Consider the following 57671-nt stretch of genomic DNA (forward strand, 5'->3'; position numbering starts at 1 on the left):
TTGTCAGGTGTTGTATTCCTGAAAGCGGATGCAAAGGTACGGCTTTTTTCTGAACTACCAAACTTTTTCGAGAAAAAAAATGCAGATTGCATGAAACTTTTTTGCAGAGATTGATTTCTGTCAAGCCAAAAAACGGGAACTCCTTATTTATTATATATAAAGGACGTGTGGACGCGCACAAATCTTTCTCTTCATTTCCGATGGCTGAAAAAGCACCCGAAACGCACCAATGCCGCTATTTCAAAGTTTCACTTTTAGAGGGAAGCTTTGCGGAAATGTGCAAAGAACGGGGAGATTTTGGATGGAAGAGCTATGAGGAAACACAAAGAATAGGGGCTGGCTTTGCGGAAATGTGCAATGAACGGGGCGGGGCTTTGCGGAAATCGCTACGCGATGGAAGTTGTGTTTTTGGGGAAAATTATTGGTATTGCGGTGAAAAAAGCGTATCTTTGCGTGCTGAACAGATAACTTATCACAAAACTATGAATCAAACTATTCTGAAAAGATACATTGCCATTTTCCTTTTCATCGCAACGGCTGCGGTGAACGGATGGGCAGCGACGCTAACAAACCGCTCTTTTACATCGCCAAACGGTTGCATCATCTGGAACACCATCACAACAGGCGATTCAATCACAGCCTTCGACATCAGTTACCGACAGGATAAAAACAGTATGACACATCACGTGACAACCATCACAGAGTTTGGAGTAGAGACGAAAGACGGAGCTGGACACCACTTGAGACTGGTGGATACGAGTGATCCACACCCTGTGTTTGAAACCTACGCGATGATCGTGGGAAAGAAATCTATCTGCACCAATCACGGACGCGAAGTGGTCTATACGTTTGAGGATGATGTCAAACGCCAACAACGACTGGTGGTCAGACTCTATAACGACGGTGTGGCCCTGCGCTATGAGATGGATAACCTGTTGCACACACGTGTCACAACAGAACATACGACCTTCCGGATTGATGAGGGCACCAAGCGCTGGATGCAGAAATGGAACGAACCCTATGAGGACTTCTATCCACTCGCCACTACCGGCAACGACAACAACCACCGATGGGCTTTCCCCGCCTTGGTGGAAGCCGCTCCAAAGACATGGATGTTGCTGACGGAGGCAGGAATAGACGGTGGGCATAGTGCTGCATCGTTGTACAACGACAAACAAGCAACCGACTATCGTGTGGTGGCTGACGAACAACGACAGAACACCTCAGGAAGATGGGTTTCTCCTTGGCGTCTTGCCCTGATTGGCGGACTGGAAGATCTCGTAGCCTCAACACTCGTAACGGATGTCAGTGCGCCCTGCCGACTGAAAGACACGGCATGGATTCAACCGGGTGGTGTGTCGTGGATCTACTGGGCCCACAACCACGGCAGTCGTGACTTCAAGATTGTGTGTCAATATATCGACATGGCGGTTGCCCTTGGCCTGCCCTACGTGCTGATAGATGCAGAATGGGACGAGATGGGCAACGGCGGAACGATAGGCGACGCACTGGATTATGCGCAAAAGCAAGGTGTAAAAGTGCTGATCTGGTATAATTCCTCTACTGCATGGTTGGGGAAAGACGGAGCGCCAGGTCCCCACTTCCGCCTCAATGCGCCAGAGCGCAGAGAGCGCGAATTTGCATGGTTAGAACAACAAGGAGTGGCTGGCGTGAAGATAGATTTCTTTGCCGGCGACAAACAAGAGACTATGCAATACTGCATCGACCTGTTGGAGGCAGCAGCCCGCCACCATCTGATGGTAAATTTCCATGGTGCAACACTGCCACGCGGTTGGCAACGCACCTACCCCAACCTGCTATCGACGGAAGCTGTCTATGGTGCTGAATGGTACAACAACAGCCCTGTGCTGACAGACAAAGCAGCAGCACACAACGCCACACTACCCTTCACACGCGGTATTGTGGGATCGATGGACTATACACCCTGTACCTTCTCCGACTCGCAACACCCTCATATCACCACCCATGCGCACGAGCTCGCCCTTGCCGTACTCTTCGAATCGGGACTGCTCCACTGGGCAGACCGTCCTGAGAGTTATCTGACGCAACCGAAACAGGTGAAGCAGTTGATCGGTTCGCTACCCACCACCTGGGATGAGACACGCCTGTTGGCAGGTTACCCCGGAGAACAAGTAGTGATGGCACGGAGGAAAGGACGCGACTGGTATGTGGCAGGAATCAACGGAACCAACGAGCGGGTGACGCTGGAATTTAACATCGACTTTATCGGTAGTAAGAAAACCACGACAACCGTCTTTACCGATTCAGGGAATGCTTCGTCACCGTGGCACATCAACAGCAAAAGAAAAGGCCGTATAGTCTGTGAGCCACGTGGCGGTTTTGTTATGGTTATCAAGAGTAAATAGACCCTATCAACAAACAATACTACAAAAAACAACTACAAAACGATGAACATCAAAACGACAATGAAACGAATGATGATGATCGCCCTAATGGCGGTTGTCACACTGATGGCTGGAGCAGAAAACTATCCGTACCGCAGCGACTACCTATGGGTAACCGTGCCCGACCATGCCGACTGGTTGTACAAGACCGGCGAGAAGGCAAACATAGAAATACAATTCTATAAATACGGAATACCCCGAAACGGCGAGGTGACCTATACCGTGGGCAACGACCTGTTGGGAACAGATACAAAAGGCACCGTCACGCTGAAGAACGGACGTGCCAAAATCAATATCGGAACGAAGAAAACGCCAGGATTCCGTGATGTCGTGCTGACCATGAAACTGGACGGACAAAGCTACACCCACCATGTGAAGGTAGGATTCTCACCTGAGAAGATACAACCCTTCACACAAGAGCCCAAAGACTTCAACACCTTCTGGCAAGGCAACCTCGACGAACTGGCAAAGATTCCGCTCAGCTACACCAAGGAGATTGCCAAGGAATACTGCACCGATAAGGTGGATTGCTATTTGGTGAAAATTCCCGTGAGCCGTCGCAAACAATGCGTCTATGGCTACCTCTTCTACCCCAAAAACGCGCAGCCAGGCAAGCATCCCGTAGTGCTCTGTCCTCCGGGAGCCGGCATCAAGACCATCAAAGAGCCATTGCGACATAAATACTACGCAGAGAACGGTTTCATCCGACTGGAGATAGAAATTCACGGACTGGATCCCCGACTGGCCAAGGAGACTTTCGATGACATCAGCCGCGCCTTCAACAGCGACCCGACAGGATATTTGGAAAACGGTATAGACAACCGCGACCGATACTATATGAAGCACGTCTATCTCGCCTTGGTGCGCTGCATTGACCTGCTCACCTCACTACCCGAATGGGATGGACGGAATGTTGCGGTACAAGGCGGCAGTCAGGGCGGAGCCCTCGCCCTCGTGGCAGCAGGTCTCGACAAACGCGTGAACCTCTGTGTGGTGAACCATCCAGCGCTCAGCGATATGGCAGGCTATACGGAGAAGGGACGCACCGGCGGTTATCCCCACTTCAATCGCATGACAGGACTCTACACCCCTTCCAATATCTCTACCATGGCGTATTACGATGTGGTGAACTTTGCCCGTAAGGTGAAAGCCACCACCTATATGACATGGGGATATAATGATAATACATGTCCGCCAACCACCAGTTATGCAGTATGGAATACGCTGAACTGCGAGAAAGAGTCGCTCATCACCCCCATCAACGAACATTGGACGAGCGATGCTACGGAATACGGACAGATGGTCTGGATAAAGAAACACCTACAATAATGAAACAAGAATCACACCTCCTGTCGTGGAAGCCACGACACACCGCAGTAGCCGTTGCCTGTTGCCTGGGAGCCCTACTCTCCGGATGCACCAACGATGCTTACGACAAGGGCGATGGCCCTTATTCCGATATGCAAGCCGAACTGGTTGATGTAAGTATCGGAGAAGAAAAGAAAGCCCTCGACTTCGTGACCGACAAGGGTCAGCACTATATGTTTGAAACTCCTGTCCTCGCTACATGGGCTTCAAAAGCTGATTCCACATACCGTGCCATCGTATATTTCGATGATTTGGGCAACGGAGTTGCCAAATGCAGGGCATTGGGAGGTGTACCCACCCTCCGTGCGAAAGAGCATAGGAAACTGCAGAATATGGCAGATGACCCTGTGGGTTACGAGAGTGTGTGGGTGTCAGACAACCACCGCTATGTGAACATGGCATTGCTGCTGAAGTCGGGAGTCTCTGATTCTAATTCAGCACTCCATAAGATTGCCCTTGCACAAGATACGCTGATCTGTCATTCAAACGGACGCAACACCATGCACTACAGACTGTTGCACGATCAGAACAATATTCCACAATACTATACAGACCGGAGCTACGTGAGCATCCTGTTGCCCGAAACAACACCTCTCGACACCGTAGTGCTGCAGATGAACACTACAGATGGCGTGGTAAGCAAGGTCTTGACGATAAGATAAGGGCTTTGCTGAAATACGCAAAGAACGGAGGCAATAGAATATTAGCAATACGAGGCGGATTCATGATGGATCCGCCTCGCTGCATTAATTATAATAAGGTGTTAGAATCACATGCTTTCTAACATACGTTTAATCACAACCGAACATGAAATTTCTCTGTTGGCAGCTTCAGGAATAACGATGCTATCCGGACTCTCAATAACATTGTCAGTAACGATAAGACCACGGCGCACAGGTAGGCAGTGCATGAACTTAGCATGGTCGGTCCACGCCATGTGCTGTTCATCGACCGTCCAACTCATATCCTTCGATGTAATCTTACCATAGTCAGCAGGATTGGTCACGCCCGGATTACTCCAGTTTTTAGCATAGATAAAGTCCGCACCTTCGAACGCTTTACGCTGGTCGTACTCCACGCGAGCATTACCTACAAACTTCGGATCGAGTTCATAGCCCTCAGGATGAGTCACCACGAAATCCACATCGGCAGCATTCATCCACTCCGCAAATGAGTTAGGCACAGCCTGCGGCAATGCACGGCAGTGAGGTGCCCATGTGAGAACCACCTTAGGCCGTTGTTTCTTCTTATACTCCTCAATAGTGATGAGGTCTGCGAAAGCCTGCAGGGGATGCACGGTAGCCGTTTCCATGGCGAAGACCGGTTTTCCGCTATACTTGATAAACTGGTTGAGAACCGTCTCAGCATAGTCGTAGTCGCGGTCAGACAATCCAGCAAATGAGCGCACACCGATAAGGTCGCAATAGCACCCCATCACCGGAATAGCCTCCAACAAGTGTTCACTCTTATCGCCATCCATGATGACTCCACGCTCTGTTTCAAGTTTCCATGCACCCGCATTGACATCAAGCACGATGACATTCATGCCCAGGTTCATAGCAGCTTTCTGTGTAGAAAGACGCGTGCGCAGTGAATTATTGAAGAAAATCATCAGCAGTGTCTTGTTCTTGCCCAGATGCTGATATTTGAAACGATCGTTCTTAATCTCTTTAGCCTCGGCCAGTGCTTTCTCCAGCGGACCGATATCTTGTACGTTGATAAAACTTTTCATACAGGTTATGATAATTGATGATAAAAAGAAATGTCTTAGTTTCGAGTCTGTCCCTCACCCTCTATAATCCATTTATAGGTGCAAATCTCGTCGAGTCCCATAGGTCCACGCGGTCCGAGTTTCTGCGTAGAGATTCCAATCTCAGCGCCCAATCCGAACTGTGCCCCATCAGTAAACGAGGTTGGTGCGTTCCAATAGACGCAAGCTGCATCCACCTTTTGTTGAAAGAGCCGTGCGGCAGCCTCATCCTCGGTAATGATAGACTCGCTGTGTCCAGAGCCATACAGGTCGATATGAGCAAGTGCCTCATCAATAGATGCTACGGTGCGAATAGCGAGTTTATAGTCCATAAACTCCGTACCAAAGGAATCGTCGGTGGCAGGCATCAGGAGCGTATCGGGATAATGCCCTTTGAGTTGGTTGTAAGCCATACTATCTGCAATGAGAGTCACTTGTTTCTCCGCCATCGGAGCCACCAGTTGTGGGAGGTCAGCAAGTCGTTCCTGATGGATGATCAGGCAGTCGAGCGCATTGCAAACCGATACCCGTCGCGTCTTAGCATTAAGGATGATAGCCTGTCCTTTCTGCAAGTCACCACCTTTATCGAAATAGGTATTGACCACGCCAGCCCCCGTCTCAATGACAGGAATACGAGCATTATCGCGCACGAAATCGATGAGTTTTCTTCCGCCTCGTGGAATGCAGAGGTCAATATATCCCACGGCATTAAGCATTTCGGCAGTAGCCTCATGAGTGGCAGGCAGCAGCGATACGGTATTTTCATCGATATTGTGACGCTTCAACACCTCATGGATGAGTGCAACGGCAGCACGGTTGGAGTCGTCAGCATCGCGTCCACCCTTGAGAACGCAGGCATTGCCACTCTTGAAACAAAGGGCAAAGACATCAAACGTCACATTGGGCCGCGCCTCATAGATGATGCCAATCACTCCGAAAGGCACAGTCACGCGATGAAGTCTCAACCCATTGGGGAGCGTTCGCTGATGACTGTTATGCCCCAGAGGCGACGGCAGTTTCGTCACGTTGCGCATATCAGCCGCAATACCTTCCAGTCGTTGTGGCGTCAGTTGGAGTCGGTCGTAGAGCGGATTCTTCACATCCATGCGCTCCAAGTCCTTAGCATTAGCCTCCAACAGCGTATCCTGCTGCGCCACGATAGCCTCCGCCACATCCAATAGGATGGAGTTGCGTTGCTCGTCAGTCAGAGCCGATAGTGTTTTGCTGGCCCTCTTTACATCTTGAAACAGTTTTTCCATAGTTTTCTTCAAACAACAGATTGTTATGCTTTCACCAGTGGTACGAACTCCGTGTGTGGCACTTCCACCTTGTTGTTGACCAAGTCAACGAGGATATTATCGCGCTCACCATTGGCAATAATCACCCTGATACCCGCTTGCGACACTTTCGTTGCCGTGGTGTATTTCGAGTGCATTCCTCCACGACCGAATGCACTCTTTTCAGGTTGAATATATTCAGAGAGGTCCCGTCCCGGTGCCACTTCACGTATGAGTTGGGCGGCAGGGTCGTCGGGATGAGTAGTGAAGATACCATCGATATTAGAGAGCAGGATCAGCGTCTCCGCATTCATCATCTGCGCGATGAGTCCCGACAGTTCATCGTTATCGGTAAACATCAGTTCGGTGACGCTCACCGTGTCGTTCTCATTGACGATAGGCAACACATCGTTTTCGAGCATCACCTTCATACATGCCTGCTGGTTTTGGTATTGTTCTCCCGGTTCAAAGTTTTCCTTCATGGTCAGCACCTGTCCGATATGGATATCAAACTCCCGAAAGAGGTCGTAATAGAGTCCGACGAGTTTGACCTGTCCCACAGCAGAAAACAGTTGTCGCTGTTCTACAGAGTCGAGCAGATGATCCACCTTGATTTCTCCGCGTCCACTCGCCATAGCACCCGACGACACGAGAATAACCTCATGGTCGTGTTGTCGTAGCCATGCAATCTGATCGACTAATGCCGACATACGCGTGACATCGAGTTTACCATCCTTACGGGTCAGCACGTTGCTACCCACCTTCACTACAATTCTTTTCATTTCTATAAGGTGTTCAACGGATTTATCCCTTTTGTTCCGAGTCTTTCTTACGTATTTCCACGCGGCGAATCTTTCCGCTGATGGTCTTAGGCAACTCATCAACGAACTCAACGATACGCGGATACTTATACGGAGCAGTTTCCTTCTTCACATGCTGTTGCAGTTCTTTGACGAGCTCATCGCCCGCTTTATCCTTCCATTCCTTTCCTAATACGACTGTAGCCTTAACCACCATACCACGGATATCGTCAGGAACACCCGTAATGGCACATTCCACAACAGCAGGGTGAGTCATCAGTGCCGACTCCACCTCAAACGGACCGATGCGGTAACCACTCGACTTGATCACGTCGTCGATACGTCCTTCAAACCAATAGTAGCCATCTTCATCGCGCCACGCCATGTCGCCCGTGTGATAAACACCATCGTGCCATGCTTCGCGAGTCAGTTCCGGGTCGCGGTAGTATTCTTTGAAAAGACCGATAGGTTTGCGGTCTCCCACACGTACGACAATCTCTCCCTTCTCACCATCCTCACACGGCGTACCGTCAGGTTTAATCAGGTCGATGTCATACTGTGCGTTAGGCATTCCCATAGAACCCGGTTTCGGAGTCATCCAAGGCATGGTTCCCAGTGTCATAGTCGTTTCAGTCTGTCCGAATCCCTCCATCATCTGAATACCAGTTTTTTCTTTAAACTTATCGAATACTGCCGGATTGAGCGCTTCACCAGCCGTGGTGCAGTACTCCAGCGATGAGAGATCGTATTTAGAGAGGTCTTCACGAATCATGAAGCGATAGATGGTAGGAGGCGCACAGAACGAAGTGACGTGGTATTTCTCTATTTGTCTGAGCAGCGTATCAGCATTGAATTTCTCATGATCGAACACAAACACGGTAGCTCCGGCAAACCACTGTCCGTAGAATTTGCCCCATACCGCCTTACCCCATCCCGTATCAGCAACAGTCAGATGGAGTGAGTTTTCGTGCAGATTATGCCAGAACACACCCGTTGTAAGATGTCCCATTGCATAGAGATAGTCGTGTGCCACCATCTTCGGTTCACCACTTGTACCACTGGTGAAATACATCAGCATCGTGTCCTCGTTGGTATTGACGAAAGCAGGACGCACGAAGTGTGGTGCCTTTTTCCATTCCGACTGCCAGTCGCGGAAACCTTCAGGAATGGGTTTACCATGGTCAGTAACGGTGATGAGTAGCTTAACGGTAGGACTCTCCGGCATTGCCAATTTAATCTGTTCGGTCACATAGGCATCATCCACACATATAATCGCCTTGACACTTGCACGCGTATTGCGATAAACGATATCGTGCTTGGTCAGCATGTGAGTAGCCGGAATAACGATGGCTCCAATCTTATGCAAAGCAAGCATGATGACCCACCATTCATAGCGTCTCTTCAGTATCAGCATGACAGGATCATTCTTCCCGATGCCCAATGTCAATAGGTATGAAGCCGCCTGGTCAGTCTGCTCTTTGAGTTCTCCGTATGTTGTGCGAATCTCGTCTCCTTGGTCGTTAGTCCAGAGGATGGCGAGTTTTTCAGGAGCCTCTTCCGCCCACACATCCATCACATCGTAGGCGAAGTTGAAGTTTTCGGGAATGATAAATTCCAGATGTTTGTTATAGTCTTCCACAGACTCGAAGTGTGTCTGCTTTAAAAATCTTTCAATCATGTTTGTTGTGTTTTTACTGCGTAAAGGGAAACTCCAAGCACTTCGTGTGTTGTAAGTCCCCAGTGTGTTGTTTGTAGCCTCCTTATTTCTCAACCACGAAGGCGAGGAATTTTACTGCTTTGTTGCCTACAGCGAGCATGCCGTGAGGTTTTCCTGAATCGAAATAAATGCTGTCTCCCTCTTCCAGGCGTATGGTTTTATCGCCGATGAAGAGATCCATTGACCCTTCGAGTACGAGGTTAAACTCCTGTCCGAGGTGAGTATTCTTATAGATTTTGTGTGCTTCAGGCTTGGGTTCTACGGTCACGATAAACACCTCCGCATCGTGGTTAACAAATCCACTGACCAGACTTTGGTATTTATAGGCCTTTGTGCGCTCCACGCTCATGCCCTGTCCTTTTCTCACTACGAAATATGATTTCATGCGTGGTGCCTCAGCAAACATCAGTTCTTCCGCCGACACACCATATTTTCGTGCAATCTTCATGAGTTTAGAGATGGTAATATCCACTTCACCGCGTTCTATCTTTTCATATACATCCACATCGATGCCGCAGGTTTCAGCCACTTCCTCTGCCGTAAGATCGAGCACGTCGCGCAATCCTCTGAGTCGTTCACCGATTTGTTTTAATTGTTCGTCCATTGTTTTTGTGTATAATCGTGTTATTATTTACTTTTAGCGTATTACAATCTTGTCAGACGGTTTCACTATTTCAGTCCGGCTTTCAGTCCGCGGATGACAGCAGAGGTAAAGCCAGCATGTTCCATCTCGTTGAGTCCCTTGATGGTCACTCCACCCGGTGTAGTCACCAAGTCGATGGCCTGTTCGGGATGCATTCCGCTTGCTTGCAGCAGTTTGACAGCACCCAAAACAGTCTGCATCACGATGTCTTTAGCAACATCCGCTTTAAAACCAAGTTCCACGCCGCCTTCAGAAGCAGCGCGGATGTAACGCATGGCATAAGCAATGCCGCAAGAGGCAAGCGTAGTTCCAGCTGCCAGATGTTGAAAGTCAGTGATGAGTGTACTACCCATCTCATCGAATATTCCTTTGACGGTTGCGGTCTGTGCATCGTCAGCCCCTACGGACACCATGAAGGTCATTGATGCCAATTGGGCAATGGCGATATTGGGGATTACGAGGAAGAATGGCGGTGTTTCGGGCAGTGCCTCACGCACCCGTTCCGGCGTTACTCCTGCTGCAATAACCACCAGGAGTTGGTCTTTTGGACGTATGCTTGCTCTGATACCAGCCAATACAGTATCAACGAGCCAAGGTTTCACACACACGCAAACGATATCAGCCGTTTTGGCTGCGTCAGCATTGTTTGTCGTGGTATTGACTCCCATTGCCTTGAATTTCTCCAATACTTCAGCCGTTGGGTCGGCCACTGTAATCTCTTCCTGCTTGAAGGATTTAGCCTTAAGCAATCCTTCTACGGTGGCGCCCCCCATGGCTCCAGCACCTATCATGGTAATTTTCATAATGCTGCGAAAACTTTATTGAGTTTATCGATAAACAGGTCTGCTTCTGCTTTGGTGAGGCAGAGTGGTGGCAAGAGACGCAGTACGTTGGTTCCTGCACAACCTGTGAAGCAGTGTTCTTGATAGATGAGCGGTTGTCTGACATCCTTATGTGGCACATCGAGATCTACGCCAATCATCATTCCTCTACCGCGCACATCGAGGATATGCGGGTTGTTGATTGCTCGAAGACGACCGATGAGATACTCTCCCACCTCGTTGGCATTCTCGACAAGATGCTCCTCTTCAAACACATCAAGTACGGCGAGTGCTGCTGCGCAAGCCAGATGGTTACCTCCGAAAGTCGTTCCAAGTTGTCCATATACGGGTTTAAACTCTGGCGAAATCAGTACGCCACCCATCGGGAATCCGTTGGCAATGCCCTTTGCCACGGTGATGATGTCGGGTCTGATGCCCAACCACTGGTGTGCAAAGAACTTACCGCTTCTTCCGTATCCACATTGTATTTCATCGCAGATGAGTATGGTGCCGTGCGCTTTACAGAGTTTCTGCAGTCCTTGCGCAAATTCGGCAGTGGCGAGTTTGATGCCTCCCACACCTTGTATGCACTCAAGAATGACAGCGCAGACATCTCCCTTAGCGAGTTCGTGTTCCCATGCTGCGAGGTCGTTGAGTGGCAGATAGGTCACGTGACCGTTATTGTTGATGGGCGCAATAATCTTCGGATTGTTGGTAACCTCTACTGCGAGCGATGTACGTCCATGGAATGCTTTCTCAGCCGAAAGCACTCTTGTGCGTCCATTGGTGAATGATGCGAGTTTCAAGGCATTTTCGTTAGCCTCAGCACCCGAATTGATCAGGAACAACTGATAGTCGTCGTAGCCCGAAATGCGACCGAGTCTTTCTGCCAATTCCACTTGCAGTTTATTGATTACCGAATTGGAATAGAATCCCAGTTTGTTCAGTTGTTCGTTTACCTTATTGATATAGTGTGGATGTGAATGGCCGATAGAGATGACCGCATGGCCTCCGTAGAGGTCAAGATACTCTTGTCCTTTATCGTCCCAAACGTGGCATCCTTTACCTTTGACGATATTTACATCGAACAATGGATAGACATCAAAGAGTTTCATATATGTTTTATTTATTTTATTGTTAGAAGGCAGAGGGTTTAAGTCTCAAGCCTGCGTGTTCATCGATACCAAACATGATGTTCATATTCTGCACCGCTTGTCCCACAGCACCCTTCAGAAGATTGTCGATGGCAGAGGTGATGAGGAGTTTGTTGCCATATTTCTCCACATGAACCAGTGCCTTGTTGGTATTGACCACCTGTTTGAGGTCGATGGGATTGTCGCTGACATGCGTGAAAGCCGCATGGCGGTAGAAGTCTTTATACGCTTCTTTCACATCCTCCAGCGGAGCTGGTGTACGCACCACAGCGGTGCAGAAGATGCCTCTGGCAAAGTTTCCGCGGTAGGGGATAAAGTCTATATCGGCATCAAGATAGCCCTGCACCTGTTTCAGCGACTGTCTGATTTCGGCAATATGCTGATGTTGGAAAGGTTTGTAGATGCTGAGGTTGTCGGCACGCCATGAGAAATGGGTGGTGGCTCCGGGTTTCTGTCCGGCTCCAGTACTGCCCGTGATGGCATTGACGCTCACATCTTCTTTCAGCAGATTGAGATAGGCAGCAGGCAGAAGTGCCAGTTGAATAGCTGTGGCAAAGCATCCCGGATTAGCCAAATGTTGTGCGGTGGCAATCTCGTCGTGGTTGATTTCGGGCAATCCATATACGTAGTCGTGGCTGCCTTTGATGCGGAAATCCTGTGCCAGGTCGATGATTTTCACGTTGGTGGGTATGGTATGTTCCTTGAGGAACGCCTCGCTCTTTCCGTGACCGAAGCAGAAGAACACCACGTCAACCTCGTCGAACGGCATCTGGTCGGTAAACTTCAGTTCGGTATCGCCTATGAGTCCTTCATGAACATCACTTACAAGGTTGCCTGCATTGCTTTCTGAATTGGCGAACACGATGTTTGCCTCAGGGTGATTGAGCAGCACACGGATGAGTTCTCCACCCGTGTAACCTGCTGCGCCAAGTATTCCTATCTTAATCATAATTGTCTGTCTGGTATAACGATCCAGCAGATGATATAGAATATCACCCCACTAAAACAAGTGAAGACAGTAGCCGCCAGCCATGCCAATCTTACGAGTGTTGGGTCGAAATCGAAGTATTCGGCAATTCCTGCACATACGCCCGCAATCTTTTTGTCGGGCGACAAAGTGAGTTTTCGTTCCATATCCTTGCTGTTAGAATCTATTGTATTGTTATGCTGTGATTATTTGCGCTCATCGGGATGAGTACCGTAATAGACGCGAAGTGGTGTAGAGAGCACCTTGATAAAGCCCTTGGCTTCGTCGGCAGTCCATCCGTTTTGTGTCTCTCCATATTCGCCGAGTTTCGACTTGGTGAGGTCGTTGTCAGAATCTACGCCGATAGTCTCAAAACCGTAAGGACGCAGTTTCAGAATAGCTGTTCCGGTCACATTGCGCTGACTTGAAGTAAGCATGGCTTCCATATCAGGCATGACGGGTTCGAGATACTGACTCTCGTGGAGGAACATGCCATACCAGTTGGCAACTTGGTCTTTCCAGTATTGCTGCCATTTAGAGAGTGTTGATTTCTCCAGCAGTCTGTGTGCTTCGATGATGAGTTTAGGTGCAGCAGCCTCAAAACCTACTCTTCCCTTGATACCGATGATGGTGTCTCCCACGTTGGCGTCGCGTCCGATGGCGTAGCTTGCACCTATTTCTTCAATTTTCTGAATGGCTTTCACTTTGTCGTCAAACTTCTCGTCGTTGACAGCAACGATTTCACCCTTGTCGAAAGTGATTTTCAGCGTAGCCTCAGCATCCTTTGCTGTGACGTGTTTGAGATATGCTTCTTCGGGCAATCCCTGTGTTGGATCGAGGAGTTCGCCACCGCAAATACTGGTACCCCATATTCCTACGTTATAAGAGTACTTCAGTTTGGTGAAGTCTGCAAAGAATCCATGTTCGTTGAGGAAGTCAACTTCCTCCTTACGGGTCAGTTTCTTATCGCGTGTCAGGGTGATGATTTCCACTCCGGGAGCCATCACGAGGAAGGTCATGTCAAATCTGATCTGGTCGTTTCCAGCACCTGTAGAACCGTGGGCAATGGCGTCAGCACCTATCTCCTTGGCATAGCGTGCAATGGCAATGGCTTGGAAGATGCGCTCAGAACTAACCGAAATGGGGTAGCAGTTGTTGCGGAGCACGTTTCCGAATATCATATACTTGAGCGATTTCTCATAGTATTCATGTGTCACATCGAGTGTTGCGTAGGCTTTAGCACCCAGTTTGAAGGCGTTTTCTTCGTTGGTTTTCAACTGTTCTGGGCTGAAACCGCCAGTATTGGCACATGCGGCATAGACGTCCCAACCGTCTTGTGCCAGTTTCATCACGGTGTAAGAGGTGTCAAGACCTCCTGAAAAAGCTACTACTACTTTCTTGTTTGCCATATCTTTCTTCGTTTTTTTGTTTTTATTTCCATGTTTCTCCCCGGTCCTTTCCTTAGGGTTTGTGGCGCTTGGCGTTGTCGGTAGGAAGGGCTGAGGACGTTGTTTCCTATTTTACTCCGTCCATTGCTTTAATACGTTCGAGCACTGTCTCAGGGATTTTCACGGGCAGGTGTTCTTCGGGATCGTATAGCATGGCGGTGCAGATGCAGTATTTTCGTCCGGTGCGGTGAAGCACATCTACATTGACACAACCCTCGCAACCGCGCCAAAACGATTCATCGTCGGTGAGGTCGGCAAAGGTCACGGGCTGGTAGCCCAAGTGTGTGTTCATCGCCATAACGGCAGCTCCGCTGGTGAGCGAGAATATCTTAGCATGTGGCCAGCGCACTCTTGCGAGCGAGAAGGTGAGGTCTTTGATGCGTTTTGCCACTCCGAGGCCTCTGAAATCGGGGTGTACGATGAGTCCTGAGGTTGTCACATAAGTTTTGTTTCCCCATGTCTCAATGTAGCTGAATCCTGCAAAACGTCCGTTTGACAAGGCTATTACAGCCTTTGCCTCTTTCATCTTCGTGGCAAGATATTCGTGTGTACGCTTTGCAATACCGGTGCCGCGCACCTTTGCAGCATCGGCGATGGTCTGCAGGATGGTATCTACATATACCTCATGCTCCGGACTTGCCACAATCACTTCTATTTCCTTATTGTCTGTCTGTTCCATTTATTTCGTTCAACTGACTATTTCGGTCTGTATTAATCTTTCGTCATTTCATGTTAGGCACAACTTCGCTCAGCGCGTCAATCACCTGCTGTGTATGCACGCCCTGCTTGATAACAATCAGAATGGTATCGTCGCCGGCTATCGTTCCGAGGATGTCGTCAATATTGCTGTTATCGATATTATAGGCTATACTGCTGGCGTAGCCCGGACGGGTTTTGATCACACCAATGTTACCTGAGAAGTTGATGCTCAAAAAACCAGGCACCTGCAACATCTCGCGCACGCTGTGCGGAGTGCTGACGCGCTTGTACATGGTGTCGTTGGGCAACACATAGACATAGTTGCCACGCATGGAAGCAGCTTTTGCCACCTTCAGTTGTTTCAAGTCTCTACTCAGAGTTGCCTGTGTCAGCGTGAAGCCTTCTTGCTTTAAGGCGGTCAGCAATTCTTCCTGACTACCGAGTTCCTGACTGGAAATTATCATGCGGAGGGCCTCTAAACGGTCGTTTTTGACTTTCATAGTGCTAAGTATATTTATACGAATGTGGTGCAAAATTATACAATTCTATGCATATAACCAAACATTCTACTATCTTTTTTCAAAAAAAAGTGGATTACATGATTCAGACACTGTTCACTCAAGAATGAAGACAACCGTCCACGTATTATGTTGGGTATCATAGAAGAAGTGAAATGCAACATGCTACGCACGCGCACGCACGTTCATTATTATTATTATATTGATGCTCTACAGGCTAAAAGCATCGTTTTCAGCAATCTTTTCAAACTTACATAATTTACTGGTAAACAACACCTTGCAACATCATAGAAGCCACTTTTCTCAGCAAATTCATTGAAATTGGTCAGCAAATTCATTGAAATTGCTGAGGAAATTCATTGAATTTGCTTTGCTATGAACATCACATGCACATAGAGGGAACGTCACGGACACAACGAGAAAACGTCAGTTGCAAGGTGGAAGCGATATTGTTTCAGACTGCAACTGACGTCTTTGACTGTTTGATAAAGGGAAATGTTGTCTTATGGTTACCGTATGCGGAAGCGCAAACGGTGGGTTGTCGATTTGTCGATGGCGTAGCGTTTCAGCACACCGGGACCACACGAACTATTGCCAAGTCCTAACACGGCACAATCAATAGACAGGTAGGTATGACCGTCGGGACGCAGTTCGTAGTGGTGGTTTTTTGTGGCCAACTCGCGCGCGGAATAGGGTAAGGCACTAAACGCAAAGGGTTCGCCTATGGCTTCAACGCGTATTGTCTTGCCAGCACCGTTGCGCAACACCACATAGGCACATGATCCGTGACTACCAGAATCCTGCGGACGCGCATAAGGGGTGTATTGTTCTGCCACGGTGGAAGTCCACTTGCCTATGGTGCAGGCAGCCTGTCGGTCGGGATAGTTGTCCCATGGTCCGAGTCCGTACCATTCCACTCGGTTGTAATCATCGGGCAGAGCCATGACAATGCCCAGTCGGGGCAGTTCGGGCAGCGTTCCCTGACAGGTGAAGGTCAGTTCGTATTCATCGTCTTGCTGTTCGGCTGTCATCGTGATGGTGCCTTCGGGCAGTCGTATCTCCTGTCGTCTGCCTCCGTCAGTCACTACCACTTGTGCGGTATCAAGGCCCTGTCGCTTCCAATCCTTTGCCAACCAGTTGCCAAAACTCTTATCGTTGTCGGTCGGTGCACGGAATGCTTGCAGGCGTATGTCTGCCAGTGAGACGATAGGCGACTGACGCTTATTTGCGGAGGATGCCATTGCCAAGAGATGATCGGCAAGTGGGAACTGTTCGTGGGTCACTTCCATACCGTTGCGATGGGCGGCGACAGTGAGTCGGATGTCGTGATCGGCATGGCGATTGATCAGTCGGGCGAAGCCATCGAGCGAGAGCGTTTCGGCGAATGTGCCCTGTGCAGCGGGTCGTCCATTGTCAGTCACAGTATATGTAAAGCGGTATTCTGAGAGTGGAATCTCGCTGTATCGCACAGCAGCCCGAATGGTGTTGCCCTCGCGACGGAAGCATACTGGCGCATAAACTTTCTTCACTTCATAGTATTTCGGAGTGAGTTCGCGCTGACTGCGCACCACACCATTGAGGCAGAAAGCGTGCAGATTGGGTTTATCACCAAAGTCGCCACCATAGCAAACACTATCGCCACGGAGTATTCCCTGATCTACCCAGTCCCAGATAAAACCGCCTAACAGTTGGCGATGACTGTAGATTTCGTCCCAATAGTCTTGAAAATTGCCCATCGCATTGCCCATCGCATGAGCGTATTCGCTGGTCAATATGGGGCGGGTATCGCCTGCATCGGCAATATCGAGCAGTCGCTCCCACCGTGCATTCTCAGCACGTTCGCGGTCGGAGCCCTCAGGTATGCCGGGATTGAGATATTCCTGGCGCACCCGTGGATAGAAGCGACTGATGACATCAACGGTCTTAGGGTCGTAAAGGTCGGGGTAATGGCCCTGCGCTCCTTCGTAGTGAACGGGGCGTGTGGGGTCGAACTCATGGAGCCAAGCTGCCATGGCAGCATGGTTGGGACCATAGCCACTCTCGTTGCCCAAGCTCCAAAAGATAATCGAAGGACGGTTTTTATCGCGCTCCGCCATGCGGATGCAACGGTCGAGAAAGGCGGGTGCCCAGTCGGGAGTACTTGCCAGGGTGCCTCGCAATCCGTGACTCTCACAGTCAGCCTCGTCCATCACAAACATGCCGATAGAGTCGCACAACTCATACCAACGCGGACAATTGGGATAATGCGACAGGCGCACGGCATTGATGTTGGCTTGCTTCATCAGCAAGAGGTCTTTGACCATCAGCTCTTCACTCATCACACGAGCTGTATGGGGGTCGTGTTCGTGGCGATTCACACCACGCAGTTTTACCACATGACCGTTGATAAACATCTCGCAGCCCTTGATTTCTATCTTTCGGAAACCCACACGCTCCTTCACTTGCTCTGCCACACTTCCGTCGGGGCGCAACAATACCAGGTGAAGGTCATAGAGATGGGGATAGTCGGCACTCCACAATCGTGGACGGGAAACCGTCATCGTCATGCGTCCCAACTTGCGATGCCCACGCTGTGGATACCATTCGTTCATGCGGACTGCCTTGTGTGAGAGGTCGAGCACCGTTGCCACATCTGCAGTATCGCTACCTACAGTCTGTCCGCCATCGGTCAATACGGCTGCCAAACGGTAGCCTTCGCCATCCTCGCCACGATAGACCGAGAACTGCGGGTCTATCTGCAACGTCCATTGGGTATCGGAAAGATTGTTGCAACAAGTTCGAATGGCAACATCGCGAAGTCGCACATCGGGAGTGTGGTAGAGCAATACGTCGCGATGGATACCGCCAAAGCGCCAGAAGTCCTGATCTTCGAGATAGGAACCGTCGCTGTATTTATACACCTCGACTGCCACTTGGTTCTCACCGCAATGCAGATAAGGGGTCACGTTGAACTCCGAGGGTTCCATCGATCCCTGCGAATAGCCCACGCGCTCGCCGTTGACCCATACGTAGAACGCACTCATCACGCCTTCAAAGCGCAGGAAGGTCTGACCCTGTTGCCACTTTTCAGGCAACTGGAAGGTGCGCTTATACTGGCCTGTGGGGTTACGTTCCTCATAAGTAGTCCAGTCTTTTTTCGGCTCATCAGTAACGTAAGGGGGATTGATACGGAAGGGAAAACCTGCCGACACATAGATGGGGGTGCCGTATCCATTAACCTCCCAGTTGGCAGGCACGTTCAACCGTTGCCATGACGATGCATCGAAGTCGGTGCGATAGAAGTCGGCTATGCGCTCCTGAGGGGTCTTGGCCCATCGGAAGTGCCATGCACCGTTGAGCGACAAACGGCTGTCGCCGGGCTTTTCGGCAAAGGGTATGAAATAGGCACGAGGTGCTTCGCGGTTGATCTGCAACACATGGTGGTCTTCCCAATCGTGGTGTTCACGTGTGGGTAAGGATGATACGGATTGTGCCACTATCGGTGTGGCAGTCTGCAGCGCCATGCCACAACAGAACGTGGCGGTCAGCACGAGGCGCAGGATAGGATTCTTCATCGTTGACATGAGTATAGTGTATGGGAAACGAATCATCGTTTATTGTATTTCAAGTTCGCGAAACGATACGTCTGCCGACTCTACCGTGACGGTATAGGTGCCCGCATTGATCTGTGTTCCGGTGGTGGTGGAGAGCATCTTAAACTTGTTGGGCGTGGCAGGGAAGGTGATCTTGCGATCCACCAGCGTAATCTGCTTGGCATCAACAATGGTCAGGCGTGCCACAACAGGTGCGCCCGTCGTGTTCTTATAGCGGAAACGCAGCGCATATTCCTGTCCGAGACCCGGTTGAATGACAAACTGCGTGGCGGCAACCTGACCTTCGGCAGGGGTTGTCAACGGTTTGTAAGCCACGGCAGGACGAGTCTCTGTGTCCTTGGGCAAAAGGTCTTGGGGCAGTCGAGCTATGGTGTCGGTATCGAGCGCTTGCCATGTCGGACGACAATCGTGGGGAGGTTCAACCACTGGCTGCAGTGAAGCGATGGCAATGCCACTGATAACAGCCTGTCCGGCTTTAACCTCTGGGAACGAAATGCGCAGATGACCGCCCTCCACATGAACATTCGCCACACGTTTGGTGGCGGCACAATAGCCTGCCTCTGCCCACAGGTCGAGATCGTCGATAACAACCGAATCGTTGACTGCTACATCAAAGATGCGCAATCCCTCATAGTCATCGTGTTCTCCCCCATCCTTTCCGTGCCATGGTTCTGCGAAGTATAGCTCTAATCGATAATCGCCATCGGCAACAGGGAAATCGTACCAAAGACGGTGACGACCGAAGCGGAAATACTGGAAGAGGCTTGCTGACTGTGTTCCGCGTATGGTATCAGTGATGTGGCGTTGGCTGGCTTGACGCGGATCGATGTTCTTGAAGTCCTGTGCCCACGAGTGCCAGTAGCGCTGATCATCGGCGTGCCACTGCTGTCCATATTCATCTGTCATACAATCGCCACCGCAGTTGATACGATAGAGATAGTGGTAGCCCTCGGCAGCACGCAGGCAATCGGTCTGATGGTCGGCGGCTGTGAGTCGGAGCGACGGGGTGTTGTTCTTTCCTCTTTGGGCTATGGTGGTATAGGCGAGCGATGGTTCTTCCCAGATGGTGAGCAGGCCTTTGTAGTTGATGGGGCCCACACGGTCGATACGGCGGTAGGCACCATCGGGTTGCACGCGTCCGGGATTGTCGTGAGAAACGAAGATCCACTGGAAATGACCGCAGACGCTGTCGGCAACCTGCTCGGCTAAGCGCATCTTGGTAGTAAGCAGTTGGGTGCTCTTTTCCTCACTGTATTTTGCTTCGCCATGCAGATCAAGGGTGCGCCAAGCACCGTATTCACCATTGAGCAACTGGTCGGGACGACACAACTCCTGATGATAGTTGTCGGCAGAACCGCCATAGGTGCCGCTCCAGTTCTGTACCACATTCCAATCGGTACCTTCACCGCCATTGCAAGTGGTAATGGCACGCTGGTCATGACAGGTGGGGTCGAGTGAACGGATAATGGCAGAACACTCTTCGGCAAAGTCTTTGGGCAACACACTTTCGTTTTGCAGTCCCCAAAGGATTACGCTCGGCGAGTTGCGACGCTCTTTTATCCATCTCACCAATAAGCGTTTGAAGTTCTGTCGGAATGCCGGTGTGTCGTACCAGATATGGGCTGAGAACTGACTCCAGAAGAGCATTCCCTGTTCGTCGGCAAGTTGCTGATAAAGCAAATTATGGGGCTGATGGGCTTCGCGCAAGGCATTGTATCCGGCGTGGCGTATCATTTTCATGCGTGAACGTATCTGTTCGTTGGAGAACGCATGGCTCTGACCTAAAAGATGTTCGTATTCACAGGTGCCATTGATAAAGGTTGGCTGACCGTTGAGATAGAATCGGGGATCGTTATCATGGCGCAGTACGGGCCAAGATATGCTTCTTATGCCGAAAGGCGTGCGTACCTCATCGGTAGTTTTGCCTTGCCGCTTGATCATAGATACCAAGGTGTAGAGATAAGGATCTGTCAAACTCCATCGATGTGCATCTGCCACAGCCTCAGCACGGGCTATCATGCGGGTCTCGCCGGGTTGCAAAGTCAAGGTATCGCTCTGTCGGAAAAGTTGCTTGCCACTGGCTAACGTGAACTTATTGACGAGTTCGAAGGTGGCTGGCAAACTGCCGTAGTTCTTCACCTCGGTTTCGATATATACCGAATCACAGGTGTTGTTGTTCCAAATGTGTACACCAAACGGTTCGATACGCACCTCGTCGGTCTCGATGAGCGATACGGGGCGGAAGATGCCCAATGGTTGACTGCCCTCAGAGAAGCCCCATTCCGACGAACAACCACCACACACCCAGGGTGACTCGGTCTGCATAGATGGGTGCTCCACATGGATGGACAATTGGTTGGTGCCCATTTTCAAACGATCGGTCACATCGAGCGTATAGACCGTACGGCCTACCAGTTCTCGCGGATAGGCATGACCATTGATGCTGACTGTGGCATAGGTGCCCACGCCTTCCAACTGAAGGAAGTAGCGGCGACCTGCTTGTTTCTTACATTCGATGGTTTTGGTATAGTCGGCATTGCCGTGCAGATTGCCATGGCGCAACTGTCGGTAGCCGTAATAGTCATCGAAATTGTGGGGCAGATTGACTTTTATAGCCTCCTTCTTGCCCTTACCCGACAGGCGTGCCTGCCATCCTTCGTTGAGGTTGGTCACTTGGCGGCAACCTTTCCTCTCGGCTTTTGGAAAGTGGACAGAAGACCGTCCCATCGGCCGACTGGTAGCCACAGCAATGCCACGTTGCTGGTCGTTGTTGACAGCACAGTAGAAATGATAGACTACACCATCATGTTTCACCACATAACTCTTATGCGCAAACAGGTTGTCGTAGGGCTTTGAGGGGATTATCAAGTCTTCACCGTCCCAGTCGGTCCAATGGATAAGGTCGCGACTGACGGCAAAGGTATTGTAGGCACTGTAGCGACGAGACGGATTGTAAGCAGAGAAATAGAACATGACAAAAAGGTTACCCATCTTCACAATCTGTGCATCGCCCGTGATAATGCCGGGTGCTTCATGGCTATAAACGGGATTGCCCTTGTAGCGCTGCCAGTGTTTCATGTCGTTGCTAAGGGCTATACCGATGCGCTCAGCTTTCAGTTGGTTGGATGGATTGATGCCGCCGGCATTGTAGAACATCACAAAACGCTTGCCCAGCGTGCGCTTGGGGTCGTCATATACCGTACTTTTATATTGTACCAACTTCTCCCACCATTGCGCATCCTTATCGTTGATGGACATCACCGGGCGCGACAGCGACTCCCATTCGTGGGCTTTGCTGACATCGCCTGCAGTCCATGCCAATCCAATATGTAAAGGTTCGCGTACTGCTTCATAACCAGTGCCGTGCCCGCCAATATAGGTCATCCAGTGATGGCCCTTATAGGTGTTTATGCGGTAACTGCCATTCCATGTCCAGTCTATAAGTGCAGGGAATCCACCACGCTGATTCATGTCCCATCCGGCATCGCGATAACTCAGCAATCGACCTTCCACTTGCCAGTGTAAGAGGTCGTCGCTCGATGCCAGCCATGTCTCATAGCCACGTCCATCAAGTCCGCCTTTACCGTTATACACCACATAGGTCATCAGCCAACGATTGCCTTCGCGGAACACCGTAGGACAGTCAATCTTATGACCATTATCGGCGGGAGCCACCACCATACCATATTTATAAGGTGTGCGTACTTCGTCATAGACGCGCTTCATGTCCTCGCGAGTGACAGCCACCTTTTGCTTATGGCGTGCAGCAAAGGATATTTGACTCAACAGCAACAAGGCTGACAGCAACAGAAACATCCGGTGGGTAAATGTAGTAGTATGCATCATTGTCGTATCGGATTCGTTTTATTTCTGAAACAGCCAATCAACCTCGTTGCCGGCACCGTTGAGTCCTGCATCGCGGGGCTGAATTTCACTGGATGTAAAACCAGCCACCATGATGATGCCCTTTGGCAAACGCAACAAATGATTACCAGCAGGAAGACAATACTGATGGATATTGACCTTCGGCATTTGTAGCATACTGATGGCATTGGTCAATACGGGCTCTGCCTGACCATATTCATTGCCCGTGGCATCAATCTCCAATTTTGGAGGATTCGCCCATTTATGGTCATCATCCTGAAAGAATCCAACCAGCACTTTAACAGGCTTGGGCGATGAAAAACTAATGGTGGTACCCTTGATGCGAGTAGTATCGCGATTAAGGACAAGGGCTTGAAGACCTTCCAGTTCGGGGGCTACGGCATCAACCTTAGTATCGGGACGACCTTCGAAAAGTATGGCATCCTTGGTTAGTGTCACGGTCTGCTGTCCGTCGGACAGTTTCACTGGGGCTGGAGTGACTGCCGCAATATGGGCTGTGGCTGTGGAATCAGCAGGATGACGCAATCGGTAGATGTTCTGTCGAAGTGCTTCCAACTCTTCTTCATAGATGGGCAGCATCTCTGTCCAAGTCTTATACTTGCCATTGTCGCCACCTACAGGGATGCGACGCTGTGCGGTCTGCATGGAATTGGCATAGAGATAGGTGTCGGCGGTGAGTTGGCAGAGCTTGCGCCATTCCTCAATAGACTGCTCCAACAACGGAACGGCAGCATCAAGGTGGCTGATATCCTTGCTCCATTTGTAGTTGAGAGCCTGCTGGGCAGCCAACACTTTCAGACGGAAAGCCTTGGCAAAATGGTAATAGCAACGCATATCGTTCTGCAAACGAAGGAACTCGTCTCTGTGGTTGCCCAGCGTTTCGGATTGAATGGAAGTGATGGCGGCAAGAGCTGCAGCACCATGATCCACACATTGGTCTATGATATCAAGAGGCAACTCGCCTTCATGCGACTGATGGTTCCATTCCTTTTCCACGTATTCTATGAGTTTTTCACCCTTGGGACCACAACTTTCATAGAATCCAGGATAGATGGTGTATTTGTAAGGATTGACCAGTTGTCCCATTTTCATGCCCAACAGGAGTGTTTGGCGATTGCCCTCGGTAATTCCGAAACGGCGCAACAACTTGGGCGCAATCTCTCCAGACTCATCATAGGCATTGAGTATGCGACCTGCCGTAAGTGTATCGGTCTGGTAATAATCTGCCAAAACCTGCTTCCAATAGTCATTATCGTTGTTACGATGACAGTTCCAAGCATAACGGCCCCATGCCTTATACCACATCCAATCGCGGTCCAACTGTTTCAATCTACGTCCATCTGGCAATTTATCTGCTGCATAGGGCCAGTCCCAATAACTGGCTTGGGGATAGAGATGCAATCCTTTTGAATGGTGTACACGGTGCATAGCCTCTACCGTCTTACTGATAAACGCCGGTGACGACCATCGCCAAGGTTCCAGATTGGCAAGGATATGCACATTGTCGATATGGACAGGGGCGGCGGCAGCCAGTTGTCTATGGGTTTCACCCCACGGTCCACCCGGCTCGTAAGTAGTAAGCGACTCACCTGTATATTTCGACATCGTATAGATGTTGGGATATAGTGGTAATGACTCACGGAGTACCAATGGACCATCGGTATCGTGGGAACGCAACACAACAGGAGGTATGTCGGTACGACCAGATGCTTTCAGTCCGTCTTTGATACCGGGTATGATGGTCTCCTTCATCCATTTCACATCATCGTCAATAGATGCCATGGCCTCACCCAAACATACCAGCAATCCCACGTTGGGATATTTCTCGATAAAAGCCGCAACAGACTTACGGGTATAATCGCTTATGAGTGGTGTGATGGGGCGATGACGGTCCTGGGTCTTCAGTCCATAGTGGTCTGCAAAGGGTTTGCTGAGGATAATGTTATAAAACATCTGTATAACGAAGATGCCGCGACGGTCGGCTTCATGCGTAAGAAAGGAGAATATCTCTTCATTCTTACGGAACGTAGCCTCGTCAACCTCTAAGGCAAAGGGATAGTCTTTCAGTTTTACTAAGGAGGCAAAAGGATGTCCATTCCATAAATAGAGCGAGTTCATACGGTTCTCAACCATCATATCGAGATATTTCACCCACTCTGCTTTATCGTAGAACCAAGGGAAGTTTTCGGGAGTATAAGGATACTCATAGACTCCATGCCCCGGTAGATAGACGGTTTTCTGCAGACCGATACAAGTGCCACGCATCACCATTTCAGGATGTTGCATGGTAGGCGAAACCATCAACATGTGGTTTTTCTTCACCTGTTCCACCAGTTCGTTGCATCCATAGATGACTCCCGTGGCATCGCCACCTTCTATCGTGATGGTGCGTTTGCGCTGTGAAAGACGGAAGCCTTCTTGCTTCAAAACGGTGCTGTCTTTCGATATTATCAGAGAGATGCGATAGTCTGCTTTACCCTTGACAAAGGAATAACCCAACGCAGAGAGCTTGCGCGACAGATATTCGGCTGCAAACTTTTCGCGGTTGGAAGCCTCTCGGCGAGTGGTGATGCTGAATGTCTGAGCATAGGATACTATGCTGACAGCCAGCAAAATCATAGTGAGTAGTTTTTTCATTTGTCTTGTTTCAGTTTCTTCAGATTGATTTGTTTGTAGGCCATCCGCTGTCGGCGCCAGGTATAGAGACAATGCAACGTGCCATCTTTACCCTGTATAATAGCGGGATAGGAATATTGGTCGATGGGCGAATCTTCTAAGGTCAACACCTTTTGCCAATGAGAACCATCGGTGCTCAACGCTAACGACAAAGGTGTGCGCGGACCTTTCTTTGTATCGGGCAGCGTCTCAAAATCGTTATAAATCAAAGCATGGCGACCATCATGCAGAGTCACAGCATCGGTGCCACTCTGGTTGTTGGGAACGTCTGTCAACACCACTTTCGACCAAGAATCTCCATGATCATTGGAGAAAGAGGTGGCAAGACGACCATTGCGCGTGCGCATCAACACCTGCAAGCGTCCATCAGACAGACGAAGAATGGAGGGTTGTATGCTATAGATGGGCAATGCCGATTTGCCTTCATGATATATGGGATGGGCAAGATCTTTAGTATCGGCAGTCAGGTCAATGGTGGCTGGTTCGTTGGCAGCCTCTATCGGTCCCACGTATTTCCAAGTCTTGGTAGCTATGTCGTAAATCTCCACATGGAAGCGCCAACCCTTTCCTTCGGTAGAAGAACCGCATATCAGACGACCGTCAATCAGTTCGGGCTTGTTCTTAATAGGGCCGAGAAAACCTTTCGGCAACGGTTCCTTGTCACTCCAAGTACGGCCGCCATCCTTCGATTTTGTAAGCCATCCGGTCCAATCCCCTACCGTTGATCCTATTTTGAAAAACAGCCAAAGTTCACCATCAGGCATCTCAAAGAGTACAGGATTCCAACATGCCTTGCGTTTGAGACCTTTCGGAAGCGTGACAAGCGTCTTTTTAGTGAGATAATCATAGGTCAATGCGCCACGTTGATCACTGAGCGTCTTCACCGGACCGGCTTCTGCAGAGGTTGTTTCTGCGTTGATGCCCGACAGTCCTGCTAATGCTGCCTGTGGAGTTCCTATTTGGAACACACCGTCTGCAGCAAGTATAGGGGTTGACCAGTGGTTCTCGCCCTTGCGTTTGATATTGACATAGATGCAAACATCAGGGTCGCGCTCATGCGTTCCACCGAAGTATGCGGTGATAAGATCACCTTTCTTGGTCTCTACAATAGTTCCGGCATGTGCCTCAGGGAAAAGTGTATGTTCATAAAGGAACTCATCTTTCATTATAGCGGCATGTGCTGTGGGAATCTCAACACGGAACTGGTAATGTCCAGAACCTACAGTTTTGACTGTACCATCAGGCAGATAAACCTCTGCTGTAGTATTACAAGGCACTTCCACCTCCCAGTCCAAATGTTGTAAGGTCTTTCTCCAATGACTGCTAATGCGACCGTAAGGCGACTCGTAATCTACATTTGCCCATTCACAGTCCTGTATATCGAATGAAGGACGAAGTGTGAAATGGCGGAAAGCATCATTAGTACGGATTCCACCAATATACTGGTAACACCAAGGCAATAGGTCGCCCAAGAGCATCACATGATTACCTGAGTTCATTCGGGGGTTGGCAGTATTACCATTCCATAGTTCCCAAATGGTAGTAGCCCCATTGTTTGCCATATATCCCCATGAGGGATAACTCTTCTGAGTGGCGAGAAGATATGCCACGTCGGCAAATCCATTGTCGGAAAGTGTGCGCAATAACCATGATATGCCTATGACACCACACGACACATGACCTTTGTTCTTGACACAAATATTCTCCACCACCTGACGAACAATGTCACTCTTGCAACTATCGGGTACTATGCCCAATGCCAAAGGCAGGATATTTGCTGTCACGGTATTATTACCATAATAGGTAGAATCAGGGAAGAGCACATGTCCCGGACGTAGCGAAGTACCTTTACGAACCGTCAGAAAATTGCGGTTGAAGGCCTCTGTCATTGTCTTTCGGATAGGATTCCAGCGCTCTGGCTCACAATTCCATTGTTCCAACAACTGTAGCACACGAATCATATAAGCCGTGGCTATCAGTTTTCCATCAGTAATGCGATTGGGATCTTGAGCGTGGATTAAGTCAAGTTTTTCAGGTGGCGGACACCAGTCACCATATTTATCTTTGGTGATAATACCATTTTGGCAGTATTCCTCTATCATGTGCAATACCCATTTGCGAATAGTAGGATAAGAATCGTCAATGGGTTGCCGATTGCCAAACTGTCGCCACAACATATCACAAGTGAAAGGCAGAGCAGCAGGCCATGTCACGTTATCACTATAGTAATTCCAGAATGCAGGTGCCACGTCAGGAATACATCCATCAGATCGCTGTGCCTCACAGATGTCACGCATCCACTTTGCATAAAGGTATTCGTTATCAAACAAAAAGCTCTCACCAAGCGACCCCATTGTGCGATCGCCCAACCACGGCTGTCGTTCGTCGCGTTGCGGACAATCCACAGGCATCCCCTTGTAATTGCTGGCAATACCCCAGAAGGCATTATGCATGACTTTGTTTAATATCGTATCGCTACACTCGAAATGTCCAAGTACCGCCATCTCATCGCCTACAGTTTCTGCCTTACAGTCTGCAAGCGTAAGATTTTTCAATCCTTGTATCTCTACATAACGGAATCCATGATATACGAATGTGGGTGTCCACCATCTTCCGTTTTTACCTTCCTTTCCGTTACAAACATAGATATCTGTAGATTGTGCATTGCGAAAATTATCGCGATAGAGCGTACCATCGGCATTTAATCGCTCTGCATAGATGATGCGAATGGTGTCGCCTTGATGACCACGTACTCTGACTTTCAGCCATCCAGCCATATTCTGACCCACATCAACGATCCGTCCGTTGAGTTGACGGATATCGACAGTACCGTTGACTTTCATGCCTTTTCCCTGTGGGCGAAGCACTCCGGTGGGTATATCAGTCCGTTCAGCTTTCATCCATTGCGAGTCATCAAAACCTACAGAAGCCCATCCCGTCAGTTCCTTACGGGCGTCATACTCCTCACCGTCATATTCATTGTTAGCGCGTATTGGTCCTTCAGCAGTTACCTTCCACCCCTTATCGTCAGTCTGTAGAAGTTGTGTGGTACCATCGGCATATTCCACCTTGACATTGATACGACACTTAGGGAAGCCGAACACAGGAATCTTATACGGCTTGTGTTGCTGCATAGGGAACAGTCGTCCGTTGCCCAATACAATAGCCAGACAGATGCGTTTGCCCGCTGTAGTTTGCGACGTTACATCGTAGGTGTTATAGTAAATAGTCTTACGATAGTCTGATGGGATAGGGTTCAAAACTCCATCGCCCATACGTTGTCCGTTCACATAAAACTCATGCAAACCTATACCGGCAACGTATGCTGTAGCGCGTCGCACCGTTTTGTTTTTCAGTTCAAACTCCTTACGCAGATAGCGAGCAGCCATGCGTGTATGGATTGTGCGTTGCTCTCCAGGCATCATACGCTCCAATCCTATCCAATAACCACGCCATTTGGCTTCGCTAAGCAGACCTATAGCAAAGGGAGTTGCATCCGTCCATGCACTCTCGCCTGCAGTAGTCCATACCTTCGCTTTCCAAGTATAATCGGCAGCTCCAGAGAGTGGGGTTCCTTGATATTCCACCCATAGCTGGCGGTCTGAAATGACTTTGCCAGAATTCCAAACCTCCCCTTGTGCATCTGCCACAACAATCTGATAGGCCGTTTGTCGCACATTATTCTTATCGGAAACTATCTGCCATGAGAAGCGTGGCTGCGATGTTGCTATGACAGCAGGCTGATCCATATTCTCCACGCGAAGCTTTGTCAGTCCGACTTTCGCCTCTGCGCCAAAAGCGAAAAAAGCCATGGCAAGAACGAGAAGTGTTTTCATATTTTTATTGCGTATAGTAGTGGTATGATTCATGATCGCGTCATCTTATTCGTTCAGGTCGCGTGCTTTCGGCTGATAGCCATCGGCAGAGAGTTGTTGTTGGTCTTCTTTAAGATAGTCTTTGGAGGCATCCACAGCAATAAGGACACCGTCTTCTATGCCAGTAGTCTGTGGGTGATATCTGAATGTCATGACTTTGTTTTCATATTCACCCAAATAGCGCAATTGTCCATTTGCAGCACTCATCCACCACACCTTCTTCTTATCTCCGGAAATCTTTGTCAGATTCAGACGCATGGCATTACTATTGTAGTTATATACCAACAAATAGTCGTTGCCTCGTGTAGCAATAAGGCGATTGTATTTCTCTCCGTTGTCTTCAATGACACTTTGGTCAGCCACCCGTTCGAAATAAGGGAAGGAAAGAATCAGACGCTTCAGATATTGCATCTGATTGAAGCCAGGATCGTTGAGTGCCTGATACCATGTTTTCACATCACCAGCATCACCATAGGATGTGGGATAACCCGGTTTGAGCATCTGCATGATAGCATTATGTCCATAAGTGTGACCACAACTACCGGCAAAAACACTCCAATAGGCATAACGTCTGACATCATAATCTTTCCATCGAGCCTCATTGGCATCATGCAATCCTACAGGAATGTCCTCGTAGGAGGGTTCTGCATCAAGCACAGGCTTTATGGGTTTGTGTGCCCATGTAGAATCTACATACATCCAATTGTCCTCTTCTGTGTTATCAGGAATAGGATAGTCAGCATTGCCCATACGCTGTCCGTAACGTCGGTGCCCACTTTGGAACATGTGAAAATCGAGCCATGCAGCCTTGCTCCACCATCGTGCAGAAGTGTATCGTCCACGTGGATGATAGGTCATCAGGTGGTTCTTATCGATTGCTTTAATCGTTGTGGCGAGAGTCTCCCATACCTCTGGTCGGATATTTCCCTGTATATCTCCACCCATGATCCAGATAATGTTTGGCTTGTTTTTATAACGGTTGGCAAGAAATGTACCATACCGTTTAGCATCTTCCACCGATAGTTTACCGGCCTTAACCAGTCCGCCCCAGATACATACCATACCGATATATATACCCTTATCTGCAGCTTGGTCTATGATATAATCCATGTGATCCCAATAGCCATAAACCCCTTTACGGTCAATGTGTTGGAAGTTCCATCCATCGATATTGGAGGGTTGTCCATAGATATTATAGGCAGGCACACCATCAATAGTCTGCACCTGAATCACATTATATCCCGCTTTAGCACAGCGTTGCAGATAATATTCCGCCTCACTGCGGTCGAGACGTTCGGGTAAAAGCCATCCTGTATCAGCAAGCCAGAAGAACGGAGTTCCATCGGCAAATTGCAGATAGCGTTGGTTGTCTGCCACTTTCAATACGCCATGGCTCCATGGTTTGGCAGCCTGCATGCCGATAGCAAGCAGCAGCAGTCCGAGAATGGATGTGAGTCTTTTCATATCGTTTATTGTTTTTGTATCGATGATTATTTCAGTATATATTCACCTCCTGCCACAGTGGTCAGTTGGTAGAGTTGTGTCGGTGCGATACCGTCAGCGCCCTTCTGGGTGTCCTTGATGCGCTTCAGATTCTTATGATGGAGTGCCACTTTACTACGGATCAGACATTTACCGCCATGTCGCGAATGGATAACAGCCTTAGTGATACGACCGTTTTGCCAATCCATATCGACCTCAAAACCGCCTCGCGCTACCAGTCCTTTCACGCTGCCGTTTGGCCATACTGAAGGTAGTGCGGGCAGGAGATAAAGGAATCCATCGTGGCTTTGCAACAGCATTTCGGCAATACCAGCCGTACATCCGAAGTTGCCATCAATCTGGAATGGGGGATGTGCGTCAAAGAGATTGGGATAGGTTCCGCCACGCTGTTTGACAGTGCCGAATATCAAGAAGGTGTCGGCAGTCAGTGTGAGTTGGTCTTTGATGAGTTTGTAAGCATGGTCACCATCCAACAATCGTGCCCATGAGCATACTTTCCATCCCATCGACCAACCGGTAGAAACATCGCCTCTATGCGTCAGCGACACCTTTGCAGCATCAAACAGACGAGGTGTGCGGTATGGAGAAATCTGATTGCTGGGATAGAGTCCAAAGAGGTGTGAGAAATGTCGGTGGTTGTCGTTAGGATCATCTACATCGTCGAGCCACTCCTGTAATTGTCCCCATCGTCCCACTTGCATCGGAGGCATCTGCGAGAGTTGTTGCTTGATCAGATCAAGTGTATCGTTGTGCTCGCCCAGTAGTTTTGCAGCAGCCAACACATTGGTATAGAGTTCGCTGACAATTTGATTGTCCATCGTTACACCGGCATCGAGTGGTGATGGGCGCCCTTTGCCACCATGTTCAGGCGATTCGCCAGGACACACCACCAACCAATTATGATGGCGTGGGTCAGGTATCATAGTCTGGGTATAGAATAGCGCAGCCTGCAACATGACAGGATAGGATTTCTTGAGAAAATCCTTATCGGCAGTATATAGATAGTGTTCCCATAAGTGGCGGCAAAGCCATGCCGACCCTACGGGCCATAATCCTGTCTGCGCCCGATCCACAGGTCCTGTGATGCGCCATTGGTCGGTGTTATGGTGGAGCACCCATCCATCTACACCATACATCTCGCGTGCTGTCTGTCGTCCAGTGTTGCTCACTTCCTCTATCAATCGGAACAATGGTGCATTCATCTCGGTGAGATTGGTAGGTTCGGCAGGCCAGTAGTTCATCTCAAGATTGATATTGGTCGTGTATTTCGAGTCCCATGAAGGCAACATCTTCTCGTTCCAGATGCCTTGCAGATTGGCGGGATTGATATTATCAGGCTGTGACGATGAGATAAGCAGATAGCGGCCAAACTGGAAATAGGTAGCCACGAGATAGTTGTCGGTACGTTCACCGAAGTGTTCCACGCGTCGGCTGGTACTCTCTTTGGCAAAGGCATCGGCACCAAGATTCAGCGACACGCGGTCGTAGTAGTGGCGATAACGAGCTGTATGCTGTTCGCGCAGAGCCTCACATCCCGTTGTAATGGCTTGCTGGAGGCGTTGTTTCGACAGCATCGCCTCATCGCCTGTGATGTCTTTATAGTTTTTCACGTTGGTAGCAATAGCCACATATAGCGTAGCCTCATCGGCGCCAACGACACTGAGATTGCCGTCGCTACAATGAATGTGTCCGCCACGTGTGACAGCCGTGAGGCGTCCCATGAATCGCACTTTACCTTTGAGTCCTTCGTGTTTGGCCGATACGCCGTGGAGAATGACTTGTTGTCCTTCGCTGGCAGTCAACACATTATCATGTGGTGAGGTCATGTGTGCGGTAAACGTCAGTTGTCCCGGTTTGCTGGCAGTCAAGTGTACTGCCACTACTGCGGGGCCACCAATGGGAGTAAACACTTCACGCTGATAGCGCACACCACCCGATGTATAGCTGACCATAGACCGTGCGGTGCTGAGATCGAGCCATCGTTCATAGTCCTGATAGTCTGCATGTCCAGCCATTGATATATAGAGATCGCCGAAGGGCTGATAGGGCATTCCCATGTTTTGTCCCGCAGCATTGGGCATAACCTTAGCATTGGCCAAGTCTTGTGCTTCGCGATATTTACCTTCAAGGATAAGCTGCTGCACCTGTGGCAAATATTTTTTTGCCTCAGGATTGACCACATTGTTGGGCTGTCCAGCCCAGATTGTCTCTTCATTGAGTTGGATATGCTCCACGGCAGGTTGTCCAAACACCATGCCACCCACTACGCCATTACCTACGGGTAATGCCTGTGTCCATGTCATGGCCGGTTTGTCGTACCACAGCCGATAGTTTTGGGCTTTCATGGTGACGCATCCTACAAACAGCAGGAGTAATAGCAGATTACGTTTCATCATAGTTTGAAAGGGTATTGTGTGTGTATTATTTAAATTTTGTTTTCAGAGCTTCATCAGGCAAGATGGCCACTTTATTCTCGTCGAGCTTAGAGCGGTCGAGATGGAACACATCGATAAAGAAGTCATATACCGCCTTGCGTTTATTGGGTCCGAAGTCGTGTCGCTCATTGGGAAGATGCACATTGCGTACTTGTTCTTTCGCACCATAGAATCCATAGATACGTTGTAGATAAGGCATTTCTACGGTAGGTACCGATGCTGTCCAGTCGCCACCGTCGCTAACAATAAGCATGGGGCGCGGTGCCATAACGGCAGCCAGTTCGGGTTCGCACGTTCCTCCTGCGCTCAACTGCACAGGCATTCCGCTCTCACAGGGGCATCCGCCATCAAAATGGGAGGCGAGATGCACTACAGGTGCCGATGCTGTCACCCGATTATCCAATAGCGACAGCAGTACGGTGTGGGTTCCGCCGCCACTTCCACCCATCACGCCTACGCGCTGATGGTCGATGTCTTTCCGGTTGGTCAGCATATAGTCGAGCAATACATAGCCACAAGCTGCCTGATAGACATGGGCACGACTGGTGTGATGGGCTGCCTCGCCCACTTCTTCAGCCGACTGTCCCCATCCATAGAGATCGAAATCCACACATACGGCTCCCATGCGTGCCAGTGTTCCGAGGCGTTGTTGCTCGTCTTTTCGATAGCGCATGGGCCAGTGTCCGTCTGGACAGATGATGAGTGCATGCTTTCCCTTTGCTGTCGAAGCATATATGGTGCCGAAGAGATGCTGACCCGGAGTCAGTTCGATACAGATATTCTGTGTGGTATATCCATCATGTCGGGTGATTTTGGAAAGTATGGGTTTGCCCAATACGCATGAATCGAGAAAGGCGTCGAGACCTAACCTTTGTCTCACTTCGCGACGAAGTGTGTCGCGACGCGCCTCCCATTGTTCCTTGTTCTGATAGAGCGTTGAGAGGTAGTTGAGCATCTGCTGTCCCTCTTCCACATGTCGGCGTGGATACTCGTAGGGCTTTATTTTATAGAGTTTGTCACTTTGTTTCCACCAGTTCCAATCGAAGTATTTGCAGATATTGTCGAGTGTTTCCTCTATGGAATAAGGGCGCACACGGAAGTCGGCATAGGGCAATTGTCGTCCTACGGTATCTACATTATATTTGAATCGCACGCCGAAACGCTGAGCCACATCGTTCATCAAATCGCCCACTGGGCGTTCGTAGTTTGTTTCGAAAGTCTGTGCCATGACCATGGTGCATTGTATGGTAGCAAAGACTGTTGTCCATATTCTTTTCATTGTTTTCTATTAGATAGTATATATACCTTATTATATAGACGCACAAAGGGTCTGTTTGTCATCGGTGGAAAGTGAATGAAAGACAAAGAAATGATGAAACGTTTCCTTGAATGTATATTTTCTCTATTTATTGCCGTATGAAAAGCATAGAGGGCAACCATCCATCTGAACGGTTGCCCTCCTACGCTATATTTCTTGATCGTATTATTCTTCAGGAGCCTGTCCTATCAACTCCATGAATTCGTCGAGTTTCGGAGTGATAATAATCTGTGTGCGACGGTTGCGCTGCTTGCCCAATTCGGTGGTGTTGGGCTGGAGTGGGTTATACTCACCACGACCACCGGCGGTCAGACGCTTAGGATCTACACCATACTGGTTTTGAAGTGCCTGTACCACACTTGACGCACGGAGGCAAGAGAGGTCCCAGTTGTTGCGAATGTTTTCACGATTGATGGGTACATTGTCAGTATTTCCTTCGATCAGCACATCATAGTCTTTGTAGTCTTTGATGATTTTTGCAATCTTCGAAAGTGTCTCTGCTGCGCGGTCGTTGATTTCATACGATCCAGACTTGTAGAGCATGTTGTCTGCCAATGAGATATAGACAACACCCTTGAGCACCTGCACGTCCACTTCTTTGAGTTCTTCTTTCGAGAGCGAACGAGTCAGATTGTTGGTCAAAACCACATTGAGCGAGTCGCTTTTCGACTTGATTTCCACCAGATGACGAATATACTTATTGGACTCATTGATCTGATCTACAAGTTTGTCGATGCTTACGTTATTCTGATTGGCATTGCTCAAACTCTTGTCGAGCGACTGCTGTAATGCACTAACAGCCTGCTCCTGGCGCTTGAGTTGTTCTTCCAAACTGGCTACGCGAACATTGGCAGCGGCCAATTTCTCTTTGGTATCCACATAGTTAGTCTGCAACGCTTTATTCTCCTCCTGACATGCAGCCAGGTCTTTTTTCATAGCACAACTGGACAACAGCAATGCTATTGCGAATGTCGTTACAATGTTAATCTTCTTCATTTCATTCTATAGTTTTTAGTGAGTACTTCGTATATTGATGTTGCAAAGATAGTGCAAACCGAGCGAAATACAAAGAGAAACGGAGTTTTTCTTTTATTTCCGAGGTGCAGCCTATCTAAGAGACGCAGTCTCAAAGATAGTGCAAACCGAGAGGAATACAAAATAAATTAGGATTTATTTGTATTTCCGAGGTGAAGCCTATCGTCATGCCCATCATGTTTAGTTGTTTTTGTTATGTGACAAACAGAAACGCAGAAAGTCAAAAAACATTTTGTTATTTTAACTAAACCATCGTCAAAGGAGAACCATAAATACAGCCCCACACGACTGAATATCAATCATTTAGCATACAATAACCTATATTTCCTTCTCAACAAAAATTATATTATCGTTCTCACCAATATTACATAGAAATATTGCCATACGTTGGACAAGAGTATTGCCATACGTTGGACAAGAGTATTGTCAACGTTGGACAAAAGTATTGTCAACGTTGGACAAAAGTATTATCAAACGTTGATAAGAGTATTATCAAACGTTGGACAAAAGTATTATCAAACGTTGGATAAAAGTATTATCAAACGTTGGATAAAAGTATTATCAAACGTTGGATAAAAGTATTATCAGACGTTGGATAAAGAAAGAAAAATATATTGTTCATATAAAAATTGATGGTCGATGGTGGTCGATAGTGGTCGAATACAAAACCATCGACCACCACATAACAATCATTCCAACAACACATTACACACATTGGTGGTCGAGTGGTCGATTTTTAAGACATCGCGTGTGCGTGCGCGAGAGAGAATTCAGAGAATCGCTCCCCTATTCCGTGCGACTCCTCTCGATACCATCCCGACCACATCCCGTCAATTTACAAACAATATCACGTTTACTGAGAACACTAAAAGGAGATAATTCACACCAAGTTTCGGAAACATACGGATAAATTTGGTTATTCGCCCAAAAATTAGTAATTTCGCAACCAAAATTCTAATTATAAAGGAACAAAGTACATGATTCTCTTTTTTAAGACTCCACAGACGAGTGTGATTGCCACTCAGGCAGATCATCAACTCGCAGAAAACGAAGTAAAGGAACTGTGTTGGCTCTATGGCAATGCTGAGCTATTGAGTGACCAAACACTGACTGGCTACTATGTAGGACCGCGTCGTGAAATGGTGACTCCTTGGTCAACGAATGCCGTTGAGATAACTCAGAACATGGGACTCAGCGGCATTCTGCGTATAGAAGAATACTTCCCAGTAGCGGGTGAGAATGCTGAGCACGACCCCATGCTGCAACGTATGTATCACGGACTGGACCAAGACATCTTCACCGTGAACATCCAGCCCGAACCCATCAAGTATGTTGATAACTTGGAGGAATACAACGAACAGGAAGGTCTGGCCCTTTCACCTGAGGAAATCGAGTATCTCCATAAGATTGAGAAAGAGAACGGCCGTCCGCTGACCGATTCAGAGATTTTCGGTTTTGCACAAATCAACTCTGAGCACTGCCGCCATAAGATTTTCGGTGGCACATTTATCATCGACGGCAAGGAGATGGAGTCGAGTCTTTTTGCCATGATCAAAAAAACCACACAGGAGAATCCCAACAAGATTCTGTCGGCCTACAAAGACAATGTGGCTTTTGCACAAGGTCCAGTAGTGGAGCAGTTTGCACCTGCCGACCAATCTACCAGCGACTATTTCCAGGTTAAAGACATCGAGAGCGTCATCTCGCTGAAGGCTGAAACCCACAACTTCCCCACTACCGTAGAGCCTTTCAACGGTGCTGCCACAGGTACTGGCGGTGAGATTCGCGACCGTATGGGTGGCGGTGTTGGTTCATGGCCTATTGCCGGAACTGCCGTATATATGACCGCCTATCCTCGTATCGAGGGTGAAGGCCGCGATTGGGAAACACTCATGCCCGTTCGCAAATGGTTGTATCAGACTCCTGAGCAGATTCTCATCAAGGCTTCAAACGGTGCCAGCGACTTCGGAAACAAGTTTGGACAACCGCTGATTACCGGTTCTGTGCTGACTTTCGAACATCAGGAGGGTCAGGAGAAATATGCCTACGACAAAGTCATCATGCTGGCTGGCGGTGTAGGCTACGGCACCAAGCGCGACTGTCTGAAGAAAGAACCACAGCCAGGCAACAAGGTTGTTGTGGTTGGTGGCGACAACTATCGCATCGGACTGGGTGGCGGTTCGGTATCGTCAGTAGATACTGGTCGTTATAGCAACGGCATCGAGCTGAACGCTATTCAGCGTGCCAACCCGGAAATGCAGAAGCGTGCCTACAACTTGGTGCGCGCACTCTGTGAAGAAGAAACCAATCCAGTAGTGTCAATCCACGACCACGGAAGTGCAGGCCACTTGAACTGTCTGTCGGAACTCGTTGAGGAATGTGGCGGTGAGATAGACATGGCTAAGTTGCCCATTGGCGACAAGACCCTATCGAGCAAGGAAATCATTGCCAACGAAAGTCAGGAGCGCATGGGTCTGCTCATCGACGAAAAGCATATCGACCACGTACAGAAGATTGCTGAACGCGAACGTGCCCCAATGTACGTAGTAGGTGAAACCACAGGCGATGCCCACTTCTCATTCAAGCAAGCCGATGGCGTGAAACCTTTCGACCTTGACGTGGCACAAATGTTTGGCCACTCACCCAAAACCATCATGCGCGACAATACCGTAGAGCGCAAATATGAAAACGTAACCTATACTCAGGACAAGATAGACGAATACTTGCAGCGCGTGCTCCAGTTGGAGGCTGTGGCTTGTAAAGACTGGCTGACCAATAAGGTTGACCGCAGCGTGACGGGTAAGATTGCACGTCAGCAGTGTCAAGGCGAAATTCAGTTGCCACTGAGCGACTGTGGTGTTGTAGCCCTCGACTATCGTGGTCGTAAGGGTATTGCCACCGCCATTGGTCATGCACCACAGGCTGGTCTGGCATCTCCAGAGGCTGGCAGTGTATTGTCGGTAGCAGAAGCACTTACCAACATCGTATGGGCACCACTTGCCGACGGCATGGATTCGCTGTCACTGAGTGCCAACTGGATGTGGCCCTGCCGCTCACAAGAGGGTGAGGATGCACGTCTCTACAGTGCTGTAAAGGCGCTGAGCGACTTCTGCTGCGACCTCCACATCAATGTTCCTACAGGTAAAGACTCGCTATCGCTGACACAGCAGTATCCCAACGGCGAGAAGATTATCTCTCCAGGAACCGTCATTGTAAGCGCTGGAGGCGAGGTTTCCGACATCCGCAAGGTGGTAAGCCCTGTTCTCGTCAACGACAAGAACGCTTCTCTCTATCATATCGACTTCTCATTCGATGAGCAGCATCTCGGTGGTTCTGCCTTCGCACAGAGCCTCGGCAAGGTAGGCAGCGACGTGCCAACAGTGAAAAACGCCGAATACTTCGCCGATGCTTTCATGGCAGTACAGGGCCTTATAGAGAAAGGATGGGTTATGGCTGGTCACGATATCTCTGCCGGCGGTCTTATCACCACATTGTTGGAAATGTGTTTCGCCAACCAGAAGGGCGGTCTCCACATCAATCTGCACGACCTCTGTGCCGATGGCGACGTGGTAAAGACACTCTTCGCAGAGAACCCCGGTGTGGTTGTGGAAATCAGCGATGCCCACAAACAGGAGTTTATCGACTATATGGAAGAACAAGGCGTGGCATTTGCCAAGATTGGCTATGCCGTTCCTGAGAGCCGCACCATCGTTGTTAAAGCTGGCGACAGCGAGCATACCTTCGACATTGACGCATTGCGCGACACTTGGTACAAGACTTCTTACCTGCTCGATCGTCAGCAGAGCCACAACGGCAAGGCTGCCGAGCGCTATGAAAACTATAAGAAGCAACCGTTGGAGATGAAATTCAACGACTCTTTCACCGGCACACTTGCTCAGTATGGACTATCGGCAGATCGCCGCACTCCATCAGGCATAAAGGCTGCCATCATCCGTGAAAAGGGTACTAACGGTGATCGCGAGATGGCCTACTCACTCTATCTGGCAGGTTTCGACGTGAAAGACGTGACCATGACCGACCTTGTAAGTGGTCGCGAGACACTGGAAGACATCAACATGATCGTATTCTGCGGTGGATTCTCAAACTCCGACGTACTTGGTTCTGCTAAGGGTTGGGCTGGTGCATTCCTCTTCAATGCCAAGGCAAAAGAGGCACTCGACAAGTTCTATGCTCGCAAAGACACTCTTTCACTCGGTATCTGCAACGGCTGTCAGCTGATGGTAGAACTGGGATTGACCGGTGCTAAGGGAGCTAAGATGCTGCACAACGACTCTCATAAGTTTGAAAGTGAATTCATCTCATTGGCTATCCCCGAGAACAACAGTGTCATGTTTGGATCGCTGAGCGGCAATAAACTCGGCTTGTGGGTTGCCCACGGAGAAGGCAAGTTTGCTCTGACCGAACCAGAGAGCGCCTACAATGTCATTGCTAAGTATAATTACCACGGCTATCCAGCCAACCCCAACGGATCAGCCTTCGATATTGCAGGTATCTGTTCAGAGGACGGACGTCATCTCTGCATGATGCCACACTTGGAGCGCGCCATCTTCCCTTGGCAGTGCGCTTGGTATCCTGAGGCTCGTCGCATGGATGAGGTAACACCGTGGATTGAGGCATTTGTCAATGCCCGCAAGTGGATTGAAAAACAATGAGTAACATATACTGGAGCACATTCAGTACCTTCTTTAAGATTGGCATGTTCACCCTTGGGGGTGGATATGCCATGATTCCAATTATAGAGGAAGAGGTTGTCAACAAGCACCAATGGGTGTCAAAGGAAGACATGCTCGACTTGATTGCTATCGCCCAAAGCTGTCCGGGCGTCTTTGCCATCAATATTTCGATATTCATCGGATATAAGTTGCGCAAGACACGGGGAGCGCTGGTCACAGCATTAGGTACGGCTCTGCCTTCGTTTCTCATCATTCTTGCCATAGCCATCTTCTTCCATCAGTTTGAAGACAATAAGGTTGTGGCTGCTATGTTTCGTGGCATACGTCCTGCCGTTGTGGCTCTGATTGCCGTTCCAACTTTCAATCTTGCTAAGAGTGCCCATCTCAATCGCTACACGCTATGGATTCCCATCGTGTCGGCACTGGCAATATGGCTATTGGGAGTATCGCCTATCTGGATTATCATTCTTGCGGGTGTGGGCGGCTATCTCTATGGTTTGACACAAAAGAATAAGAAAGCATGATATTCCTATACCTCTTCATCACATTCTTCGAAATTGGCCTCTTCGGATTTGGCGGTGGCTACGGCATGCTGTCACTTATCCAACATGAGACAGTGGAACATTGGCATTGGTTGTCGTCATCGGAATTTACCGATATCGTTGCCGTCTCACAGATGACACCGGGACCTATCGGCATCAATTCTGCCACCTATTGCGGCTATACTGCTGTAAGCAATGCAGGCTATAGTAGCAGTATGGCAGTCTTTGGATCAGCGGTTGCCACGCTTGCTTTGGTATTGCCGTCGCTCATACTGATGATTCTCATCAGTCGTATGTTCATGCGCTACATGAACACCCACACGGTGCAATCGGTGTTTACGGGACTGCGTCCTGCCGTTGTCGGACTATTGGCGGCAGCAACATTACTGTTGATGACTCCCGAAAACTTCTCAACTCCATCAGAGGATGCATGGCAGTTTTATATCAGCATCGCCTTGTTTCTTGCCACTTTCTTTGGCACCAAGGTTGTAAAAATCAATCCTATCAAGATGATTGGATGCTGTGCCATTGCAGGCATTATCCTGTTCTATTGACCCTATTCAGACGATCTCCCACATCGTCGAATGAGGTAAATAAGCGATGGAAACAATAAGGTGCGAAACGGCTACAATGTCGTTTCGCACCTTATTGATAATACACATGTGCGAGAGAGCATTTCCCGCACGTGGTTTCGTTACTTGTGTTTCAGATAGTATGCCACGCCCCGACGCACATTTTCCTGTACGGCTTTCGACGATAACGTTGCTCCTGTCACACCATCCACTTGTGGCATTCCTTTCTTGCCCACAGGCTGTCCTGCGTATTTCGGCACCATCTGTTGGCTGACGCGTTGGAAGAATTTGGGTGTTTCCATGTTTCGCAATGGTTTCACCTGTACTATCTTGTTTTTCTTGATAGTAATCTCCAAGGGCGTAGTGCCACGATATCCCGTCACACTGGTAGCCAGCGTGGTGGTATTGATAATATAGGTGCCATTCTTTTCTTTACGCATCACCTCCTGTGCCGAAGCAGACGCCACGAGCAGAGCGATAAGGGTTGCCATATAGAGTCTTTTCATATTCTGTTGTATTGTCGTTGGTTTCTGTCTTGCAAAATTAGTGTAAAGCAGAGAAATCTCCAAATTATCATATTGTTTTTCTGTCACATTACCTATAAATGGGGAGGACATTCTCCCGTTCTGTCTATCAGCAATTTGGTGTTTTATAGGAGTAAGAATGCTGCCGCTTCTTAATCGTTTGGATTTATTAAGTGTGCTTTTACAAAAGAATTGAGTAATTTTGCAGTTGCATGGTGAATACTCCATATCCTTTAGAAGAAAAGAGATAGAAAGCGTTTGCATGGTTGCACCATTTGTTACTTGTTACTTGTTACTTGTTACTTGTTGATTTATCGAGCTATATTTGGCTGGTTCGTATATTTTCGCTATCTTTGCCCCAAAATGATAGGATAAATGAAGAAACTACTATGTATTATTGCGTTGGCATTGGATGTCCTGATCCGCTTGGCTGGTATAGAGACAAACCTGAAGACAAAAGCTTTTATGCGACTTGTTGTATTGAGTCCGAACCTCTTTACGTCAAAGTCTTTGGATAATGGTCTTGTAGAAGTTACGTCAATGACCTCTTGACATGTTGGGGGTGATGCCATGGACCAGTCCCCGTGACACGTCGGCAGTATGTCATCGCTGTCGGATGTTACACCAGTGATTGTCGATGTGGTGTTTTGTGCAATAGCAAACACAGAGAAAACCATCAACAGACACAGCATCACTGCTGTTCTTTTCATCGTTCTAATTCTCATTCAACACTTTTTATTGTTAATAACACTTTTAATTTAAAAAAAACTTGCCATGAGCCATGACTGGACTTCACGTCTTCTCTGTTTGGTTTTTAGTTATGCACTTCCTTAGATTATTATATATTGGGTATATTCTTATATATAAATAGTGCAATTATATACAGATGTTACGTAGCTAATAATTTTTTTGCAAAGGTACATATTTTTTTTGAATTTGACATTGCTCCCCCCGAAAAATTAGTTAAAAAAAAACGTCTGACCAAAAACTTAACACAGTCATTCCCGAACAATTCCGACGACTCACAGCCTTTGCAGATGATGATGAAGAGGCTGCGCTGGAAATCATCAAGAATGTAAAACTTGCACTCAACGAACACTTGCAACGCCTGCAAAACATATTGGACGAGGCAAACAATCCTACTACCAATGCTGCTGATATTCCTGATATCAAATCGTCCATCACACCAATCAAGCAGGTGGTTCATAAAATGTTGCCAATTGCCACCATGATGCAGATGAAATCTCTTGATCAGCTAACCGCCCTGACACCCGAAAACATCGATAAACTGGATGACAGACAAATTCGGGAACACCTGCAAACCATCATGACCGACCTGCACAACATCCTTCAGGACAAATAACTGAACTTTCGCATGTGGGGGAAGTTAAGGGGAAGTTAGAGAAGTTAGAGAGAAGTTAAGGGACAAATGTCCTACATCTTACGGCAAAAGGCTATTGTCTCTTAACTTCCCGAACGACCGTAGGGAGTGATAACTCCTTTAACTTCCATCAATTCCTAACACTTGAAAATGCAAAACAAAAAAATCCCAAATTTTCTTTTGCTTTTCTCTCGCTTAATCGTACCTTTGCAAGATGTAATCCTAAACTTTTAACAATGAAACAAATACTGCTCTTGACAATGGCTACAATCGCTATAGTCAGCACACAAGCCAAAAACATCACCACACCAAAAACCAATGGCTACCCCATCACCCAAGTGCCCTTTACTGCGGTGAAGGTTAATGCACAGACTTTTTGGGGCCAACGCATCAAGGCGGCACGCGAAGTAACCATCCCTTTGGCCTTCGAAAAATGCGAAGCAACCCATCGCTACGACAATTTCAAAATGGCTGCCTATACGTTGCAACACCCTGGTCACAACGGTCTGCAAACTCCCCAATGGGACGTCAGCAAGATGAAGTGTTTACCCTTCGACGATACCGATGTCTATAAAACCATCGAAGGAGCAAGCTATATACTCCAAACCTATCCCGACAACCGCCTCAAACAATATATCGACAGCATCCTCGATATTGTAGCTGCCGCACAAGAACCCGACGGTTACCTCTACACCTCACGCACCGTCAATCCTGCGCATCCACACCAATGGTCTGGAGCGAAACGATGGGTCGAGGAAGAAGCGCTCAGTCATGAACTCTACAACTTAGGTCACATGGTCGATGCCGCCTGCGCACACTATCAAGCCACAGGTAGCAATAAGTTTCTCAACATAGCTCGCCGCTATGCTGACTGCGTCATCCGCGAAGTTGGACCACGTCCCGGCCAAGTCTGTGTCACTCCAGGTCATCAGATTGCCGAGATGGCATTGACCCGGCTCTACCTGCTCACCGGCGACAAACGCTATCTCGACGAGGCTAAATTCCTGCTCGACTATCGTGGAAAGACTTCCACCCACACCATCTATTCCCAAAGCCACAAACCTGTCATCGAGCAGACCGAAGCATGGGGACATGCTGTCCGTGCCGGATATATGTATGCAGGAATGGCTGACGTGGCAGCCCTTACGGGCGACACCGCCTATATCAATGCCCTCAACGCCATCTGCAATAATATCGTCAGCCGCAAATACTATATCACCGGAGGTGTTGGCGCACGCCATGAAGGCGAAGCCTTCGGTGCCGACTATGAGTTGCCCAACCTTACTGCCTATAATGAGACATGTGCCGCCATTGCCATGGTTTATCTCTTCCATCGCATGTTCCTCATGCAAGGCGATGCAAAATATATCGACTGCATGGAGCGCACGCTCTATAACGGTGTCATCAGCGGCATGTCGGTTGACGGCGGTCGCTTCTTCTATCCCAACCCCCTGTCGAGCGATGGCAACACCGAGCGCCAACCATGGTTTGGATGTGCCTGCTGTCCGAGCAATATATGCCGTTTCATCCCGTCATTCCCTGGTTATGTCTATGCTGTCAAAGACCGCACACTCTATGTCAATCTCTTCACCGGCAATACGGCGCATGTAGAAATAGGAGGTAAAACCGTCGTATTGGAACAACAGACCGACTATCCATGGAATGGCGACATCAACCTTCGCATTCAGAAGAATCAAGCCAAAGCATTTGCCATGGCTATCCGTATTCCAGGTTGGGCTGTCAACACACCAGTACCCAGCGACCTCTACCGTTATACCGATTGTCAGACACGCAACTATCAGATTACCGTCAACGGAAAGCCTGTCGATGGGGTGAAGACCGACAAAGGATATCTCATCATTAACCGCGTTTGGAAGAAAGGCGATGTTGTTTCGCTCCATCTCGATATGCCGGTACGTACCGTAGTTGCCAATCCACAGGTGACCGACGACCGTGGCCGGGTGGCTGTAGAACGCGGTCCTTTGGTCTATTGTGCCGAAGCTGCCGACAACACCTCCCACAGCATCTTCCGTTTCCTCATGCCCACCAATCCACAGTTCAACGTGGTTGACCGCACCATCAACGGTCAACATCAGGTGTCGTTTGGTGTGAAAGCCATCGAAGTAGATGGTCAGACCGTTGATACCGATGCCGACGGCAGGGTGAAAGTCTCCGACACGCGCCTCACACTCATACCCTATTACGCATGGAACCACCGTGGGGCAAATGACATGGAAGTATGGTTGCCACAGAGTATCGAGGCATTGGGCAACTATCGCTAAGTAGCAGATCGTGCCATATCAGTATGATAAATAACTATTCAAGTTTCGCAACTGAGGGAATTGATTGAAGTTAAACTTCCCCACATGCGCAACTGAGGGAATTGATTGAAGTTAAAGAAGTGATCACTCCCTACGGTCGTTCGGGAAGTTAAGAGACAATAGCCTTTTGCCGTAAAACGTAGGACATTTGTCCCTTAACTTCTCTCTAACTTCCCTTAACTTCCCTTAACTCCCTCACATGCGACAGTTCATTAACTATAACAAACACGGGGTAGCATGACTGCACAACGCTTCGCGAGTGGTTTACCACTTTCAACGCCCAGTATTTCGGCAATACTCTGCCGGAACCCCACTTTGTGGTCAATCATGCCAAACGCACCTTGGGACAGTTCAGCTGCCACAAGGTTCGGCGTGGTCTGTTGCCTGGCCGGTGGAAAACCACAGACTATACCATCAAGGTGAGCGAGTTCTACCATACGAGCGACCACGACAGACAATCTGTTTTGCTCCACGAGATGATCCACTTCTATATTGCCTACACCCAGACTCGCGATACTTCTGCCCACGGGAAGGTATTCCGCCAATGGATGCAACGGCTCAATGCCGACGGATGGAACATCACCGTCACCTCTCGCAATGCCATGCTTGCCACTGTTCCCACTACCGACAAGCAACAATATCTCTTGCTTGCCATCCGGCTGTCGAACGGCAAATGTTACCTCTCGGTGGTCAATCCTGCCTATCGCCACCACCTTGAGCAGATGATCCACAACCATTGTCAAGCCGACGAGTTCCATTGGTTGCGTACCAATGACAGCCGCTATGCCGGGTGGTCTGCTGTCAGGACGCTACGAGGCAGGCACATCACCCAGGATGAATGGGATCGACTCATGAGCGAAACTGTGATTCTCTGACCTTTGGCATTACAAAATGCCACTTGATGCGTCTATATTATAAATTACTGAACTTTCGCATGTGGGGAAGTTAAGGGAAGTTAGGGAAGTTAGAGAGAAGTTAAGGGACAAATGTCCTACGTCTTACGGCAAAAGGCTATTGTCTCTTAACTTCCCGAACGACCGTAGGGAGTGATAACTTCCATTTTATGGCACCTTTTCTCGCCATGGCAGACCTCGAACGAGCTCGGGTCTGCTCATCTGGCTTAACGAAAACGTTCTTTAACTTCAATCAATTCCCTCAGTTGCGAAACTTGAATAAAATATAAACAAATCATGAAACGGACACTACTCGCTCTAATCTCCTTGTGCTGCCTCTCTGCCATGGCAGTAGAGGCACAACACGACCTCTATGTATCCACCTCTTTCCACGAACCAGCCACCGACGGACTGCGCTTCATCTACAGTCGCGATGGATGGCATTGGGACTCTATCCCTGGCATCTGGCTTAAACCTGAGGTAGGTAAACAACGTGTCATGCGCGATCCATCAATCATCCGCACTCCTGATGGCATGTTCCATCTCGTATGGACATCAAGTTGGAAGGGTGACAGAGGCTTCGGCTATGCTTGTTCGAAAGACTTAAAGCACTGGAGCAAGCAACGTTTCATCGAGGTCATGACCGACACCACCACCGTCAACGTATGGGCTCCCGAACTCTTCTGGGACGACGACCGCCAACAGGCTGTTATCGTATGGGCATCGTGTGTGCCGGGCAAATTTCCACGAGGAATAGAGGATGAGAACAACAACCATCGTCTTTACTATACCACCACCAAGGATTTCCGCACCTTCACCCCTGCTCGCTTGATGATAGACCCTGGCTTCAGTTGTATTGATGCCACCCTCGTCAAACGGGGCAAGCGCGATTATGTGATGGTGCTCAAAGACAATACACGTCCTGAACGCGATATCAAGGTGGCTTATGCCAAGTCACCTTACGGTCCATGGTCGAAGGCATCCGAACCTTTCACCGGCAAACTGATGGAAGGTCCTACTACCGCTAAGGTCGATGGTGGATGGCTGATCTACTATGATCGCTATCGGTTGAAGGATTTCGGTGCACATTTCACCACCGATTTCAAAACCTTTGAAGATGTTTCCAACAAGGTCAGCGTGCCTGTTCTCCATAAGCACGGCACCATTTTCCGTGCTTCCGAAGCCATTGTGCGCAACTTGCTCAACGCTTCAGATGCCATCCACTACACCGGCAGCACCCTGAGCACCCCCTACCGCCACGATGGCGGTTTGTCGCCCGTAGTTGGTGTACACAACATCCAAGTGATGCAAGCCAACCGCGAATATCCTGCTAAAGCCAACAATGATGGTTGGACCTACAACCACCAACCCATGCTGGCCTATTGGAACAATCGGTTCCATCTCAACTTCCTTTGCGATCCGAGCGACGAACACATACCACCTTCACGCACCATGTATCAGACGTCTGCCGATGGTTATACATGGAGCGAACCTGAGATTCTCTTTCCTGAAATACAGGTTCCCGAAGGATTCCAGAAGCCAGGACGCTCTGAACGTGCCCACAATCTGGTAGCCATCATGCATCAACGTGTAGGTTGGTATGTCAGCAAAGACCGTCGCCTCTATGCCTTAGGCAACTACGGTGTGGCTTTCGACCGCAAAGACGATCCTAACGATGGCAACGGCATCGGCCGTGTCATTCGCGAAGTCAAAGCCGATGGTTCGTTGGGCCCCATCTGTTTCATCTATCTCAACCATGGTTGCAAACCATTGGCAAACAAGAAAGGTGCCCTGCCGTTTCCTTATTACACCCAAGCCGACAAAAACTTACGTAAGGTGTGCCGAGAGATTCTCGACAATCCACGATACCGCATGCAATGGGTGGAAGAGGCAGACCGCAACGATCCGCTCATCCCACTCAACAAAGGTTACAAGGCATACTGCGACTACACTTTGCCCGACGGACGCTTAGCGGCTTTATGGAAACATGCGCTGACCAGTATCAGCGACGATGGCGGTCTGACGTGGTCACAGCCTGTGGCACGTGCTCGCGGTTTTGTCAACAGCAATGCTAAGATATGGGGGCAACGCCTTTCCGACGGGTCCTATGCCACCATCTACAACCCATCGGAATACCGTTGGCCGTTGGGCATTTCCCTCTCCAACGACGGACTGGAATATACTACGCTCAATCTCGTGGTGGGCGAAGTGCCGCCCATGCGCTACGGTGGCAACTATAAGAGCTATGGTCCACAGTATGTCAGAGGAATTCTCGAAGGCAACGGAGTGCCCAAAGATGGTGACCTCTGGCTGACCTACTCTATGAATAAGGAGGATATCTGGGTGAGCCACATCCCCGTGCCAGTACAGACCAAAGCATCAGCGCACGCCCACGATGGGGAATTCAACGTGGGACAACTCGCCCAACTCCGCCAGTGGAACATCTATTCGCCTAAGCGTGCCGAGGTTTCGTTGGTCAACGGATGGCTCACCATGGCAGACAGCAATCCCTTCGACTATGCCTGCATAGAACGTAAGATTCCTGCATCGAAGAGTCTGCGTGTGGCTTTCGACATCGAAGCACTGCAAAACGACCATGGTCTCCTACAGATAGAATTTCTCGACGAACAGGGTACCGCCTGCTCGCGTATCGAACTGACACCACAAGGAGAGATGCGCTGTAAAGGTGGTGCACGCTACGGCAATTTGGGAAAATACGAAGCTGGCAAGACCTATCATATCGAAGCCGTACTCTCTACCGACAACCGGATGATACAGGTTTATGTCAACGGCAAGAAGGCAGGACAGCGCATGTTCTTTTCACCCGTAGCACATATCGAGCGTATTCTCTTCCGCACCGGTGCACGCCGCACCTTCCCTGATATCGACACCGATGCCGACTGGTATGGCACACTCGACCATGCAGGCGACGATGAACCGCTTGCCACCTACCGCATCAGCCATTTCCAGACTTCATCCGACGATGCTGATGCCCATGCCGTGGCATTACGCTATGCCGACTACAAGCACTATGTGGATGATTTCAACAGCATGGAGGATGAAAATATCATTCAGGCAATACCCAACAGCAAGGCATGGCAGTGGATGACCGATAACGTACCGCTGTTCGACTGCCCGCAGAAACAATTCGAAGAGATGTGGTATTACCGTTGGTGGACACTCCGCAAGCACATCCGACTCACTCCCGTGGGCTATGCCATGACCGAGTTTCTTGTACCTCGATCCTATGCCGATCAGTACAATCTGATTGCCTCTGCCGTAGGTCATCATATCATGGAGAGTCGTTGGTTGCGCCAAACCGACTACCTCGACCAAATCATGAACACCTGGTACAAAGGCAACAATGGCGAACCGATGAAGAAGATTGCCAACTATTCCTCGTGGATGCCACATGCCCTATGGCAACGCTATGCCGTAGATGGACGCAAAGACTGGATATGCAACATGTTGCCTTCACTCGAATGGGAATACAACCATTGGGAATCTACCCATACCCGAAAGGTCCAAGGACAGCAACTCTACTGGCAGGCTGACGTGCAGGATGCCATGGAAGAGACCATCAGCGGCGGACGTAGGAAGAAATATCTGCGTCCCAGCATCAATGCCTATATGTTTGGCAATGCCCAAGCTATCGGCAATATTGCAGCACTCAGCGGTGACCCAGCCAAAGCCGAGCGCTATTATGCCAAAGCCGATTCACTACAAAAGGCTGCACACACCCTGCTGTGGAACACCGACCAACAGTTTTTTGAAACCCACCGCGTCGATTCTTCGGCATGTGTTCGGGAGGCTATCGGCTTCCTGCCTTGGTACACACACATGGCGAAAGATGACAATCGCTATGGTGTGGCATGGCTGCAGGCTGCTGACACCAAGGGATTCTCTGCTCCCTACGGACTGACTACTGCCGAGCGCCGCCATCCTTTGTTCCGTACTCACGGTGTGGGCAAATGTGAATGGGACGGTGCCGTATGGCCCTTTGCCACCAGTCAGACGCTTACTGCCATGGCAAACTATATCAACGACTATACCGACCCTGTAGTGGGCGACTCGCTCTACTTCCGTGAAATGGAGAAATATGTAGAAAGTCAACACATGCGCGGACGCCCTTACATCGGCGAATATCTCGACGAGACTACGGGTTATTGGCTTAAAGGCGATCAAGAGCGCAGCCGCTATTACAACCATTCCACCTTCTGCGACTTGGTCATCACGGGAATCTGCGGTCTGCGTCCACGCACCGACGGAACATTAGAGGTGCGCCCCTTGTTGCCTGAAGGAAAATGGAACTACTTCTGTCTCGACAACGTAGCCTATCACGGTCGCTGGATCACCATCGTTTGGGACCATGACGGATCTCGCTACCACTTAGGCAAAGGACTGCGCGTCTATATCGACGGACAGTTGGCAGGACAACGTGACACCATCGGCAAACTCACCATCAACAACGCATTATGACTAAGCGCGACATACTCTTCCTACTGTTCGCCATCACCCTTCGAGTGGCTGCCCAGTCGCCAACTTGCTTCGGCGAGGCACAATGGATTGGTGCCATCACCCGACAGCAGGCAAACATTCCCGAAGGCAGACACTACACGGGAGGCATATTGAAACAAACTCGCGCACTATGGAACGCTGCCGACACGTTGTCGCGCCGTAGTATCTATATCGCGCGCAACTTCCAGCTCAAGAAACGGGTTGCCCATGCCACCGTGCAGATTGCCGGACTGGGATGCTACAAGTTGTCCATAAACCGCCGCACAGTAGGCGATGCTGAGTTTTCACCAGCATGGAGCGACTACGACAAGACGGTGTTCTACAATACCTATGAAGTGGATACCTGTCTGCAACGTGGCATGAATACCGTTCAGGTGCTATTGGGCAACGGATTCTACAACGAGCAGGGCGGACGCTATCACAAACTAAAGGTTTCGTTTGGACCACCCACACTACTGCTGGCACTACACATCACCTATCACGATGGCAGTAAAGAGACGATTGTCAGCGATGCCGCATGGCAGTGGAGTCTATCGCCCATCACCTTCAACAGTCTGTATGGTGGCGAAGACTACGATGCACGCATCTCCTCCACCACATGGCATCCTGTTGTGGTGCAACAGGCACCCAAAGGAATCCTGCGTCCTCAGTTGGCATATCCTGTCAAAGTGATGGAACACTATGAAGTGGCGCAAACTTTGCGTCGCGACTCTATATTGGTGTTCGATATGGGACAGAACCTTGCGGGATTTCCTGAGATTACCGTCAAGGGAAAGCGTGGTCAACACATCAAGATTACACCGGCAGAAACACTCACCGACGACCTGCGCTGCAATCAGAAGCAAACCGGTCGCCCACATTATTATACTTACACGCTTAGTGGAAAGGGCACAGAGACATGGCATCCTGTCTTCTCCTATTATGGATTCCGATACCTCCAAGTGGAGGGCGACATCGAGACTTTACGCCATATCCGATCTTGCTTTGTCTATAATGCAGCACCACGCACCAGCAGTTTTGAGTGTAGCAACCCACGCATCAATGCCACCCACCGCATCATCGACCGTGCCATACGCAGCAACTGGCAGGCGGTATGGACCGATTGCCCGCACCGTGAGAAACTGGGATGGCTCGAACAAGACTGGCTCAACGGCGAGGCATTGCTCTACAACTACGACTGCAGAACGATGATACAACAGACCATGCAGAACATGGCAGATGCCCAACACCCCAATGGAGCTATGCCTGAGACAGCTCCAGAATATACCGTGTTTACCGGCGACTGGGCAAAACCCTTCCTCGAATCGCCTGAATGGGGCGGGGCACTTATCGCGCTGCCGTTTCTCTATCAGCAATACTATGGTGACGATAGTCTCATCCGACAGTACTACAAGCCGATGAAGCGCTATGTCGATTATCTGGCGTCGCAAGACTCGTGTTACATACTGCGCATGGGACTTGGCGATTGGTATGACTATGGTCCCTGGCGTGCTGGTTTTGCGCGCAACACTCCCATGCCTTTGGTATCTACCGCACATTATTACTGGTGGAACCATCTGATGGGAGAAGCACGTGCCGATAGCATCCGAGAGGCTTTCAACCGCGAATTCTACAATCCGCAAACCCATCGTTATGCCTCTGGCAGCCAGTGTGCCCAAGCCATCGCACTCTGTATGAATCTCGTTCCCGATGGCGACCGTCAGGCGGTATTCGACCAACTCGTGGCTGATATCCATCAGCATGGTGACCGATTGACCACGGGCGATATAGGCAACCGCTATCTCTTCAAAGCTCTCATCGACGGTGGACAACGGGAGTTGCTCTACCGCATGCTCAACCACGACGAGGTACCAGGCTATGGCTATCAGATCAAGCAAGGCATGACAACACTCACCGAACAGTGGAATCCGAAGCATGGTGCATCGATGAACCACTTCATGATGGCTCATATTGAAAATTTCCTCATACCCGACCTGCTGGGCATACAGCGACGGGGCAACGACCTGCTGATAGCGCCTCACCCCGTGGGCGACATCCACTGGTGTAAAGGTTCTACGGCATCGGCACACGGCACCGTAAGCGTAGATTGGCGAATTGAGGGACACACTTTCTATATCGACATCATGATTCCGCAGGGTGACCATGCCACGCTGCAACTGCCCTACGGAGGTAGCGAACAGTTGGAAGGCGGCAGTCACCATCGTTCACAACAGATTCTACAACACTAACTATACCCTATGCATATTATCGACTTCATCGTATTTCTGCTATTCACCATCGGCATCGTAGTCTTCGGCTGTACCTTTTTCCGTCGAGGAAGTTCTGCCGATGAATTTACTTCTGCAGGCAAATCGCTGCCCGGATGGGTAGTGGGCATGTCTATCTTTGCCACCTATGTATCGAGCATCAGCTATATCGGCTATCCCGGTAAAGCCTATGCCAGCAACTGGAACGCTTTCGTTTTCTCGTTATCCATACCGATAGCCAGTTGGATTGCAGCTCGCTATTTCGTACCTTTCTACCGCAAGAGCGGTTCGGTATCTGCCTACAGTTTCCTTGAAGAGAAGTTTGGTCCATGGGCTCGCCTCTATGCTTCGGCATGCTATCTGTTCACACAAATAGCCCGTATGGGCAGCATCCTCTATCTGTTGGCAGTACCCATGTATATTCTGATGGGGTGGAATCTCCATGTGGTCATCATCGCCACCACCGTTGCCATCGTCATCTATTCGATGCTGGGCGGTTTGCGTGCGGTGATATGGGCAGATGCCATACAGGGCTTCATTCTCATCGGTGGTGCACTATTGTGTTTGCTGATACTGATATTCTCGTTGCCTGAGGGTCCTATGCAGATTATCGACATTGCCACCCACTCTCCCGAAGGCAACAAACTGTCGTTGGGATCGTTCGGTGCGAGTCTCACCGAGAGCACCTTCTGGGTATGTCTCATCTATGGCATCTTCACCAATCTGCAGAATTATGGCATCGATCAAAACTACGTGCAGCGTTATCATGCTGCCAAGAGCGACAGCGATGCACGCTTCTCTGCCCTATTCGGTGGCTATCTCTTCATACCGGTCTCTGCACTATTTTTCATGATCGGCACATCGCTCTATGCTTTCTACGAGTCGGGCACAGGTTATCTGCCCGACGCTATTGCTGCCAAACCCGACTATGTATTCCCTTATTTCATAGTGGATAGTTTGCCCTTGGGACTGCGCGGGCTGCTCATTGCCAGTATCTTTGCTGCGGGCATGAGTACCGTATCGACCAGTGTCACATCGGCAGCCACCATCATTCTGACCGACTATTTCCGTCCCTTATTGCCCCATTGGCGCCGTCGCAAGGGCAACACCAGCACTGCGTCGGGTCCCGAACTCGTTGTATTGCGCATCGCTTCAGTTGTCGTGGGCGTCTTGGGTGTCCTGGTAGCGCTTGCCATGTTGCAGGTAGAGAGTATCATCGATGCTTGGTGGACGTTGAGTAGCATTTTCTCTGGTGGCATGTTGGGATTGTTTTTCTTGGCTTGCACGCGACACATCGGTCGTCGTGCCGCCTTCATCGGTTGTCTGTCGGGCATCCTCGTCATCGGTTGGATATCGTTGGCTGGACCACTCAATCTGCCTGGACCACATCTCCATCCCTATCTCTCTATCGTGCTCGGCACGTGTGTCATCTTTATTGTTGGTTTCGTCATCACCCTGTTGTGCAGCAAATCGTGAAGTACCACACTTCGCTCATATCATGATTTATCGGCAAATCGTTTCTGCCATCATGTTGAGTTCCAGACATTCTTCGCGTGTCATCTTTCAGCGTTTGAGTATCATGTTTGATAGTGCGAGACAATGGTAATGATAATCTGGCATATAGGCAAGAAAAAAGGGTGACCCCATATAGGAGTCACACCTTTATTCATTTATAGACTTAAAGAGAATTTCTCTTATTCGCCTGCATCGTAGAAATCCAGACCGGGGAATACATCCATCCATTCACCTGGAGCATTAGCATCGGTGCGAGTCAAGCGGATGTATGATGGGTTCTTAGGATTGTCGGTGCTCAATTCGAATGTTCCACGGAGGATACCATTGGTGATGTAATTATAACCTTTTTTATAATAGTACTGACCATTTCCATCGTAACCCTTCATAGCCAATGAGAGGTGAGTGCCATCAATCGGAGTTACTGTTGGAAGAAGCGTTCCTATATAGTTACCACTGCGGAAGAATACACCCCATCCAAGATTAGCGGCATTAGGATTCACACCGAATGCGATGAATATAACGTCCTCACCTTCTGCAGCACTGGCTTCCTCAGCTTTTGCAAAGTAAGCAGCGGCTTTTTTGCTCATCTTGCCCTTCTTGAACGACCAGAATGTGTTAGGATCAGTGAGCTGCTCTACGAGAGTAGGCAATACATAGTTCACGGTCCAACCCTTGCCGTCAGTCTTCCAAGTTTCATCAGCACCTGGAGTCAGCATGGTGATAGAGTCAGTACCAATCACAATTGGTTTCTTGAATTTCAAGCCCTGATCGGTAACGATGTATGGGATAAGCACATCTTTATCGGTTTCAGCATCGTGATAGGTGAAGGTACGATTGCTTCTTGCGATGGTCAGCGGAGCCTCGCCGCCAAACTCGATGGCATAGGTCTTGTAGCTCAACAGCTTTTCCATGTCTTCTACAGCCTTGAAGTAGTTGTCCCAGTTGAGGTCTTCTGCCACACGGGTCATCACAATCTTCTGACCGTGCTTCTTACCCTGAAGTTCAAAGCGGTCTGCCTCTGCCTTGATGACACGGAACTCAAAGTCGCCTTCAAAACCCTTACCATTGTCACCTACCTGCAATATGTTGGCAGGATCAGAGAAGATGTGGAAGATTTCATTATACTCGTCGAATGAGAGCAGTACACCCTGACTCTGCTCAAGTTTGAAGTGAGAGGTAGCACGAGTGCCCTCTTCAAAGAACTCGTTGGCAGCTGTTACGGTGTTGTCAGCATTGAACTTGACGAACATATTGTAACCACCATACTTGCTGGCGCCATAATACTCCATCAGCCAACCATTAGGTGCATCAACCAGCAGTTTCATGTCGGCATTGATAGCCTCCTGGATTCTGTCGGCAGACGACTTATCGAATACGTCATCCACTTCGTTGGAACATGCCACGAACGACAGACCAGCGAGAAGGACGAACAGAATGTTATAGATCTTTTTCATAGTCGGATTGCTTAATTAAGAGTTGTTAAATCCATATTCATAACCTCTGCCGAACGGCGGAGCACGATAGCGCGGAGCTTCTCAAGGTCGATACCCCAAGAGTCTTGCAGATAGCTGCGCACGATTTCAAGTTTGGCATTGATGATATTGGCACCTTCACGTGATGTAATCTTGGCACCTTTGATACTCGCAAAACCTGCACCTGCCAACTGAGCATTAGTAGGTTTGCCCCAGAATGCAACTTGGATAGTCTCACCCTTGGCATTGAGACCTGTTACAGTATATTCAATACCTTTGTCAAGACGTGCTTTCCAAGATTCATCGCTTGAAGTGACGTAGTTGGCATAAACCTCAGCAAAGTCCTCATTGTATTCACCACTGGCATAACCGGTAACGAATCCTTCTTTAACAGCATCTTCGTCATCCACGTTGATCCAGTCGGTAGAGTGATACTTACCGGCAGAGATGGTCTGGAAGTCGGTGCTGTAGTACTTCTTCTGTGTCAAGATGTGACAGAACTCATGGTGCATGGTGTGGAAGTACCAGTAGTTGAGGTCCAGAGGCAGTTTGGCATGCGCACGGAACGGCTCGTCCTGATTCACATAGATGTTGTTGAGGTCAAGCTCATTGAGTCGGAACAGGGTCACCTGAACACCACCTTCAGCAGTACCGAGCACGATTTCACCCTTACCGTTGTATTCTGGTGAACCGATAAACTGGAACACACGGAAAGCATTTGCCTTCAAGAAGTCTGCACCGCAAGCCTCTACATAAGCGTCGAGCCATACGTGTTTGATCATCTTGGCCATAGCCTTCGAGTTGGTGATGGTGGCAGGCACTACGTTGTAGTAGTTGTCTGTCAGCTTGTCGTTATACAGATAGTAGAGTTTGATGTTGTATGGCTCCACGAAGTTGGTGTTGAGCCACTTGTCGAACTCGGTCTCGTTCTTCGTTTCGGTCTTGAAGATCGATTCGCTATTGGGATCGTCGTTGTCACACGACACGAATGCAACACTCATGAGCAGTGCAACGAGCGACATTGTAATATGTTTCATCATATCTTTATTCCTTTCGTTCGTTATAATTAATTCTGGGTTGCTGTC

The 57671-nt window shown here is 49.2% G+C and carries 35 protein-coding genes and 3 pseudogenes (1 of these 38 running past the window's edge); 13 read left to right on the top strand and 25 right to left on the bottom strand.

Going from position 1 to position 57671, the window contains the following annotated elements; translation table 11 throughout:
* Window positions 1-482: 482 nt before the first annotated feature.
* The 3 genes from CIK88_RS05770 to CIK88_RS05780 are packed head-to-tail and all read left to right on the top strand — an operon-like array spanning window position 483 to window position 4456.
* Window positions 483-2387 carry a glycoside hydrolase family 97 protein gene (locus CIK88_RS05770; RefSeq protein WP_094435153.1) on the top strand — a complete coding sequence of 635 codons (1905 nt, stop codon included), beginning with the start codon at window positions 483-485 and terminating at the stop codon, window positions 2385-2387.
* 60 nt (window positions 2388-2447) lie between these two features.
* A complete protein-coding gene (locus CIK88_RS05775; protein WP_094435271.1) occupies window positions 2448-3755 on the top strand; it encodes an acetylxylan esterase in 1308 nt (435 codons plus the stop codon).
* A complete protein-coding gene (locus tag CIK88_RS05780; protein WP_158214648.1) occupies window positions 3755-4456 on the top strand; it encodes a NigD-like C-terminal domain-containing protein in 702 nt (233 codons plus the stop codon). The genes CIK88_RS05775 and CIK88_RS05780 overlap by 1 nt, the downstream gene beginning before the upstream one ends.
* 107 nt (window positions 4457-4563) lie before the next feature.
* Here the strand turns inward: CIK88_RS05780 and CIK88_RS05785 are convergent, their stop codons facing one another.
* The 20 genes from CIK88_RS05785 to CIK88_RS05880 all read right to left on the bottom strand — a co-directional run bounded on the left by CIK88_RS05785 (window position 4564) and on the right by CIK88_RS05880 (window position 35869).
* Window positions 4564-5526, bottom strand: coding sequence for an acetylornithine carbamoyltransferase (locus CIK88_RS05785; protein WP_094389731.1), 963 nt, complete (start codon window positions 5524-5526; stop codon window positions 4564-4566).
* Between the two features lie 35 nt (window positions 5527-5561).
* The gene (locus CIK88_RS05790; protein WP_094435157.1) at window positions 5562-6803 is read right to left on the bottom strand and encodes a glutamate-5-semialdehyde dehydrogenase; all 1242 of its coding nucleotides are present in this window, start codon (window positions 6801-6803) and stop codon (window positions 5562-5564) included.
* 23 nt (window positions 6804-6826) lie between these two features.
* The gene (proB, locus tag CIK88_RS05795) at window positions 6827-7603 is read right to left on the bottom strand and encodes a glutamate 5-kinase (RefSeq protein ID WP_094435159.1); all 777 of its coding nucleotides are present in this window, start codon (window positions 7601-7603) and stop codon (window positions 6827-6829) included.
* A gap of 22 nt (window positions 7604-7625) precedes the next feature.
* On the bottom strand, window positions 7626-9299 hold the full coding sequence (locus tag CIK88_RS05800; RefSeq protein WP_094389728.1) for an AMP-binding protein: 1674 nt from the start codon (window positions 9297-9299) through the stop codon (window positions 7626-7628).
* 82 nt (window positions 9300-9381) lie between these two features.
* A complete protein-coding gene (locus CIK88_RS05805; protein ID WP_094389727.1) occupies window positions 9382-9942 on the bottom strand; it encodes a helix-turn-helix domain-containing protein in 561 nt (186 codons plus the stop codon).
* A gap of 65 nt (window positions 9943-10007) precedes the next feature.
* A complete protein-coding gene (locus CIK88_RS05810) occupies window positions 10008-10784 on the bottom strand; it encodes a pyrroline-5-carboxylate reductase (RefSeq protein ID WP_094435161.1) in 777 nt (258 codons plus the stop codon).
* A complete protein-coding gene (locus CIK88_RS05815) occupies window positions 10781-11917 on the bottom strand; it encodes an aspartate aminotransferase family protein (protein ID WP_094389725.1) in 1137 nt (378 codons plus the stop codon). Before CIK88_RS05815 ends, CIK88_RS05810 begins: the two co-directional genes overlap by 4 nt.
* 22 nt (window positions 11918-11939) lie before the next feature.
* Complete coding sequence (argC, locus tag CIK88_RS05820) at window positions 11940-12905, bottom strand: N-acetyl-gamma-glutamyl-phosphate reductase (RefSeq protein ID WP_094435163.1); 966 nt, start codon at window positions 12903-12905, stop codon at window positions 11940-11942.
* Window positions 12902-13090 (bottom strand): PspC domain-containing protein, encoded by a 189-nt coding sequence (locus CIK88_RS05825; protein ID WP_094389723.1) that lies wholly within the window; start codon window positions 13088-13090, stop codon window positions 12902-12904. The genes argC and CIK88_RS05825 overlap by 4 nt, the downstream gene beginning before the upstream one ends.
* Before the next feature lie 39 nt (window positions 13091-13129).
* Entirely contained in the window at window positions 13130-14332 is a 1203-nt protein-coding gene (locus CIK88_RS05830; protein ID WP_094389742.1) for an argininosuccinate synthase, read from the bottom strand.
* Between the two features lie 106 nt (window positions 14333-14438).
* On the bottom strand, window positions 14439-15050 hold the full coding sequence (locus CIK88_RS05835; protein WP_094435165.1) for a GNAT family N-acetyltransferase: 612 nt from the start codon (window positions 15048-15050) through the stop codon (window positions 14439-14441).
* A gap of 43 nt (window positions 15051-15093) precedes the next feature.
* Window positions 15094-15570 (bottom strand): arginine repressor, encoded by a 477-nt coding sequence (gene argR, locus CIK88_RS05840; RefSeq protein WP_094389721.1) that lies wholly within the window; start codon window positions 15568-15570, stop codon window positions 15094-15096.
* A gap of 527 nt (window positions 15571-16097) precedes the next feature.
* Window positions 16098-19091 (bottom strand): glycoside hydrolase family 2 TIM barrel-domain containing protein, encoded by a 2994-nt coding sequence (locus CIK88_RS05845; RefSeq protein WP_094435273.1) that lies wholly within the window; start codon window positions 19089-19091, stop codon window positions 16098-16100.
* A gap of 90 nt (window positions 19092-19181) precedes the next feature.
* A complete protein-coding gene (locus CIK88_RS05850; protein ID WP_371591517.1) occupies window positions 19182-23024 on the bottom strand; it encodes a malectin domain-containing carbohydrate-binding protein in 3843 nt (1280 codons plus the stop codon).
* A 21-nt stretch (window positions 23025-23045) separates the two neighbouring features.
* Window positions 23046-25703, bottom strand: coding sequence for a glycoside hydrolase family 20 zincin-like fold domain-containing protein (locus CIK88_RS05855; protein ID WP_094435169.1), 2658 nt, complete (start codon window positions 25701-25703; stop codon window positions 23046-23048).
* On the bottom strand, window positions 25700-29578 hold the full coding sequence (locus CIK88_RS05860) for a family 78 glycoside hydrolase catalytic domain (RefSeq protein ID WP_254046855.1): 3879 nt from the start codon (window positions 29576-29578) through the stop codon (window positions 25700-25702). Before CIK88_RS05860 ends, CIK88_RS05855 begins: the two co-directional genes overlap by 4 nt.
* Window positions 29579-29623: 45 nt before the next feature.
* Window positions 29624-31081, bottom strand: a complete 1458-nt coding sequence (locus CIK88_RS05865) for a glycoside hydrolase family 140 protein (RefSeq protein ID WP_094435171.1) — start codon at window positions 31079-31081, stop codon at window positions 29624-29626.
* A gap of 26 nt (window positions 31082-31107) precedes the next feature.
* Window positions 31108-33516, bottom strand: a complete 2409-nt coding sequence (locus CIK88_RS05870) for a glycoside hydrolase N-terminal domain-containing protein (RefSeq protein WP_094435173.1) — start codon at window positions 33514-33516, stop codon at window positions 31108-31110.
* A gap of 25 nt (window positions 33517-33541) precedes the next feature.
* On the bottom strand, window positions 33542-34834 hold the full coding sequence (locus tag CIK88_RS05875; RefSeq protein WP_254046856.1) for a hypothetical protein: 1293 nt from the start codon (window positions 34832-34834) through the stop codon (window positions 33542-33544).
* 204 nt (window positions 34835-35038) lie between these two features.
* The gene (locus CIK88_RS05880; protein ID WP_094389716.1) at window positions 35039-35869 is read right to left on the bottom strand and encodes an OmpA family protein; all 831 of its coding nucleotides are present in this window, start codon (window positions 35867-35869) and stop codon (window positions 35039-35041) included.
* Window positions 35870-36885: 1016 nt separating this feature from the next.
* Here CIK88_RS05880 and purL point away from each other — a divergent pair.
* Genes purL through CIK88_RS05895 form a run of 3 tightly spaced genes read left to right on the top strand, consistent with a single transcriptional unit; the run spans window position 36886 to window position 41698 of the window.
* Entirely contained in the window at window positions 36886-40581 is a 3696-nt protein-coding gene (purL, locus tag CIK88_RS05885; protein ID WP_094389715.1) for a phosphoribosylformylglycinamidine synthase, read from the top strand.
* On the top strand, window positions 40578-41126 hold the full coding sequence (locus CIK88_RS05890; RefSeq protein ID WP_094389714.1) for a chromate transporter: 549 nt from the start codon (window positions 40578-40580) through the stop codon (window positions 41124-41126). The genes purL and CIK88_RS05890 overlap by 4 nt, the downstream gene beginning before the upstream one ends.
* Window positions 41123-41698, top strand: a complete 576-nt coding sequence (locus CIK88_RS05895; protein ID WP_094435175.1) for a chromate transporter — start codon at window positions 41123-41125, stop codon at window positions 41696-41698. Before CIK88_RS05890 ends, CIK88_RS05895 begins: the two co-directional genes overlap by 4 nt.
* Window positions 41699-41838: 140 nt before the next feature.
* Here the strand turns inward: CIK88_RS05895 and CIK88_RS05900 are convergent, their stop codons facing one another.
* Together CIK88_RS05900 and CIK88_RS12575 are read right to left on the bottom strand one after the other, a co-directional pair.
* Window positions 41839-42222 carry an FMN-binding protein gene (locus tag CIK88_RS05900; protein WP_094435177.1) on the bottom strand — a complete coding sequence of 128 codons (384 nt, stop codon included), beginning with the start codon at window positions 42220-42222 and terminating at the stop codon, window positions 41839-41841.
* A gap of 365 nt (window positions 42223-42587) precedes the next feature.
* A pseudogene (locus CIK88_RS12575) lies at window positions 42588-42777 on the bottom strand (hypothetical protein); the annotation flags it as partial.
* 583 nt (window positions 42778-43360) lie between these two features.
* Between CIK88_RS12575 and CIK88_RS05910 the strand changes: the two are divergent.
* From CIK88_RS05910 to CIK88_RS05935, 7 genes and pseudogenes are all read left to right on the top strand, one after another.
* Window positions 43361-43603 (top strand): hypothetical protein, encoded by a 243-nt coding sequence (locus CIK88_RS05910; RefSeq protein WP_144269584.1) that lies wholly within the window; start codon window positions 43361-43363, stop codon window positions 43601-43603.
* Window positions 43604-43857: 254 nt separating this feature from the next.
* The gene (locus tag CIK88_RS05915) at window positions 43858-45903 is read left to right on the top strand and encodes a glycoside hydrolase family 127 protein (RefSeq protein WP_094435183.1); all 2046 of its coding nucleotides are present in this window, start codon (window positions 43858-43860) and stop codon (window positions 45901-45903) included.
* Window positions 45904-46205: 302 nt separating this feature from the next.
* Window positions 46206-46817: pseudogene (locus tag CIK88_RS05920) on the top strand (SprT-like domain-containing protein); the annotation flags it as partial.
* A 363-nt stretch (window positions 46818-47180) separates the two neighbouring features.
* Window positions 47181-47492 (top strand): annotated as a pseudogene (locus CIK88_RS12800) (arabinosidase); the annotation flags it as partial.
* Between the two features lie 507 nt (window positions 47493-47999).
* Window positions 48000-51314: a glycosyl hydrolase family 65 protein gene (locus CIK88_RS05925; RefSeq protein ID WP_094435279.1), complete on the top strand. Its 3315-nt coding sequence runs from the start codon at window positions 48000-48002 to the stop codon at window positions 51312-51314.
* Window positions 51311-53581 carry an alpha-L-rhamnosidase gene (locus tag CIK88_RS05930; protein WP_094435187.1) on the top strand — a complete coding sequence of 757 codons (2271 nt, stop codon included), beginning with the start codon at window positions 51311-51313 and terminating at the stop codon, window positions 53579-53581. The genes CIK88_RS05925 and CIK88_RS05930 overlap by 4 nt, the downstream gene beginning before the upstream one ends.
* 9 nt (window positions 53582-53590) lie before the next feature.
* Window positions 53591-55075, top strand: coding sequence for a sodium:solute symporter (locus CIK88_RS05935; RefSeq protein ID WP_094435189.1), 1485 nt, complete (start codon window positions 53591-53593; stop codon window positions 55073-55075).
* A 218-nt stretch (window positions 55076-55293) separates the two neighbouring features.
* Here CIK88_RS05935 and CIK88_RS05940 read toward each other — a convergent pair whose 3' ends face one another.
* The 3 genes in view from CIK88_RS05940 to CIK88_RS05950 are tightly spaced (at most 29 nt apart) and all read right to left on the bottom strand, a layout consistent with a single transcriptional unit that may run on beyond the window.
* On the bottom strand, window positions 55294-56568 hold the full coding sequence (locus CIK88_RS05940) for a DUF4302 domain-containing protein (RefSeq protein ID WP_094435191.1): 1275 nt from the start codon (window positions 56566-56568) through the stop codon (window positions 55294-55296).
* Window positions 56569-56579: 11 nt separating this feature from the next.
* Window positions 56580-57623: a putative zinc-binding metallopeptidase gene (locus CIK88_RS05945; protein ID WP_094435281.1), complete on the bottom strand. Its 1044-nt coding sequence runs from the start codon at window positions 57621-57623 to the stop codon at window positions 56580-56582.
* 29 nt (window positions 57624-57652) lie between these two features.
* Window positions 57653-57671, bottom strand: partial view of a RagB/SusD family nutrient uptake outer membrane protein gene (locus tag CIK88_RS05950; protein ID WP_094435193.1) — the 3' end only. The gene runs 1562 nt beyond the window's last position; 19 of the gene's 1581 nt are visible here — the last part of the coding sequence; its start codon lies off the right edge, out of view; it ends in the stop codon at window positions 57653-57655.

Origin of the sequence: Prevotella sp. P5-50 (genome assembly GCF_002251295.1) — a bacterium.
Taxonomy (GTDB): Bacteria; Bacteroidota; Bacteroidia; order Bacteroidales; family Bacteroidaceae; genus Prevotella.

Excerpts from the sequence above, each read along its gene's own strand:
- CIK88_RS05770 (WP_094435153.1), top strand. The coding sequence starts at position 483 with ATGAATCAAACTATTCTGAAAAGATACATTGCCATTTTCCTTTTCATC.
- CIK88_RS05775 (WP_094435271.1), top strand. The coding sequence starts at position 2,448 with ATGAAACGAATGATGATGATCGCCCTAATGGCGGTTGTCACACTGATG.
- CIK88_RS05780 (WP_158214648.1), top strand. The coding sequence starts at position 3,755 with ATGAAACAAGAATCACACCTCCTGTCGTGGAAGCCACGACACACCGCA.
- CIK88_RS05785 (WP_094389731.1), bottom strand. The coding sequence starts at position 5,526 with ATGAAAAGTTTTATCAACGTACAAGATATCGGTCCGCTGGAGAAAGCA.
- CIK88_RS05790 (WP_094435157.1), bottom strand. The coding sequence starts at position 6,803 with ATGGAAAAACTGTTTCAAGATGTAAAGAGGGCCAGCAAAACACTATCG.
- proB (WP_094435159.1), bottom strand. The coding sequence starts at position 7,603 with ATGAAAAGAATTGTAGTGAAGGTGGGTAGCAACGTGCTGACCCGTAAG.
- CIK88_RS05800 (WP_094389728.1), bottom strand. The coding sequence starts at position 9,299 with ATGATTGAAAGATTTTTAAAGCAGACACACTTCGAGTCTGTGGAAGAC.
- CIK88_RS05805 (WP_094389727.1), bottom strand. The coding sequence starts at position 9,942 with ATGGACGAACAATTAAAACAAATCGGTGAACGACTCAGAGGATTGCGC.
- CIK88_RS05810 (WP_094435161.1), bottom strand. The coding sequence starts at position 10,784 with ATGAAAATTACCATGATAGGTGCTGGAGCCATGGGGGGCGCCACCGTA.
- CIK88_RS05815 (WP_094389725.1), bottom strand. The coding sequence starts at position 11,917 with ATGAAACTCTTTGATGTCTATCCATTGTTCGATGTAAATATCGTCAAA.
- argC (WP_094435163.1), bottom strand. The coding sequence starts at position 12,905 with ATGATTAAGATAGGAATACTTGGCGCAGCAGGTTACACGGGTGGAGAA.
- CIK88_RS05825 (WP_094389723.1), bottom strand. The coding sequence starts at position 13,090 with ATGGAACGAAAACTCACTTTGTCGCCCGACAAAAAGATTGCGGGCGTA.
- CIK88_RS05830 (WP_094389742.1), bottom strand. The coding sequence starts at position 14,332 with ATGGCAAACAAGAAAGTAGTAGTAGCTTTTTCAGGAGGTCTTGACACC.
- CIK88_RS05835 (WP_094435165.1), bottom strand. The coding sequence starts at position 15,050 with ATGGAACAGACAGACAATAAGGAAATAGAAGTGATTGTGGCAAGTCCG.
- argR (WP_094389721.1), bottom strand. The coding sequence starts at position 15,570 with ATGAAAGTCAAAAACGACCGTTTAGAGGCCCTCCGCATGATAATTTCC.
- CIK88_RS05845 (WP_094435273.1), bottom strand. The coding sequence starts at position 19,091 with ATGGCGCTGCAGACTGCCACACCGATAGTGGCACAATCCGTATCATCC.
- CIK88_RS05850 (WP_371591517.1), bottom strand. The coding sequence starts at position 23,024 with ATGCATACTACTACATTTACCCACCGGATGTTTCTGTTGCTGTCAGCC.
- CIK88_RS05855 (WP_094435169.1), bottom strand. The coding sequence starts at position 25,703 with ATGAAAAAACTACTCACTATGATTTTGCTGGCTGTCAGCATAGTATCC.
- CIK88_RS05860 (WP_254046855.1), bottom strand. The coding sequence starts at position 29,578 with ATGAAAACACTTCTCGTTCTTGCCATGGCTTTTTTCGCTTTTGGCGCA.
- CIK88_RS05865 (WP_094435171.1), bottom strand. The coding sequence starts at position 31,081 with ATGAAAAGACTCACATCCATTCTCGGACTGCTGCTGCTTGCTATCGGC.
- CIK88_RS05870 (WP_094435173.1), bottom strand. The coding sequence starts at position 33,516 with ATGATGAAACGTAATCTGCTATTACTCCTGCTGTTTGTAGGATGCGTC.
- CIK88_RS05875 (WP_254046856.1), bottom strand. The coding sequence starts at position 34,834 with ATGAAAAGAATATGGACAACAGTCTTTGCTACCATACAATGCACCATG.
- CIK88_RS05880 (WP_094389716.1), bottom strand. The coding sequence starts at position 35,869 with ATGAAGAAGATTAACATTGTAACGACATTCGCAATAGCATTGCTGTTG.
- purL (WP_094389715.1), top strand. The coding sequence starts at position 36,886 with ATGATTCTCTTTTTTAAGACTCCACAGACGAGTGTGATTGCCACTCAG.
- CIK88_RS05890 (WP_094389714.1), top strand. The coding sequence starts at position 40,578 with ATGAGTAACATATACTGGAGCACATTCAGTACCTTCTTTAAGATTGGC.
- CIK88_RS05895 (WP_094435175.1), top strand. The coding sequence starts at position 41,123 with ATGATATTCCTATACCTCTTCATCACATTCTTCGAAATTGGCCTCTTC.
- CIK88_RS05900 (WP_094435177.1), bottom strand. The coding sequence starts at position 42,222 with ATGAAAAGACTCTATATGGCAACCCTTATCGCTCTGCTCGTGGCGTCT.
- CIK88_RS05915 (WP_094435183.1), top strand. The coding sequence starts at position 43,858 with ATGAAACAAATACTGCTCTTGACAATGGCTACAATCGCTATAGTCAGC.
- CIK88_RS05930 (WP_094435187.1), top strand. The coding sequence starts at position 51,311 with ATGACTAAGCGCGACATACTCTTCCTACTGTTCGCCATCACCCTTCGA.
- CIK88_RS05935 (WP_094435189.1), top strand. The coding sequence starts at position 53,591 with ATGCATATTATCGACTTCATCGTATTTCTGCTATTCACCATCGGCATC.
- CIK88_RS05940 (WP_094435191.1), bottom strand. The coding sequence starts at position 56,568 with ATGAAAAAGATCTATAACATTCTGTTCGTCCTTCTCGCTGGTCTGTCG.
- CIK88_RS05945 (WP_094435281.1), bottom strand. The coding sequence starts at position 57,623 with ATGAAACATATTACAATGTCGCTCGTTGCACTGCTCATGAGTGTTGCA.